This is a genomic window from Aeromonas sp. Y318-3 (assembly GCF_027706185.1).
Taxonomy (GTDB): domain Bacteria; phylum Pseudomonadota; class Gammaproteobacteria; order Enterobacterales; family Aeromonadaceae; genus Aeromonas; species Aeromonas veronii.
Map to the genome: position 1 here is coordinate 282,384 of NZ_JAPDCN010000001.1, position 57,671 is coordinate 340,054.

General features: G+C 59.4%; 45 protein-coding genes (1 of these 45 only partly in view). 25 read left to right on the top strand and 20 right to left on the bottom strand.

Going from position 1 to position 57,671, the window contains the following annotated elements; translation table 11 throughout:
* The 10 genes from rseP to accA form a co-directional block, all read left to right on the top strand.
* Positions 1 to 812, top strand: the 3' portion of a protein-coding gene (gene rseP, locus OKB77_RS01425; protein ID WP_005338567.1) for a sigma E protease regulator RseP. It extends 541 nt beyond the left edge of the window; 812 of the gene's 1,353 nt are visible here — the last part of the coding sequence; its start codon lies off the left edge, out of view; it ends in the stop codon at positions 810 to 812.
* Positions 813 to 846: 34 nt separating this feature from the next.
* On the top strand, positions 847 to 3,378 hold the full coding sequence (gene bamA, locus OKB77_RS01430; RefSeq protein ID WP_270816823.1) for an outer membrane protein assembly factor BamA: 2,532 nt from the start codon (positions 847 to 849) through the stop codon (positions 3,376 to 3,378).
* A 149-nt stretch (positions 3,379 to 3,527) separates the two neighbouring features.
* Complete coding sequence (locus OKB77_RS01435) at positions 3,528 to 4,040, top strand: OmpH family outer membrane protein (protein ID WP_005338563.1); 513 nt, start codon at positions 3,528 to 3,530, stop codon at positions 4,038 to 4,040.
* 3 nt (positions 4,041 to 4,043) lie between these two features.
* Entirely contained in the window at positions 4,044 to 5,063 is a 1,020-nt protein-coding gene (lpxD, locus tag OKB77_RS01440; protein WP_005338561.1) for a UDP-3-O-(3-hydroxymyristoyl)glucosamine N-acyltransferase, read from the top strand.
* 24 nt (positions 5,064 to 5,087) lie between these two features.
* A complete protein-coding gene (gene fabZ, locus OKB77_RS01445) occupies positions 5,088 to 5,549 on the top strand; it encodes a 3-hydroxyacyl-ACP dehydratase FabZ (protein ID WP_150390375.1) in 462 nt (153 codons plus the stop codon).
* Between the two features lie 5 nt (positions 5,550 to 5,554).
* Entirely contained in the window at positions 5,555 to 6,346 is a 792-nt protein-coding gene (lpxA, locus tag OKB77_RS01450; protein ID WP_080741222.1) for an acyl-ACP--UDP-N-acetylglucosamine O-acyltransferase, read from the top strand.
* The gene (lpxB, locus tag OKB77_RS01455; RefSeq protein WP_100654333.1) at positions 6,339 to 7,478 is read left to right on the top strand and encodes a lipid-A-disaccharide synthase; all 1,140 of its coding nucleotides are present in this window, start codon (positions 6,339 to 6,341) and stop codon (positions 7,476 to 7,478) included. Before lpxA ends, lpxB begins: the two co-directional genes overlap by 8 nt.
* 118 nt (positions 7,479 to 7,596) lie before the next feature.
* Entirely contained in the window at positions 7,597 to 8,187 is a 591-nt protein-coding gene (gene rnhB, locus OKB77_RS01460) for a ribonuclease HII (protein ID WP_150390376.1), read from the top strand.
* A gap of 38 nt (positions 8,188 to 8,225) precedes the next feature.
* Positions 8,226 to 11,705: a DNA polymerase III subunit alpha gene (dnaE, locus tag OKB77_RS01465; RefSeq protein WP_064338543.1), complete on the top strand. Its 3,480-nt coding sequence runs from the start codon at positions 8,226 to 8,228 to the stop codon at positions 11,703 to 11,705.
* A gap of 15 nt (positions 11,706 to 11,720) precedes the next feature.
* Positions 11,721 to 12,671 (top strand): acetyl-CoA carboxylase carboxyl transferase subunit alpha, encoded by a 951-nt coding sequence (gene accA / locus OKB77_RS01470; protein ID WP_005338549.1) that lies wholly within the window; start codon positions 11,721 to 11,723, stop codon positions 12,669 to 12,671.
* A 285-nt stretch (positions 12,672 to 12,956) separates the two neighbouring features.
* On the opposite strand, the gene OKB77_RS01475 is transcribed toward accA, so the two are convergent.
* Positions 12,957 to 13,139 (bottom strand): DUF3545 family protein, encoded by a 183-nt coding sequence (locus tag OKB77_RS01475; RefSeq protein WP_005338547.1) that lies wholly within the window; start codon positions 13,137 to 13,139, stop codon positions 12,957 to 12,959.
* A 160-nt stretch (positions 13,140 to 13,299) separates the two neighbouring features.
* Complete coding sequence (gene tal, locus OKB77_RS01480) at positions 13,300 to 14,250, bottom strand: transaldolase (protein WP_005338545.1); 951 nt, start codon at positions 14,248 to 14,250, stop codon at positions 13,300 to 13,302.
* 701 nt (positions 14,251 to 14,951) lie between these two features.
* Here tal and OKB77_RS01485 point away from each other — a divergent pair.
* Positions 14,952 to 16,382: an alanine/glycine:cation symporter family protein gene (locus OKB77_RS01485; protein WP_013724018.1), complete on the top strand. Its 1,431-nt coding sequence runs from the start codon at positions 14,952 to 14,954 to the stop codon at positions 16,380 to 16,382.
* A gap of 77 nt (positions 16,383 to 16,459) precedes the next feature.
* Here the strand turns inward: OKB77_RS01485 and OKB77_RS01490 are convergent, their stop codons facing one another.
* Genes OKB77_RS01490 through OKB77_RS01500 form a run of 3 tightly spaced genes read right to left on the bottom strand, consistent with a single transcriptional unit; the run spans position 16,460 to position 20,377 of the window.
* Positions 16,460 to 18,475 carry a transglutaminase TgpA family protein gene (locus OKB77_RS01490; RefSeq protein WP_265775701.1) on the bottom strand — a complete coding sequence of 672 codons (2,016 nt, stop codon included), beginning with the start codon at positions 18,473 to 18,475 and terminating at the stop codon, positions 16,460 to 16,462.
* The gene (locus OKB77_RS01495; RefSeq protein WP_265775700.1) at positions 18,462 to 19,457 is read right to left on the bottom strand and encodes a DUF58 domain-containing protein; all 996 of its coding nucleotides are present in this window, start codon (positions 19,455 to 19,457) and stop codon (positions 18,462 to 18,464) included. The genes OKB77_RS01490 and OKB77_RS01495 overlap by 14 nt, the downstream gene beginning before the upstream one ends.
* Positions 19,457 to 20,377, bottom strand: a complete 921-nt coding sequence (locus OKB77_RS01500; RefSeq protein ID WP_265775699.1) for an AAA family ATPase — start codon at positions 20,375 to 20,377, stop codon at positions 19,457 to 19,459. The genes OKB77_RS01495 and OKB77_RS01500 overlap by 1 nt, the downstream gene beginning before the upstream one ends.
* Positions 20,378 to 20,589: 212 nt before the next feature.
* On the opposite strand from OKB77_RS01500, the gene ampC reads away from it, so the two are divergent.
* The 4 genes from ampC (at position 20,590) to dtpB (ending at position 26,399) form a co-directional block, all read left to right on the top strand.
* Positions 20,590 to 21,738, top strand: coding sequence for an FOX/MOX family class C beta-lactamase (gene ampC / locus OKB77_RS01505; RefSeq protein WP_270816824.1), 1,149 nt, complete (start codon positions 20,590 to 20,592; stop codon positions 21,736 to 21,738).
* A 293-nt stretch (positions 21,739 to 22,031) separates the two neighbouring features.
* The gene (locus OKB77_RS01510; protein WP_265775697.1) at positions 22,032 to 23,204 is read left to right on the top strand and encodes an MFS transporter; all 1,173 of its coding nucleotides are present in this window, start codon (positions 22,032 to 22,034) and stop codon (positions 23,202 to 23,204) included.
* A gap of 18 nt (positions 23,205 to 23,222) precedes the next feature.
* A complete protein-coding gene (gene yidZ / locus OKB77_RS01515) occupies positions 23,223 to 24,185 on the top strand; it encodes an HTH-type transcriptional regulator YidZ (RefSeq protein WP_064338536.1) in 963 nt (320 codons plus the stop codon).
* Positions 24,186 to 24,896: 711 nt separating this feature from the next.
* Positions 24,897 to 26,399 (top strand): dipeptide/tripeptide permease DtpB, encoded by a 1,503-nt coding sequence (dtpB, locus tag OKB77_RS01520; RefSeq protein WP_265775696.1) that lies wholly within the window; start codon positions 24,897 to 24,899, stop codon positions 26,397 to 26,399.
* 57 nt (positions 26,400 to 26,456) lie between these two features.
* On the opposite strand, the gene ruvX is transcribed toward dtpB, so the two are convergent.
* The 7 genes from ruvX to metK all read right to left on the bottom strand — a co-directional run bounded on the left by ruvX (position 26,457) and on the right by metK (position 32,196).
* Positions 26,457 to 26,879: a Holliday junction resolvase RuvX gene (ruvX, locus tag OKB77_RS01525; RefSeq protein ID WP_005343821.1), complete on the bottom strand. Its 423-nt coding sequence runs from the start codon at positions 26,877 to 26,879 to the stop codon at positions 26,457 to 26,459.
* A gap of 43 nt (positions 26,880 to 26,922) precedes the next feature.
* Positions 26,923 to 27,477: a YqgE/AlgH family protein gene (locus OKB77_RS01530; RefSeq protein ID WP_265775695.1), complete on the bottom strand. Its 555-nt coding sequence runs from the start codon at positions 27,475 to 27,477 to the stop codon at positions 26,923 to 26,925.
* Between the two features lie 200 nt (positions 27,478 to 27,677).
* A complete protein-coding gene (gene gshB / locus OKB77_RS01535) occupies positions 27,678 to 28,628 on the bottom strand; it encodes a glutathione synthase (RefSeq protein ID WP_219263308.1) in 951 nt (316 codons plus the stop codon).
* A gap of 182 nt (positions 28,629 to 28,810) precedes the next feature.
* Positions 28,811 to 29,542, bottom strand: a complete 732-nt coding sequence (rsmE, locus tag OKB77_RS01540; RefSeq protein WP_265775694.1) for a 16S rRNA (uracil(1498)-N(3))-methyltransferase — start codon at positions 29,540 to 29,542, stop codon at positions 28,811 to 28,813.
* A gap of 127 nt (positions 29,543 to 29,669) precedes the next feature.
* The gene (locus OKB77_RS01545; protein WP_204481195.1) at positions 29,670 to 30,374 is read right to left on the bottom strand and encodes an endonuclease; all 705 of its coding nucleotides are present in this window, start codon (positions 30,372 to 30,374) and stop codon (positions 29,670 to 29,672) included.
* Between the two features lie 74 nt (positions 30,375 to 30,448).
* Entirely contained in the window at positions 30,449 to 30,976 is a 528-nt protein-coding gene (locus OKB77_RS01550) for a SprT family zinc-dependent metalloprotease (protein WP_258720873.1), read from the bottom strand.
* A 68-nt stretch (positions 30,977 to 31,044) separates the two neighbouring features.
* On the bottom strand, positions 31,045 to 32,196 hold the full coding sequence (metK, locus tag OKB77_RS01555; RefSeq protein ID WP_005338519.1) for a methionine adenosyltransferase: 1,152 nt from the start codon (positions 32,194 to 32,196) through the stop codon (positions 31,045 to 31,047).
* 349 nt (positions 32,197 to 32,545) lie between these two features.
* Here metK and tkt point away from each other — a divergent pair, with 349 nt between their 5' ends.
* Both tkt and OKB77_RS01565 read left to right on the top strand, forming a co-directional pair.
* Positions 32,546 to 34,537: a transketolase gene (gene tkt / locus OKB77_RS01560; RefSeq protein WP_270816825.1), complete on the top strand. Its 1,992-nt coding sequence runs from the start codon at positions 32,546 to 32,548 to the stop codon at positions 34,535 to 34,537.
* A gap of 166 nt (positions 34,538 to 34,703) precedes the next feature.
* Positions 34,704 to 35,366 carry a hypothetical protein gene (locus OKB77_RS01565; protein ID WP_150390385.1) on the top strand — a complete coding sequence of 221 codons (663 nt, stop codon included), beginning with the start codon at positions 34,704 to 34,706 and terminating at the stop codon, positions 35,364 to 35,366.
* A gap of 149 nt (positions 35,367 to 35,515) precedes the next feature.
* Here the strand turns inward: OKB77_RS01565 and OKB77_RS01570 are convergent, their stop codons facing one another.
* Positions 35,516 to 36,781 (bottom strand): RidA family protein, encoded by a 1,266-nt coding sequence (locus OKB77_RS01570; RefSeq protein WP_199415330.1) that lies wholly within the window; start codon positions 36,779 to 36,781, stop codon positions 35,516 to 35,518.
* A 1,211-nt stretch (positions 36,782 to 37,992) separates the two neighbouring features.
* On the opposite strand from OKB77_RS01570, the gene OKB77_RS01575 reads away from it, so the two are divergent.
* A complete protein-coding gene (locus OKB77_RS01575; RefSeq protein ID WP_270816826.1) occupies positions 37,993 to 38,865 on the top strand; it encodes a hypothetical protein in 873 nt (290 codons plus the stop codon).
* Positions 38,866 to 38,887: 22 nt separating this feature from the next.
* On the opposite strand, the gene OKB77_RS01580 is transcribed toward OKB77_RS01575, so the two are convergent.
* Both OKB77_RS01580 and OKB77_RS01585 read right to left on the bottom strand, forming a co-directional pair.
* Positions 38,888 to 40,009: an anhydro-N-acetylmuramic acid kinase gene (locus tag OKB77_RS01580; RefSeq protein ID WP_270816827.1), complete on the bottom strand. Its 1,122-nt coding sequence runs from the start codon at positions 40,007 to 40,009 to the stop codon at positions 38,888 to 38,890.
* Between the two features lie 313 nt (positions 40,010 to 40,322).
* The gene (locus OKB77_RS01585) at positions 40,323 to 41,648 is read right to left on the bottom strand and encodes a peptidoglycan DD-metalloendopeptidase family protein (protein ID WP_270816828.1); all 1,326 of its coding nucleotides are present in this window, start codon (positions 41,646 to 41,648) and stop codon (positions 40,323 to 40,325) included.
* Positions 41,649 to 41,757: 109 nt separating this feature from the next.
* Here OKB77_RS01585 and tyrS point away from each other — a divergent pair, with 109 nt between their 5' ends.
* A complete protein-coding gene (gene tyrS / locus OKB77_RS01590) occupies positions 41,758 to 42,957 on the top strand; it encodes a tyrosine--tRNA ligase (RefSeq protein ID WP_005347884.1) in 1,200 nt (399 codons plus the stop codon).
* 42 nt (positions 42,958 to 42,999) lie between these two features.
* Here the strand turns inward: tyrS and OKB77_RS01595 are convergent, their stop codons facing one another.
* Positions 43,000 to 43,935: a LysR family transcriptional regulator gene (locus OKB77_RS01595; protein ID WP_047435676.1), complete on the bottom strand. Its 936-nt coding sequence runs from the start codon at positions 43,933 to 43,935 to the stop codon at positions 43,000 to 43,002.
* Positions 43,936 to 44,043: 108 nt separating this feature from the next.
* Here OKB77_RS01595 and budA point away from each other — a divergent pair, with 108 nt between their 5' ends.
* Positions 44,044 to 44,838, top strand: coding sequence for an acetolactate decarboxylase (gene budA, locus OKB77_RS01600; RefSeq protein WP_005338506.1), 795 nt, complete (start codon positions 44,044 to 44,046; stop codon positions 44,836 to 44,838).
* A gap of 18 nt (positions 44,839 to 44,856) precedes the next feature.
* Complete coding sequence (gene alsS / locus OKB77_RS01605; RefSeq protein ID WP_270816829.1) at positions 44,857 to 46,527, top strand: acetolactate synthase AlsS; 1,671 nt, start codon at positions 44,857 to 44,859, stop codon at positions 46,525 to 46,527.
* A gap of 114 nt (positions 46,528 to 46,641) precedes the next feature.
* Here alsS and OKB77_RS01610 read toward each other — a convergent pair whose 3' ends face one another.
* The gene (locus OKB77_RS01610) at positions 46,642 to 48,054 is read right to left on the bottom strand and encodes an MATE family efflux transporter (RefSeq protein WP_265775685.1); all 1,413 of its coding nucleotides are present in this window, start codon (positions 48,052 to 48,054) and stop codon (positions 46,642 to 46,644) included.
* A gap of 73 nt (positions 48,055 to 48,127) precedes the next feature.
* Complete coding sequence (locus OKB77_RS01615; RefSeq protein WP_042055187.1) at positions 48,128 to 49,066, bottom strand: LysR family transcriptional regulator; 939 nt, start codon at positions 49,064 to 49,066, stop codon at positions 48,128 to 48,130.
* Between the two features lie 498 nt (positions 49,067 to 49,564).
* Between OKB77_RS01615 and OKB77_RS01620 the strand changes: the two genes are divergently transcribed.
* Complete coding sequence (locus OKB77_RS01620) at positions 49,565 to 50,857, top strand: HAAAP family serine/threonine permease (RefSeq protein ID WP_005338498.1); 1,293 nt, start codon at positions 49,565 to 49,567, stop codon at positions 50,855 to 50,857.
* A 91-nt stretch (positions 50,858 to 50,948) separates the two neighbouring features.
* Here the strand turns inward: OKB77_RS01620 and OKB77_RS01625 are convergent, their stop codons facing one another.
* On the bottom strand, positions 50,949 to 51,668 hold the full coding sequence (locus tag OKB77_RS01625) for a substrate-binding periplasmic protein (protein WP_265775684.1): 720 nt from the start codon (positions 51,666 to 51,668) through the stop codon (positions 50,949 to 50,951).
* Positions 51,669 to 51,759: 91 nt separating this feature from the next.
* Positions 51,760 to 52,776: an MBL fold metallo-hydrolase gene (locus OKB77_RS01630; protein WP_265775683.1), complete on the bottom strand. Its 1,017-nt coding sequence runs from the start codon at positions 52,774 to 52,776 to the stop codon at positions 51,760 to 51,762.
* A 155-nt stretch (positions 52,777 to 52,931) separates the two neighbouring features.
* Here OKB77_RS01630 and OKB77_RS01635 point away from each other — a divergent pair, with 155 nt between their 5' ends.
* From OKB77_RS01635 to cadC, 3 genes are all read left to right on the top strand, one after another.
* Positions 52,932 to 53,831 (top strand): LysR family transcriptional regulator, encoded by a 900-nt coding sequence (locus tag OKB77_RS01635; protein ID WP_270816830.1) that lies wholly within the window; start codon positions 52,932 to 52,934, stop codon positions 53,829 to 53,831.
* A 101-nt stretch (positions 53,832 to 53,932) separates the two neighbouring features.
* Positions 53,933 to 55,213, top strand: coding sequence for an L-methionine/branched-chain amino acid transporter (gene yjeH / locus OKB77_RS01640; RefSeq protein WP_270816831.1), 1,281 nt, complete (start codon positions 53,933 to 53,935; stop codon positions 55,211 to 55,213).
* A gap of 392 nt (positions 55,214 to 55,605) precedes the next feature.
* A complete protein-coding gene (gene cadC / locus OKB77_RS01645) occupies positions 55,606 to 57,159 on the top strand; it encodes a lysine decarboxylation/transport transcriptional activator CadC (RefSeq protein ID WP_270816832.1) in 1,554 nt (517 codons plus the stop codon).
* Positions 57,160 to 57,671: the final 512 nt, after the last annotated feature.

The following is a 57,671-nucleotide window of genomic DNA, read 5'->3' on the forward strand; positions in this document are numbered from 1 at the left end:
AGGTGCAGGCACCCAATACCAGCTATGCCACCGATAAAACCTTGTCGCTGACCGGCTGGACCTTCGATCCGGATAAAGAGTCGCCCATTGGCAGCTTGGGGATTGTCCCCCTGAGTGGCAAAGTGCTGCCTGTCGTGGCTGCCGTGGTGGCCAAGAGTGCCAGTGAAAAGGCGGGGCTGCAGGTCGGTGACCGTATCAAACAGGTCGGCGATCAGCCTATTACCGCGTGGGCCCAGTTTGTCGAACTGGTGCAGCAGGCACCGGGCGAACCACTGCAAGTGGTGGTTGAGCGCAACAACAGTGATCTCAACGTGACCCTGACCCCGGATAGCCGCAAGGTGCAGGGTAAGCTTGTTGGATTCGTCGGTCTCTCACCGCAACTGGTTCCATTACCGGATGAATATCGAATTCTGTTACAGTATGGGCCTTTGCAGGCGCTGTGGCATGGCGCGGACAAGACCTGGAGCCTGATCACGCTCACCTTTGACATGATTGGCAAGTTGATCGGTGGCATCGTGTCGCTGGACAACCTGAGCGGCCCCATCTCCATTGCCAAGGGCGCCGGCAGCAGTGCCGACTATGGTCTGGTCTATTTCTTGAGTTTTCTGGCGCTCATCAGCGTCAACCTGGGAATTATCAATCTGTTCCCCCTGCCGGTGCTCGATGGTGGCCATCTGGTCTATTTCCTGATCGAAGCGGTCACCGGCAAGCCGGTATCAGAGAAAATACAGGAAGTGGGTTTCAGGATCGGCGCCGCCATTCTGATGTTATTGATGGGCATTGCGCTGTTTAACGATTTCGCTCGCCTCTGAGGCCAGAGCATCAACAAGGACACATAAGAACAAAATGGCTGTTAAAAAAGCATTGGTGTTGAGTTGCCTGCTGGGTGCCAGTTTCCTGGCCCAGGCGGCCCCTGCCTCTTTTGTGGTGCAAGATATCCAGGTCGAAGGTCTGCAACGGGTGACCCTGGGTGCCGCACTGTTGAACCTGCCGATCCGGGTCGGTGATACCGTCGACTCCGTGGCTCTGGCCAGCGCCATCAAGAAGCTCTATGCCTCGGGTAACTTCGAGGATGTGAAGGTTTACCGTGATGGCCAGGTGCTGCAGGTGATGGTCAAGGAGCGTCCGACCATCTCCAGCATCGAGTTTGCCGGCAACAAGGATATCAAAGAGGAGCAACTGACCCAGAGTCTGGAGTCCTCCGGTATCCGTGTGGGCGATCCGCTGGATCGCACCGTGCTCACCTCCCTCGAGAAGGGACTGGAAGATTTCTACTACGGCGTGGGTAAATACTCCGCCAAGGTCAAGGCGATCGTCACCCCGTTGCCGCGCAACCGGGTCGACCTCAAGTTCACCTTCGTGGAAGGGGAAGCGGCCAAGATCCAGCAGATCAACATCGTCGGCAATAGCGTCTTCCCTGAAGAGAAGCTGATTGCCCAGCTCTCCCTGCGCGACGAAGTGCCTTGGTGGAACTTCACCGCCGATCAGCGCTATCAGAAGCAGAAACTGGCCGGTGATATCGAGACCCTGCGCTCCTACTACATGGACCGCGGCTATATCCGCTTCCAGCAGGAGTCTACCCAGGTCTCCATGACCCCCGACAAGAAGGGCGTCTACGTCACCCTCAACATCAAGGAAGGGGATCAGTACAAGGTCTCAGGTGTCCAGCTCAAGGGTGACCTGATCGATCGCGGTGGCGAGATGAAGGGATTGATCCCGATCGCTGCCGGCAGCACCTACTCCGCCAGTCAGGTGACTCATACCGAAGAGGTGCTCTCCAAGTTCCTCGGCCGTTACGGCTACGCCTATCCGAAAGTGGTCACCTTCCCGCAGGTCAATGACAAGACCAAGGAAGTGGAGCTGATCGTCAACGTTGAGCCTGGCCCCCGTGTCTATGTGCGCAACATCAACTTCAGCGGTAACGCCACCACCGAAGATCAGGTGCTGCGTCGCGAGATGCGCCAGATGGAAGGCACCTGGCTCTCCTCCGACAACATCGAGCAGTCCAAGAGCCGTCTCAACCGCCTTGGTTATTTCGAGAGCGTCGAAGTGGACACCAAGCGGGTGCCGGGCAACGATGATCTGGTTGACCTCGACTTCAAGGTCAAGGAGCAGCCAGCAGGCTCCATCAACGCCGGTATCGGTTACGGTACCGAATCGGGTCTGAGCCTGCAGGCGGGGATCTCTCAGAATAACTTTATGGGTACCGGTAAAACGGTCTCCATCAACGCCAGCACCAACGACTACTCCAAGAACGTTGACCTGAGCTACAACGACCCCTACTTCACCGTAGATGGTGTCAGCCTGGGTGGTCGGGTCTACTACAACCAGTTCCGCGCCGATGATGCCGATATCGTCGATTACGAGAACGAAACCATCGGTTTCCGTCTCTCCAGCGGCTTCCCGGTCAACGAGTTCAACCGTCTCGACTTCAGTACCGGTATCGAGAGCACCAAGCTGAGTCGTCCCTCATTCAATAGCCAGAACTATCAGGAATGTCTAAAGGACAATCCGGATACTGACGGCAATACCTATTGCTGGGATCAGTGGAACGATAACCGCCAGTCGGTGCAGATGGATCAGTTCTGGAATCTCTATTCACAGGATGGTTCCAACCTCGACTTTGTGACCGTCGATGTCACCGCTGGCTGGACCCGTTCCACCCTGAACAAGGGGATGTTCCCGACTTCTGGCGATCGTCAGCGTATCAACGCCAAGGTGACCGTGCCGGGCATGGAACTGCAGTACTACAAGCTCTCCGCCGAAGATGCCCATTACTTCCCGCTAGATGTGGATCATAACTGGGTGATGATCGGCAAGGGGCGCGTCTCCTACGGTAACGGCTATGGCGATGACCCCATGCTGCCGTTCTTCGAAAACTACTATGCCGGCGGTTTCGATACGGTACGTGGCTTCAAGAGCAACACCATTGGTCCCAAGGCGATTTACAAGACCTACAACAAACCGGGGGCTGGCACTTGTACTGGCAGTCAACCTTGTGAGACCGGCAGTTATGAAGGTTCCGACACCTCGGTGGGCGGTAACGCTCTGGCCGTTGCAACACTGGAGCTGGTCTTCCCGACCCCGTTCGTCTCCGAGACTTATCGTCCGCAGATCCGTTCCACCGTCTTTATGGATGCAGGTACCGTCTGGAGCACTGATTTTGCCAACGGAGCATATCCTTGCGCCGCCGGTTCTGATTGCAACTATCTGAGCCAGGACTACTCCAGCCCGGGCAATATCCGGGTCTCTGCCGGTGTATCCCTGCAGTGGCTCTCGCCGATGGGCCCGCTGGTGTTCGCCTTGGCCAAGCCGATCAAGAAATATGAAGGGGATCGCACCGAGTTCTTCTCCTTCAACATCGGTCGTACTTTCTAAGCAGAGTTTCACCCCCACCCATGCGGTGGGGGTCTTCAATGATGGGACGCGCGGTATGCGTGCCTCACCAGGTAACAAGACGGTCCTAACGCCGCTTGCATAATCGGGTAAATCAGGTAGCCCTCGCCATGAGGGAACAAGGAGTAAGTGTGAATAAAGCGTTGAAAGTAGCTGGTTTGAGCTTTGCACTGATGGCTGCCGGCATGGGTTCTGCCTTCGCTGAGACCAAGATCGCCGTGGTGGATATGGGCGAAGTCTTCCAAAAGCTGCCCCAGCGTGAAGCCGTTGCAGCCAAGCTGAAAGGTGAATTCGAGCCGCGCATGCGTGAGCTGCAGAAGTTGGAACAGGAAGGCCAGAAGCTGGTCGAGAAGTTCCGCAAGGATGAAGCCTTCATGAGCGCCGAGCAGAAGAAGCAGAACCAGGAGAAGCTGGCCAAGCTGCAGATGGAGTTCAACCAGAAGCGTCAAGCCTTTGAGCAGGACAACGGTCGCCGTCAGTCCGAAGAGCGCAACAAGATCCTGACCAAGGTGCAGGCTGCCATCGATTCCATCGCCAAGAGCAATGGTTACGATCTGGTGCTGGAGCGCAATGCCGCCCCGTATGCTGCCAGCAAGCTGGACATCTCCGGCCAGGTTATTTCTCAGGTAAGCAAGAGCAACTAATTGATGGCATTCACTCTCGCACAGCTGGCCCAGCAACTGGGGGCCCAGGTCCATGGCGACGGAACCCTGGAAATCCGCAAGGTAGCGACATTGGAAAAGGCCGGGGAGGGGGATATCACCTTCCTGTCCAACAAAAAGTACCGGCACTATCTGGAGCAGAGCAAGGCGACCGCCGTGCTCATTACCGAAGCGGATCTGCCATTTTGTCCCACCAATGCCCTGGTGCTCAAAGACCCCTATGTGGGCTTTGCCCGGGTAGCCCAACTGCTGGACACTACCCCGCAGCCGGCCACGGATATTCATCCGAGTGCCGTTATCGCGGCTGACGTGCAACTGGGCGAGAGAGTGGCCATCGGCGCCAATGCAGTGATCGAATCCGGCGTCGTGCTGGGTGACGATGTACGCATTGGCCCGGGCTGTTTTGTTGGCAAAAATACCCGGCTGGGAGCCCGCTCCCGGCTGTGGGCCAACGTCACCCTCTATCACAATGTGACCATGGGTACCGACTGTCTGGTTCAATCCGGCACAGTGATCGGCGCCGATGGTTTCGGTTATGCCAACGAGCGTGGCGAGTGGATCAAGATCCCCCAGCTCGGCGGTGTGACCATTGGCAACCGGGTCGAGATCGGTGCCTGTACCACCATTGACCGCGGTGCGCTGGAAGATACCCGCATCGCTGACAACGTCATCATCGACAACCAGTGCCAGATCGCCCACAACGTGGAGATCGGTTACGGCACCGCCGTGGCGGGCTCCACCGTGATGGCTGGTAGTCTCAAGGTCGGCAAATACTGTATCATTGGCGGCGCTTCCGTCTTTAACGGGCATATGGAGATCTGCGACCAGGCCACCGTTACCGGTATGGCCATGGTGATGCGACCCATTACCGAGCCCGGTGTCTACTCTTCCGGCATCCCTCTGCAAACCAATAAAGAGTGGCGCAAGACCGCCGCCCGGGTGATGCGTATCGAAGAGATGCACAAGCGGTTAAGCAAGCTTGAGAAGAAGCTGGATCAAGAATAATCACGATTGGTATAGGGTACTGTTTTGACTACTGAAAAGAAGAGCCTGGGTATCCAGGAAATCATGGATCTGCTGCCCCACCGTTATCCGTTTCTGATGGTGGATCGTGTAGACGACTACGAGATCAGCGAGGAGCGAAAAACCCTGCGCGCCATCAAGAACGTCTCGTTCAACGAGCCGATCTTCCAGGGGCACTTCCCGGCCAAGCCGGTGTTCCCGGGCGTACTGATCCTGGAAGCGATGGCACAGGCCACCGGTATCCTGGCCTTTACCATGGTGGGCAAGCCGTCTCCCAACGAACTCTACTATTTTGCCTCAATCGACAACGCTCGCTTCAAGCGTCCGGTCGGCCCCGGTGACCAACTGGTGCTGGACGTGGAGTTCCTGAAAGAGCGTCGCGGTATTGCCAAGTTCACCGGTGTCGCCACCGTCGACGGTGAAGTGGTCTGTACCGCCGAGCTGATGTGCGCCAAACGCGAGGTTTAACACACGTGATCGACCAGACTGCCATCATTCACGATACTGCCATCGTCCATGAGTCTGCCGTGATCGGTAAAGGGGTTGAAATCGGCCCCTTTTCTGTCATCGGCGCCGAGGTGGAAATCGGTGACAACACCTGGGTAGGTTCCCATGTGGTGATCAAGGGCCCGACCAAGATTGGTTGCGGCAACAAGATCTTCCAACACACCTCCATCGGTGAGGATTGCCAGGACAAGAAGTATGCCGGTGAGCGCACCTTCCTCGAGATTGGCGACAACAACGTCATCCGCGAGAACTGCACCTTCCACCGTGGCACCATTCAGGATCAGAGCCTGACCAGGGTGGGCAGCGGCAACCTGTTCATGGTCAACGTTCATGTTGCCCACGACTGCATCATCGGTGACAACTGCATCTTCGCCAACAACGCGACACTGGCGGGCCACGTGGTGATCGGTGACTTCGTGATCTTCGGTGGTCTCTCTGCCATTCATCAGTTTGGCCGCGTCGGCTCCCACGCCTTCGTCGGTGGCTGCGCCGCTCTGAACAAGGACGTGCCGCCTTACGTGATGGCTGCCGGCAACTACGCCAAGCCGTTCGGGGTCAACTCTGAAGGTCTGCGTCGCCGCGGTTTCAGCGCTGAGGCCATCTCTGCCGTCAAGCGTGCCTATAAAGAGATCTTCCGCTCCGGCAAGACCATCGAAGAGGTGCTGCCGGTGCTGATCGAGATGGCGCAAGCCGAACCGGCCGTCCAGCTCTATGTGGACTTCCTCAAAGATAACGAGCGCGGGATCATCCGTGCCTGATCCGGTTCGTATCGGTATCGTCGCCGGAGAGGTCTCCGGCGACATTCTGGCTGCCGGTCTGGTGCGCGAGCTGCAAGCCCGCTACCCGAATGCGCAGTTCGAAGGGATCGCCGGGCCGCGGATGCAGGCCCTCGGCGTCAAGGCGCTGTTCGAGATGGAAGAGCTCTCCGTCATGGGGATCACCGAGGTGCTTGGCCGTCTGCCGCGCATTCTCAAGGTCCGTCGCGAACTGTTGCGCCACTTTATTGCCAATCCGCCCGATATCTTTATCGGCGTGGATGCACCGGATTTCAATATCGGAGTGGAGCTGAAACTGCGCCGCGCCGGTATCAAGACGGTTCACTATGTCAGCCCCTCGGTGTGGGCCTGGCGCCAGAACCGCATTCACAAGATCAAGGCCGCCACCGACATGGTGCTCGCCTTCCTGCCCTTCGAGAAAGCCTTCTACGACCGCTTCGACGCCCCTTGCCGTTTTGTCGGTCACACCATGGCGGACGATATTCCATTGGTGCCGGATCAGGCCGCCGTGCGTCGCAATCTCGGTATCGATGCCAATCGCCGCTGGCTGGCGGTGCTGCCGGGCAGCCGCACCGCAGAAGTGGGCTTTATGTCCCCCCTGTTTCTCGAGGCGTGCAAACACCTGACGGTGCGCTATCCGGATCTCGGCTTCATCGTTCCGCTGGTCAACCAGAAACGGCGTGAGCAGTTTATGGCCATCAAGGCCGAGGTAGCGCCGGGTCTCGACATGGTGCTGCTGGAAGGGCAGGGCCGCGAGGCGATGATCGCCGCTGACGTGGTGATGCTGGCCTCCGGCACCGCGGCGCTCGAAGCCATGCTGGTGAAAAAGCCGATGGTGGTGGGCTACAAGCTCAAGCCCTTCAGCTATTGGCTGGCCCAGCGACTGGTAAAGACCGAATTTGTCTCTCTGCCCAACCTGCTCGCGGGTCGCATGCTGGTGCCGGAACTCATCCAGCACGAGTGCACCCCGGAGAATCTGGTGGAAGAGGTGAGCAAGTACTTCGAGCACGACAACAGTGCGCTGGTCAACACCTTCACCGAGCTGCACCAGCTGATCCGCTGCAATGCCGACTCGCAGGCTGCCGATGCGGTGGCGGATCTGCTCGGCAGATAACGCTATTTCGGACCGTCGATTGCGCCGCGCTACCCGTTCATTCGTTTTCGAGCGGTAATGCCGCGCCAGTCGACCCCTGTCAGGCCCCACGGGGCCTGTTTTGATTCAAGGCTACAAGATGATGATCGATATTCCTGACGACAAGCTGGTTGCCGGTGTGGACGAAGTGGGCCGTGGCCCCCTGGTGGGTGACGTGGTCACCGCTGCGGTCATTCTCGATCCTGCCAATCCCATTGTCGGACTGGCTGACTCCAAGAAGCTCTCCGAGAAGAAGCGGCTGGCGCTGTTTGACGAGATCAAAGAGAAAGCGCTCGCCTGGGCCATCGGTCGCGCCAGCCCGGAGGAGATCGACGAGCTCAACATCCTGCATGCCACCATGCTGGCGATGCAGCGCGCCGTGGCGGGGTTGAAGGTGACGCCCGAGCTGGTCTTTATCGATGGCAACCGCTGTCCGGCGCTGCCGATGGAAGCGCGCGCCGTGGTCAAGGGCGATAGCCTGGTGGCCGCCATCAGCGCCGCCTCTATCCTCGCCAAGGTGACCCGAGATGCGGAGATGACCGAGCTGGACAGCCGTCATCCCGAGTACGGCTTTGCCCGCCACAAGGGTTATCCGACTGCGGAGCACCTCGCCATTCTGGCCGAGCGTGGCCCGTTGCCCGAATATCGCAAGAGCTTCAAGCCGGTGCGTCGCGCACTGGGGATCGAGTAGACCATGCCATTTAGTTTGAGCAGCGAGAGGAGATGACGATGGCTGACCCCCGTTTTATCCACCTGCGAGTCCACTCCGACTTCTCCATGGTCGATGGCCTGCAGAAGATCAATCCCATCGTCGGGGCGGCGGCGGCCAACAACATGCCGGCGCTGGCGCTGACCGATCAGATGAACATGTGCGGTCTGGTGCGCTTCTATGGCGCAGCCCACGGCAAGGGGATCAAACCCATCGTCGGTGCCGACTTCTGGGTGCAGAGCGATGAGCTCGGCGACGAGCAGTTCCGTCTCACCCTGCTCGCCATGGATAACGACGGCTACCAGAACATCACCCTGCTTATTTCCCGCGGTTACCAGCGCGGCCACGTGCAAGGGCGGCCGGTTATCGACAAGAGCTGGCTCGCCGAACACGCCAAGGGGGTGATCGTCCTCTCCGGTGGCCGCGAGGGGGATGTGGGCAAGTTCCTGCTCAAGGGCAACCGGCAGATGACCGAGCAGTGTGTCGCCTTCTATCAGACCCACTTCCCCGATGCCTACTATCTCGAACTGCTGCGCACCGGTCGACCCGACGAAGAGGTCTATCTGCACATGGCGGTGGCCATCGCTACCGAGTTCGAGCTGCCGGTGGTCGCCACCAACGAGGTGGTGTTCCTTAACGCCGATGACTTCGATGCACACGAGATCCGGGTTGCCATCCACGATGGCTATACCCTGATGGACAAACGCCGTCCCCGTCGCTACAGCCCCCAGCAGTACCTGCGCAGTCAGGAGGAGATGGCCGAGCTGTTTGCCGACATTCCCGAAGCGCTGGAAAACACGGTGGAGATCGCCAAGCGCTGCAACGTGACGGTGCGTCTCGGCGAATATTTCCTGCCCAACTTCCCGACCGGCGACATGACCACCGAAGATTTTCTGGTGGCCAAATCGAAAGAGGGTCTGGAGGAGCGTCTCGAGTTTCTGTTCCCGGATCCGGCGGTGCGGGCCGAGCGACGTCCCGAGTATGACGAGCGTCTCGATGTCGAGCTGAAAGTGATCAACCAGATGGGCTTCCCGGGTTACTTCCTCATCGTGATGGAGTTTATCCAGTGGTCCAAGGACAACGGCATTCCCGTTGGTCCGGGCCGGGGCTCGGGGGCGGGTTCTCTGGTGGCCTACGCCCTCAAGATCACCGACCTCGATCCGCTGGAATTTGACCTGCTGTTCGAACGTTTCCTGAATCCCGAGCGGGTATCCATGCCCGACTTCGACGTCGACTTCTGCATGGACCGGCGCGATGAGGTGATTGAGCACGTCTCCGACATGTACGGCCGGGAGGCGGTGTCGCAGATCATCACCTTCGGCAGCATGGCGGCCAAGGCGGTGGTGCGGGATGTAGGCCGGGTGCTGGGCCACGCTTACGGCTTTGTGGATCGCATCTCCAAGCTGATCCCGCCGGATCCGGGCATGACGCTGGCCAAGGCATTCGAGGCCGAGCCCAAGCTGCCCGAGCTCTACGAGCAGGATGAGGAGGTCAAAGACCTCATCGACATGGCCCGCCGCCTGGAAGGGGTGGTGCGCAACGCCGGTAAACATGCCGGTGGCGTGGTGATCGCACCCACCAAGATCACCGACTTTGCGCCGCTCTACTGCGATGACGAAGGCCATCACCCGGTCACCCAGTTCGACAAGAACGACGTGGAATACGCCGGCCTGGTGAAGTTCGACTTCCTGGGTCTGCGAACGCTCACCATCATCGACTGGGCGCTCGGCATGATAAACCCGCGTCTTGCCAAAGAGGGCAAGCCGCCGGTGGACATCGCCGCCATCCCCATCGATGACAAGAAGTCGTTTGACCTGCTGCAGCGCTACGAGACCACCGCGGTATTCCAGCTGGAATCCCGCGGCATGAAGGATCTCATCAAGCGGCTGCGCCCCGACTGCTTCGAAGACATGATCGCACTGGTGGCCCTGTTCCGACCGGGCCCGCTCCAGTCAGGCATGGTGGATAACTTCATCGACCGCAAACACGGTAATGAAGCGATCTCTTATCCGGATGAAAAGTGGCAGCACGAGAGCCTCAAGCCCATCCTCGAACCCACCTACGGCATCATCCTCTATCAGGAGCAGGTGATGCAGATCGCCCAGACCCTGGCGGGTTATACGCTCGGTGGCGCAGACATGCTTCGCCGGGCGATGGGTAAGAAAAAGCCCGAGGAGATGGCCAAGCAGCGGGCCGGTTTCGAGGAGGGCGCCGTCAAGAATGGCGTCGACGGCGAACTGGCGATGAAGATCTTCGATCTGGTGGAGAAGTTTGCGGGCTACGGCTTCAACAAATCCCACTCCGCCGCCTACGCGCTGGTCTCCTACCAGACCCTCTGGCTCAAGACCCACTTCCCGGCCGAGTTCATGGCGGCGGTCATGACCGCCGATATGGACAACACCGACAAGATCGTGACTCTGGTGGATGAGTGTCAGCGGATGGGGCTCACCGTGATCCCGCCGGATGTGAACACCGGTCGCTATCGCTTCTCGGTCAACGAAGATGGTCATATTGTCTACGGGATCGGGGCAGTGAAAGGGGTGGGTGAAGGCCCCATCGATGCGATCTTGAGCGCCCGGGATCAGGACGGCCCGTTCCGCGATCTGTTCGACTTCTGTAACCGGGTCGACATCAAGAAGCTCAACAAGCGGGTGATGGAGAAGCTGATCCTCTCCGGGGCCATGGATCGGCTCGGCCCCCACCGCGCCGCCCTGATGGCAACGCTGGAGGAGGCGATGCGTGCCGCCGAGCAGCACGCCAAGGCGCAGGCGGTGGGGCAGGTCGACATGTTCGGCGTGCTCACCGAAGAGATTGACGACGTCAAGAAGGCGTTTGCCAACGTGCCGCACTGGCCTGACAAGGTATGGCTGGAAGGGGAGCGCGAGACCCTCGGGCTCTATCTCACCGGTCACCCCATCAACCAGTACAGCAGCGAATTGCGTCGTTATACCTCGGGTCGCCTGTGCGATCTGCATCCCACCTCCCGCGATACCGTGACCACGGCGGCGGGGCTGGTGATTGCGGCCCGCAGCATGGTGACCAAGCGTGGCAACAAGATGGGGATCTTCACTCTGGACGACCGTTCCGGTCGCCTCGATGTGACCCTGTTCAGTGAAGCGCTGGAAAAATATGAAGAATTGATGCAAAAAGACCGCATTTTGGTGGTTTCTGGACAGGTCAGCTTTGATGACTTCTCCGGTGGCCTTAAAATGTCGGCTCGAGAATTACTGGATATCAACGATGCGAGGGAGCGTTTTGCCAGAGCAATCCGCATCTCCCTCGATGAACAGCGGATTGATGATCGCTTTTTCCCGCGTTTGTGCGAGATTTTGGAGCCCGCCCGTGCCGGAGTCTGTCCGGTTCAGGTAAACTATCGTCGCCCCGGTTCCCGGGTGCGATTGACGCTCGGTACCGAGTGGCGGGTGACGCCCACCGATCAACTGATAGATGACTTGCGAGTCCTGCTTGGACGAGAGCGGGTTGAATTGGTTTTTGATTAGAGGTTCTAAGGCCCTATGAGTCTTTTTCTGGATTTTGAACAGCCGATTGCCGAGTTGCAGGCGCAGATTGATGAACTCAAACATGTGAGTGAAGGCAATCACGCCGTGGATCTGAAAGACGAGATCCGCCGGCTGGAGAAGAAAAACGAAGAGCTGACCAAGAAGATCTTCGGTGATCTGGGGGCCTGGCAGGTATCCCAGATGGCGCGTCATCCCCAGCGCCCCTACACCTTTGACTATATCGAGCATATCTTCACCGATTTCGACGAGTTGGCTGGCGATCGCGCCTATGCCGATGACAAGGCTATCGTCGGCGGCATCGCCCGTCTCGACGGTGAGCCTGTGATGGTGATTGGTCACCAGAAGGGTCGCGAGACCAAAGAGAAGATCAAGCGCAACTTCGGCATGCCGCGTCCGGAAGGATACCGCAAGGCCCTGCGTCTGATGGAGATGGCCGAGCGCTTCAAGATGCCGATCATCACCTTTATCGATACCCCGGGCGCTTACCCCGGCGTCGGTGCCGAAGAGCGTGGCCAGTCCGAAGCGATTGCCCGCAACCTGAAAGTGATGGCCGGTTTGACCGTGCCGGTGGTCTGCACCGTGATCGGTGAGGGCGGCTCAGGTGGTGCGCTGGCAATCGGCGTGGGTGACCGCGTCAACATGCTGCAGTACTCCACCTACTCCGTCATCTCGCCGGAAGGGTGTGCCTCCATCCTGTGGAAGAGCGCAGACAAGGCTTCTGTGGCTGCCGAAGCGATGGGTATCACTGCCCAGCGTCTGAAAGAGCTCAAGCTGATCGACCACGTGATCGACGAGCCCCTCGGCGGTGCCCACCGCGATGTGGAGAAGATGGCCAAAAACCTCAAGGCTCGCATCAAGCAGGATCTGGACGCACTGCGTCCGCTCGATACCGAGCAACTGCTGGAGCAGCGCTACCAGCGTCTGCTGGGCTACGGCTACTGCTAAGCGCTGCCTTCAACCCCTAGTATTCAGGCCCCCGTCAGCGACGGGGGTTTTTTATTGCTGATAACCTGTCTTGCGATGTTTGCGCCAACGCGCCCTGAAACGGCACAGCTCAATCTTCGCGGGTGAGGGGCTGGGTTGCTATGCCTCACTTTGGTGAGGGCTGTCAGTAGCCAACAGTATCCTTTGGCATTGCTGGTGATGGCACGACAAGCCGCTTGATCATCCGATTGCGGCATAAAAAAGCGCCCCGGCTATGCGGAGCGCTTTTACAGGTGTCTGGCGGTATTACAGTTCAATCTCGTCTGTAAGACCTTCATAGGCGATATCGATGGATTGCAGCTCCTTCTGCAGGCGATGTTTGTCTTTCAACGCCTCGATTTCACGCCATTTACGTTTTTTTCCCGTTGTCCCGCGGCTACGCGAACCGAGTTCAACCACCTCGTCATAATCGAAGTTGAACATTTCCATGGCTCCCTCCTTGGTTTTTATCGTTTTCACCACCCGTATAACATAACGAATCTGAAATTAAAACGTTTTCGTGACGACTCTATGACAGCGCTAAAAAAGCCCATGAAAAAAAACCGGGCCCCTTGTTAGGGGCCCGGTTTTTATCAGAAAAAAGAACCGATTACAGGCGGCTTGCCAGCATGGTTTCCAGCTTGCCCTGGTCGATGGCGAACATGCGGATGCCTTCGCCCAGCTTCTCGTGAGCCATGGCATCTTGGTTCAGTTCCCAGCGGAATTCGGCTTCGGTCATCGGAGTCGGTTTGGCCTTGCGCTCACCGGTGTAGTCCAGTTTGCGTACCACAGCGCCTTCGGTTTTGCTCAGCTCTTCCAGCAGGGCTGGGCCGATGGTCAGGCGGTCGCAGCCGGCCAGTTCCAGGATCTCGCCGGTGTTGCGGAAGCTGGCCCCCATCACGACGGTCGGGTAGTCGTGCTGCTTGTAGTAGTTGTAGATGGAGGTGACGGAGACCACACCCGGATCTTCGCTGGCGGTGTAATCACGGCCATTTTTAGCCTTGTACCAGTCGAGGATACGACCCACGAACGGGGAGATCAGGAAGGCACCGGCTTCGGCACAGGCACGGGCCTGGGCGAAGGAGAACAGCAGGGTCAGGTTGCACTGGATACCCTCTTTCTCCAGTACCTCGGCGGCACGGATCCCTTCCCAGGTGGAGGCCAGCTTGATCAGAATGCGGTCGTTGCTGATACCCGCTTCATTGTAGAGACGGATCAGTTTGCGGGCCTTGGCGATGCTGGCTTCGGTATCGAAGGAGAGACGGGCATCCACTTCGGTGGAGATACGGCCCGGAACGATCTTCAGCACTTCCAGACCGATGTTGACGGCCAGCTTGTCGCCCGCGTCGATGATTTGCTGTGCCTTGTCCTGGCTCTGGGCTTTGGCCCAGTTGATGGCGTCTTCGATCAGCGGAGCGTACTCGGGGATCTCGGAGGCCTTCAGAACCAGAGAGGGGTTGGTGGTGGCATCGATGGGCTGATAGCGTTTGATGGCTTCGATATCACCGGTGTCGGCAACAACAGTGGTCAGGGCTTTCAGCTGGGTTAATTTATCGGCCATAGCGAATATCATCTCTTAATGAGGGAGTAATCCCTGGGTTGCGGGCTTGAGACGGTGGTTCTGAAATAAAATTACAGGATCTTGGTGCCTCAGGCTCAGAAAAGCGCGATGGGGGCGGCCCATCGTCATTGCCTGCCTAATTAATACTGATGTGCTGCATCCTGCAATAGGGGCGCTTGGTTGTTAAACATTCAGGCTGTTGAGTTATCCCGTTTTATGGCTTGAAACTATATGATTAGTAAGGTTTTTTACATTTCATTCCGACCTCGCTCCGGTTTGCTTTCAGCTGAACTTTTTTAGCCAATATCCATATTTGTGTCGTCGATCACATAAATTATCTCGCTACGTACTTGAAATTTAATTACAGCGCAAACGTTTGGCGAAATGTCTCCGTTTGAAAGCCATTTCATGCAAGCGTTTGCGTTTTCGCATAGCTCATCAGGGATATATCAAAATGGTTCTCTTATGGGGCTTAATGGTGGCCTGTCTGATTGAATTATTGAGTTTGTTGAAAGTTTGCGATTTAAATGGAGCTTTATGGGCTTTTACCGTTCGTTTTTTGTGTCTCGCGTGACCGGGATCACTATTCCGGGCTCTCCCGCTGTGCTAGATTCCGCCCCTTTAGCGAAACGCTAATTAAACGACAGACAGAAAACGGTCAGCGCAGACTGGCCATGGATGTGAATAACAACGAGAGAATTATGGACACCTTGATTGCGATGCTAAACGACCTGATGTGGGGAGCCGTGCTCATCTACCTGCTCATCGGGGTCGGTATCTTTTTCACCTTCCGCCTGGGTTTTATCCAGATCCGTCACTTTGGCCACATGTTTTCCGTGCTGAAAAACAGCCGTAAATCGGACAACGCAGGCATCTCCTCCTTCCAAGCCCTCTGTACCAGCCTTGCCGCCCGTGTCGGCACCGGCAACCTGGCCGGTGTGGCAGTCGCCATCTATCTGGGTGGCCCCGGCGCCATCTTCTGGATGTGGCTGATTGCCTTTATTGGCATGGCGACCGCCTTCGTTGAAAGCACCCTGGCCCAGCTCTACAAGGTCAAGGATGAGGATGGCAACTACCGTGGTGGCCCGGCCTACTACATGGAGAAAGGCCTTGGCATGCGCTGGATGGGGGTGGTCTTCTCGCTCTGCCTGATCCTGGCATTTGGTCTGGTGTTCAACGCGGTGCAGGCCAACTCCATCAGTCTGGCGATGAAGGTGGCGTTTGGCATTCCTGACTGGGTCAGCGGTCTGGCGCTGGTGGCGCTCTCCGGCCTGATTATCTTCGGCGGCATTCGTGGCATCGCCCGTTTTGCCGAGCTGGTAGTGCCCTTTATGGCACTGGCCTACATCCTGCTGGCGCTGGTGATCGTGGCGATGAACATCACCGAGTTGCCCCATGTCTTCATGCTGATCATCAAGTCCGCCTTCGGGATTGAGCAGGCCGGCTCGGGTGCGCTGGGTTATGCCATCTCCCAGGCGATGATCAACGGTATCAAGCGCGGTCTCTTCTCCAACGAAGCGGGGATGGGCTCTGCGCCCAACGCTGCGGCGACTGCCACTCCCTATCCGCCGCACCCGGCCTCTCAGGGTTATGTGCAGATGCTGGGCGTCTTTATGGACACCATCGTTATCTGCAGTTGTACCGCCGCCATCATCCTGATGTCCGGTCAGTTTGAGCCGGGCTCCGGCGTGACCGGTGTCGAGCTGACCCAGCGGGCGCTCTCCTCCCAGATTGGCAGTGGTGGCAACATCTTCATTGCGGCGGCCATCTTCTTCTTCGCCTTCACTTCTATCGTGGCGAACTACTCCTATGCCGAGACCAATCTGGTGTTCCTCGAGCACAACCACAAGGGTGGCCTGATGCTGTTCCGGGTGTTCGTACTGGGGATGGTGATGTTCGGCGCCGTGGGTGAGTTGCCGATCGTGTGGGCCATGGCGGATGTCTCCATGGGGCTGATGGCCATCGTCAACCTGGTAGCGATCCTGCTGCTCTCCAGCGTCGCCATCAAGCTGGCCAAGGATTACAACGACCAGCTCCGGCTGGGCAAGGTACCCACCTTCGATGCCAACAAATACCCCGAGATCCGCTCCCAGCTGGAAGAGGGGATCTGGGACAATCCGACCAAAAAATAACAAGCGGTGAGTCAGACCTTGAGTCAAATCGCTTGAGCCAAACCTAAGAGGGGGGAGCCAGTGGCTCCCCCCTTCTTTTATGGCGCGCTCTTCGGCTGCTTATCCCAGCGCCGAACGAGCTGTCTGATACGTCGTCGCAACTGGCGCCAGCAGCGCCCTTGTTGCCGGTCGCTGAGGGGGGCATAACGCCAGCGGCGATAGAGCCACGCACTCTTTAACAGAGGGTGGGCAAGGTCGGGGCGCAGCCGCGCCAGTCGCTCGCACCATGCTCCCATGCTCTCGGCTGGCTGGGGTGGGTAGCCACTGCGTTTGCCCCGTTTGAGCAGGGGTTGCCAGATACGCCGCTCTGGCGGCAGGCGGGCGGGCAACAGCAGGGGCATACTCACCAGCAGGGCGACCAGCATCAGGCTGGCGAGGATCAACCAGGGTGTGTGCCCCGCCAGTGCAGGCCAGCGCAGACTGATTTGCTGCCAGAGTTGACCCGCATCGTAACCAATCACCCAGCGACTCCACTGGTAGTCGATATTGTTGCCCCACCAGCGCAGCTGATTGAGCAGAGCCCAGTTGCGATAACGCTGCAAAGCGAGGGGGTCGGCAGCGGTAAACTCGTCGCTCAGAGCCTCCCTCACGCCGCCTTCAATGCGCTCCGGCGCCACTGCCGCCGTGGGGTCGATTCGCTGCCATGTTCCCCCTTCATCGAGATACTCCACCCAGACGTGAGCATCGAACTGGTGTACCGCCAGATAGTTGCCCGTGGGATTCCACTCGCCGCCGAGATAACCGGTGACCAGCCGTGCCGGAATACCGGCAGCGCGCAGCACGAAAGCGGTCGCCATGGCGTAGTGGCCGCAAAAGCCGCGCTTGGTATCGAACAGGAACTCATCCACCCCGTCACTGCCAAGCCGTGGCGGGGTCAGGGTGTAGTAATAGGATTGGCTGCGAAACTGTTCGAGCAGGGCGGCGCCCAGCGTGCTGCGATCCGGATAGCGTGCCGCAAGCTCTTGGCCATAGGCTCGCGCTCTCGGGTTGCCCCCGCCAGGCAGTTGCAGGTTGCGCTGGGCGGCTTGGTGGTCATCCTCGGGCAGCGTTTCGCCACGGCCAATGCGATAGCGGATCGCCACCTCGCCGCTTCCCTGACGATAGAGGGTGTCGAGAGGGGTAAGCAGCACAGGGCCCGCCAGCAGGTGGGGGTCACTCAGGGCGAAAGCCCAGCGGTGGCGCTGGGGCTCGGCAATCACCTCGTAGCTCCCGGCGGGTAACGGGTTATCTGTCAGTTGAGTACTGGCCTGAGAAGAGGATGCCAGAAGGGTGAGCCCGGTCTGCACCGGCACTGTCCGTTGCCACGTTTTGACCTCGGGGCTCAGCAACCAGCGTTGGCCATCGAAAACCTCTTGGCGCATTACCGGAAAGTAGCGCTCGCGGGCTGGGGGTGGGCCATCGGCAAAGGTGACCCGAAACGCCAGTTCGGAGGAGTTGACCAGTTCGCTGATATCGCCGGGGGCCAGCTCTTCCGAGAGCCCCGACAGGGCGCGGCTGGTGGTGGGCATCTGCCAGAGGGGCGGCAGCCTTGGCAGCAGCAAAAACAGAGTGATAAGCAGGGGAAGCGCCAGCAGCAGGGCACCGCCCGCGCTGCGCCATGGCCTTTTCTGTTCGGGGGCGATGGCGGCCACCAGCGCGGTCACTGCCAGCCAGAGCGCTACTGTCATTCCGGCCGTCCAGCCGATGCTCTGTCGCTGCACCAGCGCCAGCGCGATGAGGAAGAAGGCGAGCAGCAGCACCTGCTCGATATCCCGCTCGCGCCGTACCTCGATCATCTTGAGGCTATAGCCGAGCCAGAGCAGATTGATCAGGGCGGGCAGGGTGCCCAAGCCACGCCACTGTAGTCCCAGCAACAGCACAGTGGTGATGGCCAGCAGCGCCAACCCGCGGGCAGGCAGGGGCGGCCAGCCGCGCCACAGCATCATGGCCCGGACGCCGAGGGTAGCGGCGCTTACCGCCACCACCCAGAGCTGCAACTGGGGCCAGAGCGCCGCGACCAGCAGCAGCTGTTGCAGGGCGATGAGTGGCAGCAGGCGGCGGTTATCGAGCAGCATCTGGCGTGCTCTTCGGCGGTGTTGCATCGAATTGGGCCAGTGCCAGCAGGCAGCGCTGCACAAAGGCGGCACCACTATCGGGCCCCAGCGTCTGGCCTGCCAGTGTCAGGGTGAAGGGGATGCCCCGCTTGCCGTAATCGGCGCACCACCAGGCCAGCACCGCCAGCCGCTGCTCCAGATCCCCACCCGCGACCCGCTGTAAGGTGAGGTGGCTGTCATCCTGCTGTGGTTCATTGAACTGCTTGGTCAGCAGGCCGCGCCCCTGGGCAAGTTGCTTCCAGGCGACCCGGCTCAGTGGTTCACCGGCCTGATGTGTCCGCAGAGAGTCAAAGTCACCGAGAGTGGCCGGCGCCGGCTGGCCCTGATTCCCCTCGCTTTCGGTCGCGTGTTCCCCTCTTAGCGCTCCGAACGCCGGTTTGGGGGAGAGCCAGCCCTCCAGTTGCAAGTCCAGCAGGGACCAGCAGCGAAACAGGCCGAGAGGGTAGCGGCTCTCGACCCGCAATCGACCAAGGTGCAGTGGCCCACGGCGCGAGCCCGATACTGGCAGGATAACTGTGCTGGGCACAGCGTCGGCCTGTGCCAGCCAGAGGGTGCCTTCGTTGAGGCTAAACCGGAGCGCCTGCACCGGGCGAGGGCTCTGCACCAAGATACGGATCGGCAGCTGGCTACCCGCTTCCCCCAGCACCAGCGGGCCCCCCAGCAGCTCCAGCCCCAGCAGATTGCGGTGGGTGAGCCACATGGCGGCCATAAACAGGCTGCCGAGGCAGTAGGCCACCAGCAGCACCAGATTGTTCTGGTAATTGGTGCCGAGCAGATAGATGGCGAGCAGCACCAGCAGATAGAGCAGTCCCATGCGGGTGGGGAGGATAAAGAGGCTGCGGGTACCCAGCGTGATCTGGCGGGCCGGGGGAATGCGGCGGTCGAGCCAGCGTCGTTGCCAGCGGGCTCGCCACTGCTGCCAACGGTTTAGCAATTTGCTCATCAGGGATTGTCCGGGTCGACCTTGGCCAGCAGCCGCTGGCTCAGGGGACATGCTTCGCCGTGCTGTACGCCAAAGCTGCCCCGCAGCCGATGCTCGGCCACATAGGGGAAGACTGCCTGCACATCCTCCACCGTGACGAAGCGCCGTCCCGCAACCAGCGCCCAGGCCCGGCTCACCGCCAGCAAGGTCTGGGCTGCACGGGGGGAGAGGGGCTGTGGCAGCTCCCCATCAAAGCGGCTCTGGTGCACCAGCGCCAGCAGGTAGTCGAGGGTGGCATCGGAAACATGGATAGCATCACCTTCCGCTTGCAGGGCAGCCAGCTCGGCGGCATTCAGCATGGCGGGCAAAGGGCCCGTCGGCTGGCTGCCCCGCAGTAGCTGGCGCTCAGCCTCTCGTGGCGGAAAACCCAGCGAGAGTCGCACGGCGAAGCGGTCGAGCTGGGATTCCGGCAGCGGATAGGTGCCCGCCTGATCCGCAGGGTTCTGGGTAGCGATGACGAAAAACGGATCGGGGAGGGAATGTGTATTCCCCTCAATGCTCACCTTGCCCTCGGCCATCGCCTCCAGCAGGGCGCTCTGCACCTTGGGGCTGGCACGGTTGATCTCGTCTGCCAGCAGTACCTGGGTGAAGATGGGGCCGGGGTGAAAGCGAAATGTTTGCTGCTGGGGGTCAAAAATCTGAAGCCCCTGCAGGTCGGCGGGGAGCAGATCGGCGGTGAACTGCATCCGCCGGCATGCAAGCCCCAGCACCTGCGCCAGCGCGTGGGCCAGGGTGGTTTTGCCCATACCGGGCAGATCCTCGATCAGCAGATGACCGCGCGCCAGCAGGGTGACCAGTGCAACCTTGAGCTGCAGCGGTTTACCCAGAATCACCTGTTCCAGCGCTGTCAGCACCGCCGTGATCTGTTCCTGTGATTTCACTACTCCTCCCGCTTTCGGCTTGTCCGTATCTTGCTTCTCTATTTTGGCTCCTACAGCTTATACGCCAGTCGCTCAGGGCGGGCTCAGTACGCCGTAAAACCATAGAAATGGCCCGTTTTTTCAATGACTTCACACCGACTTCACAGTTGTTCACGCTCAGCTCACCAAGCGTCCTTATGATGCACTTTTCAACTCACCACAAGACAGATGTCATGAAACAACCAACAACTCTCTCGCTGCTGACGCTGGGTTCCCTACTGATTTCTTCATTCGCTTCTGCTGCACAGGATGCTCCTCTCACCGCCATCGTGGACGGCGCCATTCAACCCGTGCTCAAGGAGTACCGGATCCCGGGAATGGCGGTTGCCGTACTGAAAGATGGCAAGGCCCACTATTTCAACTATGGCGTTGCCAACCGGGAGAGTGGTCAGCGCGTCAGCGAGCAGACCCTGTTTGCAATCGGCTCGGTCAGCAAGACCCTGACCGCGACCCTCGGTGCCTACGCTGTGCTCAAGGGGGGCTTCAAGCTGGATGACAAGGTGAGCCAGCACGCAGCCTGGCTGAAAGGCTCTGCCTTTGATGGTGTGACCATGGCCGATCTTGCCACCTACAGTGCTGGCGGCTTGCCCCTGCAGTTCCCCGATACGGTCGACTCGGCAGAGAAGATGCAAGCCTACTACCGCCAGTGGACGCCGCTCTTTGCCGCCGGTACCCAGCGGGAGTACTCCAACCCCAGCATAGGTCTGTTCGGCTATCTGGCTGCGAGCTCTCTGGGCCAACCCTTCGAGCAGCTGATGAGCCAGACCCTGTTGCCGGGGCTCGGCCTTGTCCACACCTACCTCAAGGTGCCTGCGGCAGCCATGGGCGATTACGCCTACGGCTATGCCAAAGAGGAGAAACCGATCCGGGTCAATCCGGGAGTGCTGGCTGACGAGGCTTATGGCATCAAGACCAGCTCGGCAGATTTCATCAAGTTTGTCGAGGCCAACATGACCAGGCGCGGTGACGCAACCATGCAGCAGGCCATTGCCATGACTCACACCGGTTTCTTCTCGGTAGGAGGGATGACTCAGGGGCTGGGCTGGGAGAGTTATGCCTATCCCGTCACCGAGCAGGCACTGCTGGTGGGCAACTCGCCTGCGGTGAGCTATAAGGCCAATCCGGTGGAACGCTTTGCTGCGCCCAAAGATATGGGGGAGCCGCGGCTCTACAACAAGACGGGATCGACCAACGGCTTTGGTGCCTATGTTGCCTTTGTCCCGGCCAAGGGGATTGGCATCGTCATGTTGGCCAACCGCAACTATCCCAACGATGCCCGGGTCAAGGCGGCCTACGCCATTTTGAGCAAGCTGGCTGACTAATCACGGGGCAGCGTTTTACCGCAAGCAAGTGCGCCGGGATTGCCCGGCGCACTTTTTATCGCGTTTATTTTTACTCAGCTCACGGTGCTCTTCTGCCCGGCGGCTTGTCCATCAAGTTGCCTTAATCGCACATCGGCAGAAACAATATTTCCAATTTGGAATGTATCGATCGCCATCTCTTCACTAGGTGTGGTGGTAGCCCCCCCCTATAGTGCTCCGCATAGTCACCAGTTTGCCTGCTGTTTGCCGCGCTTTTGGCCGAACAGGGGCCAGATTTTTGCTACGGAGCCTCCATGAGAACTTTTTTGCTGTGTGCCTTCCTGATGATCATCCTCTATCCGGTCGGGATCGATCTCTATCTGGTCGCCGTGCCCCAGATTGCCGATACCCTGCAGGCGAGTGAGGCGCAGATCCATACCGCCTTCTCCATCTATCTGTTCGGCATGGCGGCGACCGTGCTGCTGGGGGGAATGATTGCCGATCGCTACGGGCGGCGCTGGGTGGTGCTCGGGGGCGCGCTGATTTTTTTCCTTGCCTCGCTGGTGGCGGGTAATGCAGAGGGGATAAGTCAGTTCTATTTCGGTCGTTTCTGGCAGGGGGTTGGGGCCGGTGCGCTCTATATCATGACCTTTACCGTGCTGCGGGACGTGCTGTGTCAGGAGCGGCTGGCGATGGCGCTCTCGATGATCAACGGGGTGATCTGCGTGATCCCGGTGCTGGCGCCGGTGCTCGGTTACCTCATCCTGTCACATTTTGATTGGCGCGGGATCTTCGTGGCGATGGCGCTGGTGGCGGCCGTTAGCGGTCTGGTGAACTTGCTTCTGCTCAAGGAGACCCGCCCGGCGCGGCAACCGGGCAGTGGCGCGGCGCTGCCTTTTGCCCTGCTGTGCTCGCCGCGCTTTATGCTGCTCTCCCTGCTGACCAGTGCCAGCGTGACCGCCATTCTGGTCTATGTCAGCGTCTCGCCGCTGATCCTGATGAAGGAGTTTGGCTTCACTACCGAGCAGTACTCCATCGTGATGATGGTGATGGCTGGCGTGAGTATGTCCACCTCCTTCCTGACGCCGTTGCTGTTGCGCTGGCTGGGCAAACAGAAGGTGCTGGCGGTGGCTCATCTCTCCTATCTGCTGGCTGCGTGCTCACTGATCGGCAGCTGGCAGGCGGGGGGCGATATCCATCTGCTGCTGCCGGGGTTTGCGCTGGTCTGTGTCGGCTTCTCCTGTGGCTTCGGGGTGGCGATGGGGGAGGCGCTCGATGGTTGTCAACACAATGTGGCCTTTGCCAGCGCGGTGCTCTGCATCATGCAGATCAGCCTCTCCGGCCTCTATATCTGGCTGCTGGGCCAACTTGGCTTTGCCCCGACCGAAATGCTGATCTGCGCCCTGCTGCTGGCACTGCTCAGTTACCTGGCTGTCAAAGGGCTGTTACCATGGCTCGCGCTTCGTGAAGCGCGGTCGCAGGGCTGATGGAAGATGAGAGGGGATATGCGCAATCTGGGTGAACTCGATTTAAACCTGCTGGTGGTCTTCAAGTACCTGATGCAGGAGCGCAGTGTGGCAGGGGCGGCGAAAAAGCTTTGTGTCACTCCGTCGGCGGTGAGCAAGTCTCTGGCCAAATTGCGGGAGTGGTTTGACGATCCCCTGTTTGTGCGGGTACGGCAGGGGTTGCAGCCCACCAACCTCTCCCTGACCCTGGAGGAGGAGCTGAAGGTCTGGTTCCAGCTCACCGACAGCATCACCTCGCTCAATAGCGAGGCGATCCCCGACGGTGCCCGTTTCACGCTGGTGATGGAGTCCCCCTTCTACATCAGCTTCCTGAGCGATCTGCCCATGACCATCTACCAGAAGTACCCCAACTCGGTAGTCAGGATGCTGGGGTGGGATCACCACTCCCTCAACGACATCGTCAATGGCGATGCGGATCTCGGCTTCTGCGCCCGCGAGACCCATGGCCGCTCCCTGGCCAAGGTCAACCGGTTGCCCTATTACATCGATCACGAGGTGCTGTTCACCGATCGCCCGGTGGTGTTCCTGCGCAAGGATCACCCATTGCTCCAGCAGAAGTGGTCGCTGGAGAATTTTTTGGCCTGCCCCCAGATCAGCATGGTGTGGGAAGCGAACGATACCTGGGCCCTCGACAGTCTGCTGGAGGACGAGGGGCTGAAGCGGGAGGTGCCCATCATGGTTTCCAGCTTCGAGCAGGCGCTGCATATTGCCTCCCAGTCGAGCCACGAGCTGATTGCGGTGGCGCCCTCTTACTGTGGTGGTTATGCCAGTCGGCATCATGGCAATCTGATCGCCATGCCGCTGCCGCTCCCCGAGAAGCTCTACGCCCAGCTGGAGATCGCCTTCATCCTGCTGTGGCACAAACGGCACAATCAGGATGCCAAGGTGATGTGGCTGCGCAACGAGATCCGGCGACTCTACAACGATGAATCGCCACGCTAATGTGGCCGTGACGGTGCCCATCGATCAGCCGGAGCCATCAGCTTCGGCTTTTTGTTGTCGTATCGCCCGGATGAGTGGGCTTTAGCACGACTTAAGTGCCGAGTTCGGGTTCAACTGTGTGCCATTCAACTCTCTTTATGCACAGATTGGCCTTGGTTGCACGTCTCGAGTGAAGCTCTTTTCACGAAAAAAATTCATGTGGTTTCATTAGAAAACTTCGCTGATGGTCACTTTTAAAGTGTGATCGACCATTAAGTTCCTGTATTTGCAGTGATATAGCATGACACCCCTTGGAATGGCGGGGTTAGATAGCGCCTGCGTAGGTGACTGCCAGTAGAGCGCGGAGTGAGCCAACCCCACAGGTCGTCTGTGGCCGTATCATGCCCCGGCTATCTAGCCACCAGCCATGAGTGACGGAGCAGAGGGGAATAAGCATCAAGGTTGATAAACCGGCTTGAGTAAAGGGATGCAGCAAAGGTAGAACCCGGAGCCGGTAACTGTACTGGGAGACGCCACTCACCATCCCCCGATAACCCCTAATTGAAACCGGCTAGATGAAAAAACACCTTTCATCGAACGGGGCGCGTGCACCCGAAAATAGCCAGATTGGCAGGCTGACTGTGCTCCCAGTTATGGCAATGACGGAAGAGAAAATAGTGCGGCAGCCACCACCAGATTAATAAAAATAAATCTCAGCAAAGGCAGGTTGATATGCGTCCAGCAACAGCACCCACAGGGTTGTTACAACAGCCCAAACCCTTCTTTATGATATTTTTCGTCGAACTCTGGGAGCGCTTCGGTTATTACGGCGTGCAGGGGATCCTGGCGGTTTTCTTTGTACAGCAACTGGGATTTTCCCAAGAGCAATCCTTTATTACTTTCGGTGCCTTCTCGGCGTTGGTATATGGCCTGATCTCGGTCGGTGGCTATGTCGGTGACCATATTCTCGGCACCAAGCGCACCATGGTGCTGGGGGCCGTAGTGCTGGTGATAGGCTACTTCATGACCGGTCTGTCGATCTACAATCCCGACCTGATTTTCTATGCGCTGGGCACCATTGCAGTCGGTAACTGCCTGTTCAAGGCCAATCCGGCCAGCCTGCTGTCAAAATGCTACCAGCCAAAAGATCCGCGGCTGGATGGGGCTTTTACCCTGTTCTATATGTCGATCAATATTGGCTCCCTTATTTCCCTCTCACTGGCGCCGGTGATTGCCGATCATTACGGCTATACCGTGACCTATAACCTGTGCGGGGTAGGGCTGATTATTGCGCTGCTTACCTTCTTTGCCTGCCGCAATATGGTCAAGGATATTGGCTCCGAGCCGGATCACCTGCCACTCGATTACAGCAAGCTGCTGCTGGTTATATTGGGCTCGGTAGCCATGGTCTTCTTCTGCGCCTGGCTGATGCACCACGTGGTGATCGCCAACATGGTGCTGATGACGGTAACCATCGCCGTGGTGATCTTCTTCTTTCGCGAGGCGTTCAGGCTCGATACCGTGGGCCGCAACAAGATGTATGTGGCCTTCGTGCTGATGCTGGAGGCGGTGCTCTTCTACGTGCTGTATGCCCAGATGCCGACGTCTCTGAACTTCTTTGCCATCAACAATATGCACCACGAGATGCTGGGCATGAGCGTCAACCCCATCAGCTTCCAGGCGCTCAACCCCTTTTGGGTGGTGGTGGGTAGCCCGGTACTCGCGATGATCTATACCCGGATGGGCAGCAAGGGGCGGGATCTCACCATGCCGCTCAAGTTCACCCTCGGGATGTTCTTCTGCTCGCTGGGCTTTCTGACGGCGGCGGCATCCGGCTGGTGGTTTGCCGATGAGCAGGGGCTTACCTCCCCCTGGTTTATGGTGCTTATCTATCTGTTCCAGAGTCTGGGTGAGCTGATGATCAGCGCCCTGGGGCTGGCGATGGTCGCTGCGCTGGTGCCGCAACGCCTGATGGGCTTCATTCTCGGAATGTGGTTCCTGACTCAAGCGATGGCGTCCCTGCTGGGTGGCTATGTGGCGACTTTTACCGCTGTGCCGCAAGGGATGACGGATCCGCTGCAAACCTTGCCGATCTACACCGGCGTGTTTGGCAAGATCGGGATGGCGACCCTGCTGATTGCGGTAGTGATGGGGCTGATGGTGCCCTGGCTGAACCGGATGATGAATGCGAGCCCCGAGGCCGAAGGGCTGGTAGCGGGACAATCACAGGCGTAATGAGGTGATTGTGCGAGACAAGGCAAGGGCTGCGACCCTTGCCTTGCTGTTGATGACTTAGTTGTACTGCTCTTCCATCCAGGCTTCGACGATCAGCTGCGCCGATACCCCGTCCACACTGCCTTTCTCCAGCGCGCGATAGCCGCCTCGCTCAAACAGGCGGGCGCGGGCATCTGTGGTGGTGAGTCGCTCATCCTTGAACTCCACCGGCTTGCCGAAACGGCCATGCAGCCGGTTGCCGAATTTGCGGGCCCGTACCGTGATCTCCTGATCGGTGCCATCCATGTTCAGCGGCAGACCGACCACTAGCAGGTCCGGTTGCCACTCCTTGAGCAGCTTCTCAATCTCGTCCCAGTTGGGGATGCCGTCGTTGGCCTTGAGGGCGCGCAGAGGCTGGGCTGTGCCAGTCAGCTCCTGACCGATGGCGACGCCAATGCTCTTGGTGCCATAGTCAAAGCCCATGATGCTGCGTGATGACATAACTGATAAATCCTCGAAATAGAGAGCGGAGCGGGCCAGCCGATCAGCTGTGGCCGATGTCGCTGGAGAGGTGAACCGGGTTCACCCCTATGCTGACGGCGGCTTGCTGCCAACGTTTGTGAATGGGGGTCTTGAACACCAGAGCCGGATTGGGGGGGATCACCAGCCAGGCGCCGTCCACCAGCTCCTGCTCCAGCTGCCCGGCGCTCCAGCCGGCATAGCCAAGGGCCACCAGCCAATGGGCAGGAGCCTCGCTCGTACCCAGGGTTTCCAGAATATCCTTGGAGGTGGTCACCATCATCTCATCCCCCACCTGCAGGGTGGAGTTGAAACCGGGGCGGAAGCTGTGCAGCACGAAGCCGCGATCGGCGTGAACCGGCCCCCCTTGCAGCACCGGCTGCTTGAGTTCCGGGTTGTTGGGCGGATTGAGCTGGAGCTGGGTCAGCATGGTTTCCAGCGACATCTCCACCGGAATGTTGACGACCAGTCCCATGGCGCCCTCTTCGTTGTGCTCGCACAGATAGACCAGCGAGCGCTCGAAATAGGGATCCGTCAGGCTTGGCATGGCAAGCAGGAAGTGATTTTGCAGTGTTTGCATAGAGGCCAAATAGTGCAAAGGTATTTGAGGTCAATTATGGCAGTTGATCCCCATGGGAAAAACCGCTTTTTGGGCTGGGCGAGATCCCGCCCCTTTCCGGATTGCCTTGAAACAGAGAGGGTGGCGCTGGGCCACCCTCTCTGTTTCCGGGCTTGTCGGGGGCGGTTACCCCTGAACAGGCCGGTTAGCCTGCCAGGTGATTACTGGGCCAGCCGACGCTCGATGGCATCCATCAGCATGCCGGTGATGTGTACATCGAAGGCCGCTTCAATCTCGCGAATGCAGGTCGGGCTGGTGACGTTAATCTCGGTCAGGCGATCGCCGATGATATCGAGGCCAACGAAGATAAGCCCTTTCTCTTTCAACGTCGGGCCCACCGCGCGGGCAATAGCCCAGTCAGCTTCGCTCAGGGGACGGGCTTCACCACGGCCACCGGCCGCCAGATTGCCACGGGTCTCACCTTGCGCCGGAATGCGCGCGAGGCAGTAAGGCACCGGTTCACCGTCCACCACCAGTACCCGCTTGTCGCCATCCTTGATGGCGGGCAGATAGGTCTGCGCCATGCAGTACTGGCTGCCGTGGGCGGTCAGGGTCTCGATAATCACGCCGACGTTGGCGTCATCTTCCTTCATGCGGAAGATGGAGGCGCCGCCCATGCCATCCAAGGGCTTCAAGATCACGTCTTTGTGCTGGGCGTGGAAGGCGCGCAGCTTGTCGGCGCGGCGAGTCACCAGCGTGGTCGGGGTGTGCTCGGCAAACCAGGCGGTGTAGAGCTTCTCGTTGGCATCGCGCAGGCTCTGCGGCTTGTTGACGATGAGGCAACCCTCATCCTCGGCCCGCTCCAGCATGTAGGTGGCGTAGATAAATTCGGTGTCGAACGGCGGATCCTTGCGCATCAGGATCACATCGAGGTTGGAGAGGGGCTGATCCACCACCTCGCCCAGCGTGTACCAGTCGGCATAGTCATATTTGACGGTGAGCGGGCGCATGGTGCCAAAGGCGCGACCAGCTTCCATGTAGAGATCCTTCATCTCCAGATAGAAGAGCTCATAGCCGCGCTTTTGCGCCTCTTCGAGCATGGCAAAGCTGGAATCTTTCTTGATGTTGATGGCCGAGATGGGGTCCATCACGATGCCGAGTTTAATGGTCATCCGAATATCCTTCTTGTGGCTCGATTGCGAGTGAGATTCTTAAAACCTGTTCAAAGTCTGTCGCGAGAGGTCGTCAGCAAGGTAAAGAGCAGCGCAGGAACCGGAGCGTATAGACATACGTGAGGATTCCGAGCAGCGCATGAGCCTTGATCACGACCTCGCAGTAAGACATTGGACTGGTTTCAAGCTAGATCGCCAAAGCGGCACTGCAGCGCAGTAATCGCGGTCAGGGCGGCGGTTTCGGTGCGCAGCACCCGCGGCCCCAGCAGCATCTCTTTGAAATCTTCCTGCACGGTACGGGCGATCTCGTCGCTCGACAAGCCCCCTTCCGGGCCAATCAGCAGGCGTACCCCATGCTCGGGAACGGGCAGGGTATTGATGCTGAACTCGGCGCGCGGGTGCAGGTTGAGCTTGAGCTCCTTGGTCTCTTCTGCCAGCCAGGCGTCCAGCTCCATCGGCATGCGCACCTCTGGCACCACGTTGCGGCCGCACTGTTCGCAGGCGCTGATCACCACCTTTTGCCACTGCTCGCGCTTCTTCTCCAGTCGATCGGCTGGCAGCTTGACGCCGCAGCGCTCGGAGAAGAGCGGAGTGATGCAGGTGACGCCCAGCTCCACCGATTTCTGGATGGTGAAGTCCATCTTGTCGCCGCGGCTGATTACTTGACCGAGGTGGATGGCCAGCGGTGACTCCACCGACTGGACGTCGCAGCGGTCGATGGTCACTTCCACCGACTTTTTGCCGACGCTGGCGATGGTGGCGGGATATTGATTGCCATCGCCGTTGAACAGCTCGAGCTGCTGGCCCGGCTGCATGCGCAGTACCCGGCCGATATGGTTGGCGCCGTCTTCCGACAGGGCGATGGTCTGGCCAACTTGCAGGGTGGCCGGTTCATAGATACGTGGAATGCGCATGGCTGCTTGTCAGTCTCTTGCTTGGAAACCCTTCATATCCTGCTGCGAGGCGGCGAGCAAGGCTCACGCGGCAGTGGGGAAGGGCTTCATGATTAGGAGGGGTGATCCCCTCCCTGGTCAAATGGGGTTATTGGCACTGCTTTTCAATAAAGGGATTGGTATTGCCCTGCAGCTTGCCGATGCGGCGGTTGCGCTCGCACTCCCAGCCCTCTGCCGGGTACTGGCGATCCCAAGCTTCGAACAGTTTACGCTGTTGCGCTGCCAGACGCAGCCCATACTGCTGGCTCATGTAGAGGTAGGCGCGGGCGATCTGACCCCGTACCGGCCCCTTGGGCGGCTGCACCCGACGATCCTTGAAATCCACCAGCATCTGGCACTGGCCGTACTGATCCGGCTTGCCGTTCCAGTCGGAGAAGCGGTAGTTGGCCCGATCGCCGTTCACCTCGCCAATGGCGGGGAAGAGGTTGTGCATGTCCCCCTCCATCTTGTTGAACTCGGGGCTCGCTTTTTCGCAATTCTTGCGACCGCCATTTTGCCAGCACTGCAGCTGGTGGCCGAACTCCCAGGCAGGGACTACGTGTTCCCACTCGATGCGCGCTGCGCGCTTGGCCTGCTTGCGTGGTTCATAGCCGCAACTGGCGAGATCCGGGCTCATCTTCTTGCCCTGATAGTCGATGTCACAGCCGCAGTAGAAGGTGGTGACCGCAGGCTGACTGCGATAGAGCTTCACCAGATCCTGCTTGGCTTCGCGAAAGGTCTGGGCGTGCAGGGGGGCGCTGAGCAGCGGTAAACCGGCCAGCAGGGTCAGGGCGAGGGAGGAGATGAAACGCATGGGATTCCTTGCAAAACAGGGTGATTGACGAACGATGGCGGGCACCCTACCACAGGGGCGCGACACAAGCTGGCTTACTGCTCTGGCTCCGGCCGTTCCCGTTCCAGCGGTTGCTTGCAGCGGCGGCAGTGATAGCGGGCCTCGCCACGCACCACCTTGTTGTGACGGCGAATAGAGAGCTGATGCTGCTGGCAGAGGCAGCGATAGGGCACGGTGCGCTGGGCCAAAACCGCCAGATCGAAGCTGTGGGTGGTTCTGGGCTCAAGGCCGAATACCTCCCGCATCACCGATTGCCACTGGCGGCCGTGGGGTAGCACCCGGTTTTTGCCGCGCCCTTCTCCCCACAGGGCATAAACCAGCAGATGGGCCACCTCGTGGGGCACCACCTCATCCAGAAACGCCTGCTGGTTGGCCTGATAGAGGGCAGGGTTGAAGCGCAGCTCCCAGGTTTGCAGCCGCGCCGATCCCGCCGCCCGGCCCCGCATGTTGCAGTAGATCCGCGGGCGGGGGAAGGTGCGGCCAAGGCGCGCCTCGGCCTGCACAAAGCAGGCTTCTACGCGTTGTTGCAGCAGGGCGACAAGCTGGGAAGGGGTGGTAGACATCAACATCTCGTCAGATAGCGGATAAGCAAAAGGGGAGCCAGGCTCCCCTTTTATCACAACAGCGAGCCTTACAGGCCAGCGGCAGAACGCAGCAGTTCGGCCTTGTCGGTCTGCTCCCACGGGAACTCGTCGCGACCGAAGTGACCGTAGGCAGCGGTAGCCTGGTAGATCGGGCGCTTCAGATCCAGCATTTCGATCAGACCATACGGGCGCAGTTCGAAGTGCTCGCGCACCAGCTTGACCAGCAGCTCCTCGGCGACCTTGGCAGTACCGAAGGTTTCAACGCTGATGGAGGTCGGCTCGGCCACGCCGATGGCGTAGGAGATCTGGATTTCACAGCGATCGGCCAGACCGGCGGCAACGATGTTCTTGGCAACGTAGCGGGCGGCGTAGGCAGCGGAGCGGTCAACCTTGGACGGATCCTTACCGGAGAAGGCGCCACCACCGTGACGGGCCATGCCGCCGTAGGTGTCGACGATGATCTTGCGACCGGTCAGACCGCAGTCACCCATCGGGCCGCCGATAACGAAACGGCCGGTGGGGTTGATGAAGTATTTGGTGTCCTTGTTGACCCACTCGGCCGGCAGCACCGGCTTGATGATCTCTTCGCGTACTGCTTCAACCAGATCCTTGTGGCTGATGGATTCGGCGTGCTGGGTAGACAGCACAACGGCATCCACACCGATGATCTTGCCTGCGTCGTCGTAGGCGAAGGTCAGCTGGCTCTTGGCATCCGGACGCAGCCACGGCAGGGTGCCGTTCTTGCGCACTTCAGCCTGACGCTTCACCAGCAGGTGAGAGTAGGTGATGGGGGCCGGCATCAGCACGTCGGTTTCGTTGGTGGCGTAGCCGAACATCAGGCCCTGATCGCCAGCGCCCTGCTCCAGCGGATCGCTGCGGTCAACACCCTGATTGATATCAGGGGACTGCTTGCCGATGGCGTTCAGCACGGCGCAGGAGTCAGCATCGAAGCCCATGTCGGAGTGGGTGTAGCCGATTTCACGTACGGTATCACGCACGATCTCTTCGATATCAACCCAGGCAGAGGTGGTTACTTCGCCGGCCACCATGACCATACCGGTCTTGACCAGGGTCTCGCAGGCAACGCGTGCCTTGGTATCTTGCTTGAGGATGGCGTCCAGTACCGCATCGGAGATCTGGTCCGCAATCTTGTCGGGATGGCCTTCGGAGACCGACTCGGAAGTAAACAGCTTTGCCATGATAAGAGTCTCAGCTTGTCTGGGTTATCGCCACGGCAATAACCGGATGAATGGGATGGTGTAGAGGTATCTACATCTGGACGTCTATTTTAATTAGCGCCCCCCCCGATTGCCAGCACTATTTTGTCGCGCAGTGTCCAATGGGTCACAAGCGGTGCTCTCCTATCCCGAAAGGGATGGAAATCAAACGTTTTTCTCTGGTTGCTTTGGTCAATAGAGGGCAAGAAAAGCGATTGTCCTCCCAAAGCCACTTTATTCATCCAGATAATATTTGCACGCCGCGCGCCCTGCTGGGACAATAACGCGCCTTAATCTTGGCCATCAAATGAAGCAATCGCAGGAGATTCAGATGCCTTCTCGTAAAGAGCTTGCCAATGCCATTCGTGCATTGAGTATGGATGCCGTTCAAAAAGCCAACTCCGGTCACCCGGGCGCCCCCATGGGAATGGCGGATATCGCCGAAGTGCTGTGGCGTAGCCACCTCAGACATAACCCGAACAACCCCAAGTGGGCCGACCGCGACCGTTTCATTCTCTCCAACGGCCACGGCTCCATGCTGCTGTACTCCCTGCTGCACCTCTCCGGTTATGACCTCTCCATCGACGATCTGAAAAACTTCCGCCAACTGCACTCTCGCACCCCGGGTCACCCGGAGTACGGCTATGCTCCGGGCGTGGAAACCACCACTGGCCCGCTGGGTCAGGGCATCACCAACGCCGTTGGTATGGCGATCGCCGAGAAAGCCATGGCTGAGCAGTTCAACCAGCCGGGCCACGACATCGTTGACCACTACACCTACGCCTTTATGGGCGACGGCTGCCTGATGGAAGGTATCTCCCACGAAGCGTGCTCCCTGGCAGGTACCCTGCAACTGGGCAAACTGATCGCGTTCTGGGATGACAACGGTATCTCCATCGACGGTCACGTAGAAGGCTGGTTCACCGACGACACCGTCAAGCGTTTTGAAGCCTACGGCTGGCACGTTATCCCGGCTGTTGACGGTCACAGCCCGGAAGCCATCAATGCCGCCATCGAAGCCGCCAAGGCCGAGACCGGCAAGCCGACTCTGATCTGCTGCCGCACTATCATCGGTTACGGCTCCCCGAACAAATCCGGTTCTCACGACTGCCACGGTTCACCGCTCGGCAACGACGAGATCGCCGCTGCTCGCGCATTCCTGAAGTGGGACCACGCGCCGTTCGTTATCCCGGCTGATATCGCTGCCGAGTGGAACGCTCAGGAGAAGGGCGCTGCACTGGAAGCCGACTGGGCTGCCAAGTTCGCTGCCTATGAAGCCGCTCACCCGACTCTGGCTGCCGAATTCAAGCGCCGTACCGCTGGCGAACTGCCGGCCAACTGGGCTGCCGAATCCGCCAAGATCATCGAAACCCTGCAAGCCAACCCGGCCAAGATCGCAACCCGTAAAGCGTCCCAGAACTCTCTGGAAGCCTTCGGCAAGCTGCTGCCGGAGTTCATGGGCGGCTCCGCCGACCTGGCTCCGTCCAACCTGACCATGTGGTCCGGCTCCAAGTCCCTGACCAACGACGATGCCTCCGGCAACTACATCCACTACGGTGTACGCGAGTTCGGCATGTCCGCCATCATGAACGGTATTGCCCTGCACGGTGGTTTCATCCCCTACGGCGCTACCTTCCTGATGTTTATGGAGTACGCCCGCAACGCCCTGCGCATGGCCGCCCTGATGAAGCAGCGTGCCATCTTCGTTTACACCCACGACTCCATCGGTCTGGGTGAAGATGGCCCGACTCACCAGCCGGTTGAGCAGATCGCCTCCCTGCGTCTGACTCCGAACATGAGCACCTGGCGTCCGTGTGACCAGGTTGAATCTGCCATCGCCTGGAAACACGCCATCGAGCGTACTGACGGCCCGACCTCTCTGATCTTCTCTCGTCAGAACCTGGCCCAGATGGACCGTACTGCCCAGCAGCTGGCCGACACCGCCAAGGGTGGCTACGTGCTGAAGGATTGCGCCGGTACTCCGGAGCTGATCCTGATCGCCACCGGTTCCGAAGTGGAACTGGCCGTTGCTGCCTATGAGCAGCTGACTGCCAAGGGCCGTGCCGTGCGCGTGGTCTCTCTGCCGTCTACCGACCTGTTCGACGCCCAGTCTGCCGAGTACAAAGAGTCCGTCCTGCCGTCCTCCGTCACCAAGCGCGTAGCCATCGAAGCCGGCATCGCTGACTACTGGTACAAGTACGTCGGTTTCGGCGGCAAGATCATCGGTATGACCACCTTCGGTGAGTCTGCCCCGGCCGAGCTGCTGTTCAAGGAATTCGGCTTTACCGTGGAAAACGTGGTTGCGACCGCTGAATCCCTGTAATAGCTAATTGCTGTGTATAGAACTGAAAAGCGCCTCCTTCGGGAGGCGCTTTTTTATTACTATAATTAAATCTATTGTTTAGTTTGGCCGATTTCCCTAAGCCTTAATTACAATTTCGTAGTTAAATATATATAGCGCGATATTATTATTTCCTTGGAGTGTGACAATGATTGATGGAATAACGTTGACAGCATCTGGAGTTTTTACATTATTAGTGAATGTTATTGGTGTGTTTTGGTTAAAGGAGCGACTAAAACAATCAATTAGTCACGAATACGATAAGAAGTTAGAAGCATTCAGAAATGAAATGCAATCAAAATTACAGCATGAGCAGCAAGTGTTCAACTTAGGCGCAATGTCCCACATGGCGGGCACCGTTTTTGATAAACATGTGCAATTCTCGGAATTGTACATAGAGAAAGTTATGGAAACTTTCTATTACTTAAGAACAAATAGAGATAGCGAGAAGGCTTTAGGCTTTGCTGGTGATTTAACAAAGTTGAGGTTCAAATTTTCAGCTTGGCTCACGAATGATATTGATGGGCAGCTTATTAAGTTCGAAGATAAGCTAAGAACTTTAGGCGCTAATAGTGAATACATCAACTTTCCAAAAGGCCAAGGCACAAATCAAGAACATCGTGATCAGGCAGCAAGAGAACTTCTTGAGATATTGTCTGCATTTACCTCTTGGAAAGAGCCTTCAATTTCTCACCCTGAAGTACAGCTTAGTTACATACAAAATTCACTTCGAGATGTGCTTGGAGTAAATAAGTTGGTTAACATAAGGGAAATGATAGTGGAAAATGCTAACAAGCAGTTAAAAAGATGAAGGGTTCGATATGAAAATAGCCTGTAGGTTCGATTAGCGAAGCGTAATCGGACGTTCGCGTTCTTTATATCGATGTCATAAAAATAATATCCCTCCCTGTTACCAAAAGAGACCGGCATATAGCCGGTCTCTTTTTTATTTCCGCAACCTTACACCTGCGGCGGGGTGCTTTCGGCGTTGGACATCACCGCATCGATTTGTACCAGAGCACCGGCGGGCAGCTCACTGACCCCGATTACGGTGCGGGCAGGCAGGTAGCCCGGGAAGTATTTGGTGTAGACGGCGTTGACCGCATCCAGATCCGCGATATTGCCGAGCTGGATATTGACCTTGACGATATCGTCCATCACATGGCCGATGCTCTCCACAATTGCCTTGATATTGCTCAGGCACTGGGCGGTCTGCTCCTTGATGCAGCCAGCCAGGATCTTGCCGGTGGCGGGGTCAATCGGCAGCTGCGCAGAAAGATGGTTGTAGTGGGAGAAGGCGACGGTCTGGGTGTGCAAGGGGCTGCGCGGTGCCTTGTCGGTATTGCGGGCACGGATCACCAGATTGTGACGGTCTTCCACCAGTTGTGGCGGGGTGCCGTCACCGTGGGAGATGACCGCATCCATCTGCACTCGTGCCCCCATGGGCAGGGCGGCCGCACTGACCACAGAGCGGGCGGGCAGATAGGCCACGGCGCGGGCAATGGCGGAGTCGGGGAAGAAGGTAGTGTAGACCTCGTTGACGGCCTCCAGATCGGCCAGATCGGTCAGATAGACGGTCACCTTGACGATATCGTCAAACGGCACGTCGATGCTCTCCAGCACCGCCTTGATATTGCGCAGGCACTGGCCCGCCTGCTCCGTGATGCCACCGGCAACCAGCTGGCCAGAGACTGCATCGACCGGCAGCTGGGCGCCGATATTGTTGTAGTGGGAGAACGCCACGGTATGGGTGGAGAACGGATTGTGCGGCGCCTTGTCGCTATTGCGGGCCAGTTTAACCAGCGGGCAAGGGTCTTGCGGGAAGGTACCTTCGCCGTTGGAGATGATGGCATCGATCTGCACCAGTGCGCCCAGCGGCAGGGCGGCGACGGCGAGGGTGGTGCGGGTCGGCAGATAGCCCGGGAAGAATTCGCGATAGACGGCGTTGACCGCTTCCAGATCCGCCATCTCTTTGAGGAAAATGGTCGCTTTGACCATATCGTCCATCACATGGCCGATGCTCTCGATGATCGCCTTGAGGTTGCTCAGGCACTGTCTGGCCTGCGCGGTGACATCGCCACTCACCATCTTGCCGGTGGCGGGATCGACCGGCAACTGGGCCGAGATATTGTTGTAATGAGAAAACGCTACCGTTTGGGTGCAGGGGCCCAGATCCTGGGGTGCATGGGGGGTATTTCTTGCCGACTTGATGATGGTACCACTCATAGATATGCCTCTTTTTAATATTTGTTGTTCATTCAGGTACAGGTTTACCCCATCTTGTTGTGCGCCATGGCCACTGCGCCAGCGGCGGCATCCCCGGTTATTATTTGTGTTCCACTCAATCGCTGAGAGGAATGAGGAATAAGGGCGAAGAGGACAGGGTAGATATTTCAGACGCTGCGATTCTATGAGTGGCTATCAGGGGTTGCAAACCGCTGATTGCATTTCTATGAGATGGCTCAATGGGTGCAAATTTAAGCATATTGCTATTCAATTCACCCGAAATTGCAGCCAATTCGTGCGCAAATGGTGCCGAACCGGCGGACAGCCTTGTCCTGACTGGGTTTGCTCTCCCCCTCTTCGGGATATTGGCGTGTGAATAAAGGGTTAATATTATGCGCTGATGTGCAAATAATGCATATTATGGTGCATGGATATCTGTTTTCAGCTCTTTTAAGGGGCTATGAAAACTCCCGTTAATATGCATATCCACCTTATTAAAGATACCTCTGGAATATAATTCACGGCTTTTGCATTCCTCTCTGTTAATGCTGACTCCGGCATACTCGATGACACCTTGCTGGCAGCCGGGATCTGTTATTAACGCCATAAAATTCTATGCCATGAATTTGCACGGCGGATCTGCCCCGGCTGCACAGGAGTGGGGAGCATGGCGTTGGCGTTGGCGTTGGCGTTGGCGTGACGGTGTGCAGGAACGGTGGCGCTCGATAAGAGATGGCGATGGATGAGATGTGGCGCTGGATAAGGAAGGGGGAGGGTGGTGGCAATCCGCTTCTCTTCACGCCGGTTGCATCCCCCGATGGGTGGGGTTGCCCCGCGTCGTCGGTTTTTCCACTTTTTTGCGGCTTTGTCTGATCTCCCTCTTATCTGTGGCTGGTTGTGATGATTGAGATGGTTCTCAGGGCTCGGGAACAGCTCAGGTGATTTCGCAGGAATAAAGTTCAATGTATTGTTTTTAAAAGGAAATACGTCAAAAAATGGATTTATCAACCGCTTTTTATGGTTTCTTGATGAAACTGTTAATTAGTGGCGTGATTGCGAGTCAGGTCGCTTTTTCCAATCGCTATTAATCGTATGATTAATAAGGTAATCAAGGAGCCCTGACGGAGAGCATCGATGCACCGGCAGGCCATTGCCCAGGATTGGCAAGCGAGATCGCATCGCGATCATCATTACCTGACTGTGGAGGATTTATGCTGGGTTTCGTTCTGGGCGATATGTATTGTCAAACATCTGGGCAGCGGTTACCTCCTCGCCTGGGAAAGAGCTTTCCCATTCCTGCCGATTACCGACTGCGCGGCCGGGTATCCGCCGCCATCATGACCATCGAGAGCCTAATCGATACCCCTTATCCGCAAAAGCAGTTTCGTGATCTGGTCTTTGGCGCCTTTATCGAGCGCCAGCGTCGGCTGTTTGGCGAACATGTGATTGTGGCCCGCATGGAAGGGGAGGAGGGGCTGGAGCTGTCGATTGACCTCTCGTTTGTCAGCACCGCCGTACCTGTGGGCCTGCTGGCTATCTCTGAAGAGCTGGCTCTCGCCACGGCACCGCGTCCCAAGAAGAGCCATCCCCACTACGAGGCGCTGTGCAAGGCGATCGACTGCATGGTGATGCTGATGTTTTATGGCAAGGTGATCCGCCAGCGGAATACGGTGTTGGAAAATATCGGCCATCAGTTTGGTTATCAGCCCGCGGCGACCCTGACGGCGCGCGTTGGCAAGGGGGGAGAGGATGATTACGATGCCTTCATGGTCAATATCATGACCTGTATTGCCCACTCCAACTCGCTCAAGGAGGCGCTGGAGAACGCCAGCCGGATGGGAATTCAGGAGCCCGCTTTCTTCTGCATCGTCGGTGCGATTGCCAGCACCCTGTGGGGCGTGCCCAGACTGTGGGCGTATCAGGCTTCACAGCTGATCCATCGCTCCCACCACCACTACATCCAGAATCTGCTTCGCTGTGAAACCCGTGCCGGGCGGCGTCATATCAATCTGGAGCCGCCAAAGCCCCCGCTGTTTGCACCGATCCGGCAACAGGTTGTGCGTCTGTTCAAGGGGGCACACTGATCCGCAGCTCCCTTGTCATCACTCAGGCGGGATAAAGTGCCCCCAGCACGGCCGGACGGCTGGCACCGGTGACGGCGGGCAGATTGCCCGGCTTGCGGTGGACAAAGCACATGGCCAGCCAGGCAAAGGCTGCGCCTTCCACCCAGTCGGGGGCAAGGCCCAGCTCGGCAGTGCTGGCGATGCGCCATGCAGGCAGCAGGCTGGCCAGCTCCTTCAGCAAGGGGGCGTTATGGGCACCGCCGCCGCAGACAAACAGCTCGGCTTTCGGCTGGCTGGCACCGACTGACTCGGGCCGGGCGGGCAGTTGGCTGGCGATGCTGTGGCAGGTGAGCGCCTGCAGGGTGCGCTGCACATCCACGGGGGCGTATGAAGTGCCTGCCAGCTCCCCATCGAGCCAATCGAGGGTAAACATCTCCCGTCCGGTGCTCTTGGGGGAGGGGGCGGCGAAGTAGGGGTGAGCCAGCAGTTTCTCCAGCAAGGCAGGGATGGGCTTGCCGCTGGCGGCCCATTTGCCACCGGCGTCATAGTTGCCGCCGTGGGGCTGATGGCGGCGATACCAGCCATCGAGCAGGGTGTTGGCCGGGCCGGTATCAAAACCATATACCCCGCCCGGATTGCCCGGCAGCACCGAGATATTGGCGATGCCGCCGAGGTTCAGTACCACCCGCAGGGCGCCGGGCTTGGCAAACAGTGCTTGATGGAAGGCGGGCACCAGCGGCGCCCCCTGACCGCCGAGGGCCATATCCATGGTGCGAAAATCGGCAATAACGTCGATGCCGGTCAGGGCGGCCAGCAGGGCGGCATTGCCGATCTGCAGGGTAAAGCCGAGCTGGGGGCGATGGCGGATAGTCTGGCCGTGGCTGCCGATGGCGCGAATATCTTTGGGCTCAAGCCGCGCCTTGGCCAGCAGCGCGTGGGTGGCGGCGGCAAACTCTCGCGCCACCAGATTATCGGCCACCCCCATGCGGTCGATTTCGTTGTCGCCCGGGGTGCAGAGGGCATGCAGCGTGCGGGCGGTCTCTTGCGGCCAGGGGTGACAAAGCGCCGCTTCGACCCGCAGTTCATCCCCGGCGATCATCACCAGCACGGCATCAATGCCGTCCATGCTGGTTCCCGACATCAGACCGATATAGCGCTCAGCCATGGTGTCTCCTTACATTGCTGTTCGAAAATACGGTGTGCAGAGAGGGTGAAGAGGGGAACGGCTTTCATCCCATGCCACATGGCGTGATCTTTGACATCAGACCGATATAACGCTCAACCATGTTGCATCCTCAATGCGGACCGGAAAAAGAGTGAGAGAGACAGGATAGATAAGCCCTTGCTTCCGTGCCACATGCCGCTCCCGGTGTTCCATCTCATCTTATGTCCGAAGGTGGACTCATTTCAATCTGATTGCGTGGCGCGGGTTCAATAAAAGGGGCTGGCAGGGCCTTCACCCTGCCAGCCCTGATGGCTTAGTTGCCGCGACTATCCCGCTTGTTCTGGGCCAGCTGCAGCTCGGGGTTGTCGAGCTTGGCCAGTTGCGGCATCGCCAGCTTTTTGAAGTTGGCCAGCTCGCGGCCGCTCAGGGTCTCTGCCTGCGGCAGGGTGAGGGTGCGCGGGTTCTTGTGAATGCCGCCCACCACGAATTCGTAGTGCAGGTGCGGGCCGGTGACGCGGCCGGTGCCACCCAGAGTACCGATGGTCTGCCCCTGCTTCACCCGCTGTCCCTTGTTGACGGTGCGCTTGGAGAGGTGCAGGTACTTGGTCACATAGTTGCCGGCATGCTTGATAAAGACGTAGTTGCCGTTGAACTGGTTGTAACCGGCAGCCACCACGCTGCCGGAGCCCGCCGCCATGATGGGGGTGCCCACCGGCGCCACGTAGTCGATGCCGTTGTGGGGGCGGATCTTGCCGGTCACAGGATGGAGGCGGCGCGGGTTGAAGTTGGAGCTGATGTATTTGAAGTTGACCGGCGCGCGCAGGAAGCTCTTGCGCATCGCCTTCCCTTCCGGGGTGTAGTAGTTGCCATCTTCATTGAGCACGGCGCGGTAGGCTGTGCCCTGGTTGACGAACTCCGCCGCCAGAATATCGCCGGAGGCGACCCGCTCGTCGTCGCGGAATTTGTCTTCATAGACCACCCGGAAGCTGTCTCCCGGTTGCAAGTCCTGAGCAAAGTCGATGTCCCAGCCGAAGATGGCGGCCAAGTCCATGATCTGATCTTCGGTCATCCCCGCATCCACCGCGGCGCCCCAGAAGCTGGAGCGGATCTCGCCTTTGCTCACCTGTTCGCGAGTGTCGAGGGCGATCTTGACGTTGCGGGCGACAAAGGTCTCCTCCTTGCGGCTCACCTTGAGCGCCTGCTCCAGACTGTGGGGGTAATAGAGGCTGTGCAGCTCGCCGTTCTCGGTGAGCTTGAAGGTGAGCTCCTGCCCCGGTTGCAGCATCCGCAGGGGATCGCTGCCCTCGAGCTGATCGATCAGGTGCAGATCCGTGGTGCTCAGGCCAATGCGCTGGAAGATCACCCCCATGTTGTCGCCACGGCGTACCTTCACCTGCTTGGTGATGTAGCGCGGTTTGGGCGGGGTGACAGGCTGGGCGGCTTCGGCCGTCAGCTCGTCGTTCAGCGGGTTGTCGTTAGCCGGTTCCCGCAGGGCAATTTCGTTGCCGTTTTCATCGACCCGTGTTGCCACCGCCTGTTCGCTTGGCCAAGCAGCCAGCATCATGATCATGATGCTCAAGATCAGCACCATCTTGCGGTGCCAGTGGGGGAGTGCGTTGAAGGCGTGCCAAATAACCATGAGAAGCAGATGAAGTCGGGCAGAATGGACGGATTTTACAGCCTTTCCAATTGGCCCGCCATTCCAGTAATATGTTTGGCCCTGTGGAATCGTGATGGAGAGTCAAAAAATGTCCCAGCTCGAGGTGGCGCTAGCCGAGATCAAGCGCGGAGCGGAAGAAATTCTGGTTGAAGAAGAACTTGTCGCCAAGTTGAAGGAAGGGCGCCCGCTGCGTATCAAGTTGGGCATGGACCCGACCGCCCCCGACATTCACCTGGGTCATACCGTGATCCTCAACAAGCTGAAGACCTTCCAGGATCTGGGCCATGAAGTGATCCTGCTGATCGGTGACTTCACTGCCATGGTGGGAGATCCCTCCGGCAAGAACGCCACCCGTCCGCCGCTCTCCGAAGAGGCCATCAAGCACAACGCCCTCACCTATGCCGAGCAGGCGTTCAAGATCCTCGACCCCGCCAAGACCCGCATCGAGTACAACTCGACCTGGCTGAGCGAGCTGGGTGCGACCGGCATGATCAAGCTGGCGGCCAAGCAGACCGTGGCCCGCATGATGGAGCGCGACGACTTCAAAAAGCGCTACACCGGCGGCCAATCCATCGCGATTCACGAATTCCTCTATCCGCTGCTGCAAGGCTATGACTCGGTCGCGCTGAAGGCGGACGTTGAGCTGGGTGGTACCGACCAGAAGTTCAACCTGCTGATGGGCCGCGAGCTGCAAAAAGATGCCGGCATGGCGACCCAGTGCGTGCTGATGATGCCGCTGCTGGTGGGTCTGGATGGCGTCAAGAAGATGTCCAAGTCCGCAGGCAACTACATCGGCGTCCACGACGCTCCGGGCGAGATGTTCGGCAAGATCATGTCCATCACCGACGATCTGATGTGGAACTACTACGAGCTGCTCTCCTTCCGTCCGCTGGCCGAAATCGAAGAGTTCAAGGCAGGCATCGCTGCCGGTACTCTCAACCCGCGCGACGTGAAGATCTGGCTGGCCAAAGAGATCATCGCCCGTTATCACGACGAAGCGGCGGCCGAAGCGGCCCACGAAGATTTCACCCAGCGCTTCTCCAAGAACGCCATCCCGGACGAGATGCCGGAAATCGAGCTGGCACTGGAAGGCGAAGGTCTGGCCATTGCCAATCTGCTGAAAGAGGCCGATCTGGTGGCCACCACCTCCGAAGCGCTGCGGATGATCAAGCAGGGCGCGGTCAAGGTGGATGGCGAGAAGCTGGAAGATGGCAAGGCACTCATCGGTGCCGGTACCGCCGTCTATCAGGTCGGCAAGCGCAAGTTTGCCCGGGTGACTGTCAAATAAGCAGTACCGTCAAATAAGCCGTCGCATCAGGCAAGCTGGTCATCAGGCCGGTTCAAGCTTGTTTAACAGGGCCTCCTTCGGGAGGCCTTGTCGTATCTGGGCGGCACGGATCTGGGCGATAAAGTGCCGCAGCACGGCACTACTTGGGTGTGGCCGTGTCGCCAGACTGATGCTGGTCATCATGCCGTTGCCCTCAATGGGGTGATAACTGACCCCGAGCGGGCGCAGCGCCGCCACCGAGCTGGGCACCAGAGTCACGCCAAAGCCCGCCTGCACCATGCCGACGGTGGAGATCACCTGCGGGCATTCAGGCCCCAGTATCGGCTCGAAGCCGGCCTCCCGACAGAGGCCCACGATGCCGTCATAGAGCCCGGGCCCGATGGCGTGGGGAAACAGAATAAAACTCTCGTCCTTCAGGCAGGCCAGTGGCAAGGGGCCCGGCTTGGCCTTGGGGTGGCTGGTGGGCAGGGCGATCAGCAGCGGCTCCTGCTCGATAAGGTGGTGGGCAAAGCCCTCGCTGCCGCGGCAGGGGAGCCGCAAGATGGCGGCATCGAGCCGATCGTTGCGCAGCGCCTCCACCAGTGCCGGCATGGTGCCCTCCTGAGGGCTGAGGGCTACCTCGGGATAGCGCTCCCGGTAGTCGTGCAGCAGGGTCAGCACCGCGGGGTGGAGCACGGTGGAACCGGCAAAGCCGATCCGCAGTGCCCCCTGCTCGCCCCGGGCAATCCGCTTTACCTTCAGTTTTGCCGCATCGGCCAGCGCCAGGATCTGCGCCGCATCCCGATAGAGGCTCTCGCCCGCCTCGGTCAGTTCGACACTGCGGGTCAAACGGCGCAGCAGCGGGGTGCCCAGGGTCTCCTCCAGCTTGCGGATCTGCTGGCTCAGGGGCGGCTGGGCCATGTTGAGTGATTCGGCTGCGCGGGTGAAATTCTGCTTTTCAACAACGGCCATGAAGTAGCGGAGCGTACGAAGTTCCATATCGATTGAGTCTCAAAGTCATGGGATCAGCGTATTGGTGTTGAAATGTGAACCAAGTCACCATTGGATCCGAACGCTAACAGGATTCACGGTGGAGGTGAAACCCGAATGGAACATATTGCAACATCTGACAGTGCCGGGTGCAGCTGTGCCCTCGAAGTGAGCCAGCAGTTTTCCCGCTGGCGCAGGCAGCATGACGGTGGCGAGATCTACCAGAGTTCCTTGATGAGCGCCCTGCTGGCGGGGGTCTACGAAGGGGAGACCACCATGAGCGAGCTGCTGCGCCACGGCGACTTTGGCCTCGGCACCTTCAATCACCTCGATGGTGAGCTGATCGCCTTCGAGCGCCAGATCCACCAGTTGCGCTCCGATGGCTCGGCCCGTCCCGCCCGCGCCGATCAGAAGACCCCCTTTGCGGTGATGACCCATTTTCGCCCCTGTCTGGAGCGTCGCTTCGATCACCCCCTGAGCCGTGACGAGATCCACCAGTGGGTGGATCGGCTGGTGGGCTCCGACAACGTCTTCGTCGCCCTGCGCCTCGACGGCCAGTTTGAAACGGCCAAGGTACGAACCGTGCCGCGTCAGGAGCCCCCCTATCGCCCCATGCTGGAAGCCATCGAACAGCAGCCGCTGTTCCGCTTTGCCGCGGTGGCGGGAACCCTGGTGGGCTTTCGCTGCCCGCCGTTCGTGCAGGGGGTCAATGTGGCGGGTTTTCACGAGCACATGATCACCGCCGATCGCAAGGGGGGCGGCCATCTGCTCGACTACACCATGGCCCACGGCACCCTGCGACTTTCTGTGGTGCGTCACCTCAATCTGGCTCTGCCATCGGATCCCGCTTTCCGGCAGGCCGACCTCAACCCCGCCGATCTCGATCGCGCCATTCAGGCCGCCGAAGGCTGATAGACAAGGAGCAATATCATGGAAAACAGACAGTGGAAGTGCGGTGCCGAGCTGGTGGTTCGTCATCTGGAGGCGCAAGGGGTCAAGCAGGTGTTCGGTATTCCCGGCGCCAAAATTGACCGGGTGTTCGATGCGCTGGAGGACTCCCCCATCGAGACCATAGTGGTGCGCCACGAGGCGAACGCCGCCTTTATGGCGGCCGCCGTGGGGCGCCTCACCGGCAAGGCGGGGGTGTCGCTGGTCACCTCGGGCCCCGGTTGCTCCAACCTCATTACCGGGCTGGCGACCGCCACCTCGGAGGGGGACCCCATGGTGGCGCTGGGCGGTGCGGTGCGCCGTGCCGACGGCCTCAAGCTCACTCATCAGAGCATGGATACGGTCAACCTCTGCCGTCCGGTCACCAAGTTCAGCGCTCAGGTCAACAGCGGGGCGGCGATTTCGGAAGTGATGGCCAACGCTTTTCGCGCCGCCGAGCTGGGACGGCCGGGGGCGGCGTTTGTCAGCCTGCCGATGGACATCATCAACAAGCCGGTGCAGGGCAATGTGCTGGTGCCCCGCGAGGTGCCGGAGCCGGGCTGCGCCGATGAGCAGAATATGGAGCAGGCATTGACCCTGCTGCGCAACGCCCAGAATCCGGTGGTGCTGCTCGGCCTGATGGCGAGCCGGCCGGAAAATGCCGAGGCAGTGCGCGCCTTCCTCGACAAGGCGCGGCTGCCGGTGACCGGTACCTATCAGGCCGCCGGGGTGGTGGACAGCTGCCACTTCGATGACTTTGCCGGACGGGTGGGGCTCTTCAACAACCAACCGGGGGATCAACTGCTGGCAGGGGCCGATCTGGTGATCTGCATCGGCTACAGCCCCATCGAGTACGACCCCGTGCTGTGGAATGGCGACAGGGAGCGGCGCATCCTCCATATCGACGTGCTGCCTGCCGATATCGACAGCAGCTACTGCCCGACCGCCGAGCTGGTGGGGTCGATCCGCGCCAACCTGTTGCAGCTGACCCGCATCATGGGCAATCCGAAAATTCGTCCCCCCGAGGTGGATCGGCTGCTGCAAGGGGTTCGCCAGCAGCGACTGCGACTGGCGATGCGGGCCGACGATCTGCACGGCAATCCGGTTCACCCCTTGCGTATCGTGCGCGAACTGCAGGAGCTGGTGCGCGACGACATGACCCTCTGCGTCGACATGGGCAGCTTCCATATCTGGATTGCCCGCTACCTCTACAGCTTCCGCGCCCGTCAGGTGTTGATCTCCAATGGTCAGCAGACCATGGGGGTGGCACTGCCGTGGGCCATCGGTGCGGCGCTGGTGCGGCCGGGTGAGAAGGTGATCTCGGTATCGGGGGATGGCAGCTTTATGCAGTCGAGCATGGAGCTGGAGACGGCGGTGCGGCTCAAGAGCAATATCGTTCACATCATCTGGGTCGATAACGGCTACAACATGGTCGCGATGCAGGAGCAGCAGAAGTATTGCCGCACCTCCGGCGTCTCTTTTGGCCCCATCGACTTCAAACGCTATGCCGAATCGTTCGGGGCGGCAGGTTTCGCGGTGCGCTCGGCAGACGAGTTGCGCGCAACCCTGCGGGCCGCACTGGCGGTGGAGGGGCCTGCGGTGGTGGCGATCCCGGTGGATTACTCCGACAACCCGGGGCTGATGGCCCAGCTCAGGCCAGAAGTATTGGCATAGTGTGGACAGAGGTGTCGGTCTGAATCCTCGTGTAAGAGCAGGCAGACCCGCCCATATAGCAGAGACCGGCATCAGGGGATGCCGGTTTTTTATTGTTTTGCGGGATGGGTGGCCTTAACGGGCCAGCTGGACGGCGGCGCGTGCGCGGGCCGGTTGTGGGCGGTGTTTGGCTTTTGGCGCGCAGGCTATCTTCAGGCGCAGCCACTCGCGCCACAGCAGCCAGCAGAGCGGCAGGGTGAGCAGCAGCACGGTCGCGGGCTGGGCCATCAGCACCCCATCACGCCCCCACAGTTGCGGCAGCAGGAAGATGAGCGGCAGCAGCAACACGGTTTTGGCGATGGAGATGACCAGCGCCTGACGGGTACGTGCCATGGATTGCAGCAGCACGATGCCGAACATGATGATCCCCTCCAGCGGAATGGCGCCGAGGTTGAGGGTCAGGCTGCTGATGGCGGCGGCCAGCAGTTCGGGATCCTTGTCGCCGGTATAGAGCATGGCGACCTGTCCCGGCAGCAGCTGGATGGTGAGCCACACCAGCATGCCGTAGATAAAGGTGAACTTGAGCCCCATCTCCATCAGGTACTTGAGGTTGCGATGGCGCTTGGCCCCCGCGGCCTTGCTGATGAGCGGCTGAATGCCGAACGCCAGCCCCTGCAGAATGACGATAAAGACCGCTTCGGTGTAACCGGCCACGGTAAAGCCCGCCAGATCCTTCACATTGCCGTACACCATCAGCTGGCTGTTGTGCAGCATCAGCAGCAGCCCGAGGTTGAACTGGGCAATCAGGCTCGGCAGACCGGTAAAGAGCAGGTGCGGCATGGCGGGAAGGTTGGGTACCAGATCCCGCCAGCTGAGGCGAAGCTGCGCCCAGGGGGTAAAGAAGTAGCCAAGACCGATCAGGCTCACCGCACCCTCTGCCATCAGGGTGGCTTGCGCGGTACCGATCAATCCCAGCCCCAGCCGACCCACCATGATGTAGTTGAGGATGATATTGAGCACGGCGCCGCTGCTCACCAGCACCATGGCCAGCTTCGGGCGGCTATCGTTGCGCAGCAGATAGGGCACTGCCAGATTGCTGGCCAGCAGCAGGGTACCGCCGCCAATCCAGGTGAGGTAGTCACTCGCCTGTTTCCAGGTCTCGGTGCCCTGTTCAATCCCCAGTCCCAGCAGGATATCGGTGTGGGTGTAATAGAGCAGCACCGGCGCAACTACCCCGAGACCGGCCAGCAGCCAGAGGGCGTTGACCAGTGCCTGACGGGCCAGCTTGTCGTTTTTCGCCCCTTGCTGGAAGGAGATGGCGGTGGCCGCCCCCATGCTGATCATGGCGGCCAGACCAATCAGCACCATGATGACCGGATAGACCAGGTTGATCCCGGCGAGGCCTGCGGCACCGACATAGTGGCCGACGAAGATGCCGTCGATGAGGTAGTAGGCCCCCGAGACCAGCATGGCAAGAATGGAGGGGAGGGCGTAAGCCCAGAAGCGACGGGTCATGGCCCGTTGCCGCAGTGTTAAATAGGCAGACATATCTGTTCTCTCGGGGAGTTCGATTATCGAACAGCTAGTCTAGATTAATACTTATTTGGTGATAATCAGGGTTTCACTTGATGAATTGCTGAGTATTACTCACTAATCCGGGGTTTTGGTAGTGGGCCTTGAGCATGTCGATCAGGATGCGCAGCCCGCTGCCCAGCTGATGCCGACTGGGATAGAAGAGGTAAAAGCCGGCAAAGGTAGGGCACCAGGGCTCCAGCACGGTGAGCAGTTTCCCCTCCGCGACCTTCTGGCTCACCTCCTCTTCCAGACAGTAGGCGAGCCCCAGCCCCGCCTCGGCGGCGCCCAGATAGAGGGCCGGGGTGCTGGTAGTGAGCGGCCCGGTCACTTCGATCTCCAGCATGGTGCCGTCGGCGGCAAAGGCCCAGCGATAGTGGTGGTGCGGAGTGAGGCGATAGCCGATGCAGGCGTGGCGGCTCAGCTCGCTCGGGTGCTCCGGCGTACCGTGCTCCGCCAGATAGGCCGGGGAGCCCACCACCAGATAGCGTTGGGGCGGGCCGAGGGGGATGCCGATCATCTCCTTGGGCAGCAGATCGCCATAAAAGAGCGCGGCATCGTAACCATCTTCAATCAGCCGGGGCATCAGCTCCTGCTCCACTACCTCCACCTGCATCCGCGGATAGCGGGCCAGATAGTCGATGAGTACAGGTGCCAGCAGGCTGTCGATGGCGCCGCGGGGGGCGCAGAGTTTGAGTCGACCCACCGGTTCATCGCTGTTGCGGGCCAGCTCGCAAAGCGCCTCTTCCAGGGTATTGAGGGTGGGGAGCAGCTGCTTGAGCAGCCGCTGGCCCGCTTCGGTCGGCACCACGGCGCGGGTACTGCGGTTGAGCAGCCGTACTCCCAGACGGGCTTCCAGCCCCTTCAGGCTATGGCTGAGGGCGGAGGCGGAGACCCCGAGTTCGAGGGCGGCCTTGCTGAAACTGCGGTGACGGGCGACGGCGGCAAACACCGCCAGTTCGGCGAGATCGGTACGGGTAATGGTCATCATCAATCAACAAAAAGGCGTAAGTCACAAGGGTACGCCAAGGCCGTGCTGCACACAATCCGCGCTAAACGGGTGGCTTGTTGCAAATATGTAGCTGCTCGCAGGCCATTGATTCCAGTGAAACTAAGTTGAATTGTTAAAAAAAACTCACAATAAGGCGCTTTGAGTGTGATCTTGGTCGTCCGAAAGGCGACCAAAATCAAACTTTGGTTGATTAATTCAAAAAAACGCTGTGATTAATAAGGGCATTTAATTAAAGTCAGCCCATCAAGAGTGGCGCACGTTAATCGGTTGTTAAGTGAGACGGGCGCCGACCCTCAGGGTCAAAATCTCGCACTGTTGTTTGTTGCAATCCTGTTGTCACAAGGAGTGATGGCCAGGTTGCCGGGGGGCGAGAGGTTAATATCAAGGACGGACAGCAGGCGTTCCAGGGAGATGGAACCGGGCCAAGGCCCGACCAAACAAGAATCCCATTTTCCTAGATGACAGGAACAACGTATGTCTGACATGAATATTGCAGCTGATGGTCGTTTAGCCAGCAACACCTCCCGCGGCGTCAACAAGGCCGATGTGGTCTGGATGCTGGGTCTGTACGGTACCGCGATCGGTGCCGGTGTGCTCTTCCTGCCAATCAACGCCGGTGTAGGTGGCCTGTGGCCGCTGGTTGCCATGTTGATCCTGGCACTGCCGCTGACTTTCTTTGCTCACCGTGGTCTGACCCGCTTCGTGCTGTCCGGCTCTACCCGTGATGGCGACATCACTGAAGTAGTAGAAGAGCACTTCGGCAAGACCGCAGGCAAATTCATCACCCTGCTCTACTTCTTTGCCATCTACCCGATCGTGCTGATGTATTCAGTCGCCATCACCAACACCGTCGAGAGCGTGATTGTTCACCAGCTGGGCATGTCTGCACCTCCCCGTGCCGTTCTGTCACTGGCCCTGATCCTCGGTCTGATGGCGGTTGTTCGTCTGGGCGGCCAGGTTATCGTCAAAGCAATGAGCGTGCTGGTATTCCCGTTCGTACTCACCCTGATGGGTCTGGCGTTCTACCTGATCCCGCACTGGAACGGTGCCATCATCACTGAAGCTCCGGCCCTGTCCGACGCCTTCAACGGTGACTTCATCAAGACCCTGTGGCTGGCTATCCCGGTAATGGTGTTCTCCTTCAACCATTCCCCGATCATCTCCTCCTTCGCGGTGGACAACAAAGGTCGTTACGGTGAAGGTGCCGAGAAGAAGTGCAGCAACATCCTGCTGGGCGCCCACGTCATGATGGTAATGACCGTTATGTTCTTCGTATTCAGCTGCGTACTGAGCCTCTCCCCGGCTGACCTGGCTGCTGCCAAAGAACAGAACATCTCCATTCTGTCCTACCTGGCCAACCACTTCGATAATCCGGTTATCGGTACTGTGGCTCCGCTGATCGCCATGGTTGCCATCAGCAAATCCTTCCTGGGTCACTACCTGGGTGCGCAAGAAGGCATGAACGGCCTGATGGCCAAGGCGCTGCGCGAGAAGGGCAAGAACGTTGACACCAAGCAACTGAACAAAGTCACTGCCGTGTTCATGATCCTGACCACCTGGGCCATCGCCACCATCAACCCGAGCATCCTCGGCATGATTGAAGACCTGGGCGGCCCGATCATCGCAATGCTGCTGTTCCTGATGCCGATGTACGCCATCACCAAGGTTCCGGCCATGCGCAAATACGCTGGCAACATCAGCAACGGCTTCGTGACCATCATCGGCCTGATCGCCATGTCCGGTATCATCTACAAGCTGATTGCCTGATAACTCCGGTTACCAAGTTGAATGAAGAAGCCGCCTCGCAAGAGGCGGCTTTTTTTATGGCTGTTTGGGGCGGCGAGCGGATGCGGTATCGCTACTTCATCAGCTTCTTCACCTCGTCGCTGGCCAGCGCCTTGTTGAATTTGTCCCGCGCCTCTTTCCCCTTGGCGGAGTTGGTAAAGCAGACGTGGAGGGACTTGTCCTCGAGGATCTTGCCGTTGAAGCCGAGGTTGGCGGCAACGTCCTTGAGCTGGGGATCGCTCTCCAGCAGATAGGTCATCACATTCTGGTCGATGACAGCCAGATCGAGCCGACCGTTGCCGAGCTTGAGCAGGTTCTGGCTGTCCGAGCTGGTGGCGTCAGCCGAGAGCGCCTTGCTGGCCACTTTTTCGTCGAACTCGGTGGTATTCACATAGCCGGTGACGACACCAATTTTCTTGCCCTTGAGGTCATCAAGGCTCTGCCAGGTGACCGGCTGATCGGTTCGCTGGGCAAAGCCGAGAGGGCCGTTACCTATGGGGTCGGAGAAGAGGCAACTGCTCTTGGGGTCGAGATACTCGGGGAAATAACCCAGTACCTCGGGGTTGTTGGTCGCCTCGTCCACGGCCCGTTGCCAGGGATAGAACTTGATGGTCAGCGGGTCGCCAGCCAGGGCAAAGGCTGCGGTCACCACCTGACTGCTCTTGCCCTGTTCAGGGAGGCTGGCGCTGGTGTAAGGGGGCCATTCAAGGCTGGTCAACACCGCCGCCTGCGCGGCCGTCATGCCGAACAAGGGAAGAGTGGCCAGGGCGAGGTGCTTCCATTTCAGGCTCATAGAGATAACTCCTTGTGGTCAAACACCCCTTAAAGATAGCCCCCGGTGTCGATTGCGGATGCTGACCATGGCTGACCGGCATCCGTGCCATCTATTTGTTGTCGATATTCTCCGACTGCCAGAGGGCATAGCCCTTGCCGGAGGCAGTGGTGGGCAGATCAATCTGCATCAGGTCGTTGCCGATGACGAAGGGGCCGGTGTAGCGGGCGCGCAGATCCTGCGCCAGATCTTTGACCCTGATCTTGCCGTTGAGGCCGATATGGCTGAACACGGTCAGCGCCGGTTTGGCTTCGTTCATTACCCGGGCCGCCTGCTCGGGGGAGGCGAGGTGACCGGCGATCGCCTTGTAGCCGGGGTTGGCCTTCATCTGCTCGGCAGAGGTCATGGAGACGCAGTGCACCAGCAGGTCGGCCCCTTTGGCCTGCTTCACCACTTCGGGGCTGTAGCGGGTATCGCCGGAGAGCACCACGCTGTGGCCGTGGTAGTCGATGCGATAGCCGAATGACGGCTTGATGTTGACCCCGTGGTCGTTGTCAAAGGCAGTCACCTTGACCCCGTCATGGTTGTAGACCACCCCGGCGGTGACCTCGTGGCTGTTGATCTCCACCCCGTCCAGCGGCGTTCCCTCATCCTTGACCCGGGTGGCGATGTCGGTGGCGTAGGCCTGCTGCAAGCCACGGGCGAGAGCTGTGGTGCCTTTGGGGCCGTAGAGTTCCATCGGCGCGTGGCGCTGGCCATAGGCCGGTTGCAGCCAGCCGGTCAACCAGAGATCCGCCAGCCCGTTGGTGTGGTCGGAGTGAAAGTGGGTGAGGAAGAAGGCGTTGACCCGGCCGATGGGGATATGCAGCTGCCACAGGCGAGTGGCGGAGTTGCGGCCAAAATCGAACACCAGCTTCTGGTTGCCCGCCTCGATCAGAGTGCTGTAGCCGCCCCGGCTGATCTGGGGCACCGGAGTGCCGGTGCCGAGCAGGCTGACCCGAAAGATATCGGGCCGGGCTTGAGTTGCTGAGGCTGGGGCGTGGTTGCTGATAAAGCTGCTCTCGGCAGCCTGACTGGCGCCGCTGGCCAGCAGACCGACCAGCAGGGCGGCCAGATAGGTGCTTTTCATGGGAATTTATCCTGTGGGGGAGGGATGGCATCACTGTATTGGTAACCAAAAGTTAAATAAATTGGCTAAAATCCATTTCTTACTAAACTTTTGGTTGTGAATTAGGGCCCTTGTCACGGGCCAAACGGCCTTGAAACGGGCAAAAAGGAGGGGTTGTGGACCGATTGACCAGCATGCGTATCTTCACCCGGGTGGTGGATCTCGGCTCCTACAGCGCGGTGGCGAGCGAAGAGGGGATCAGCGCCCAGATGGTGGGCAAGCATGTGCTGGGGCTGGAGCAGTGGCTGGGGGGCAAGCTGTTTCACAAGACCACCCGCCAGCAGATCCTCACTGAACTGGGCCAGCTCTTTCTCGCTCGCTGCCAGCGGGTGTTGGAGGAGCTGGCATTGACCGAGTCGCTCACCCAGAATCTGCTGGCCGAGCCGGCCGGACGGCTGCGCATCGCCGCCCCCCTCAGCTTTGGCCACCACCGGCTGGTGCCGCTGCTGCCCGCTTTTCTCGACCGCTACCCCAAGCTGGAGGTGGATCTGCAGCTCACCCCGCGCTGGGTCGATCTGGTGGAGGAGGGGTTCGACGCCGCCATCCGCACCCTGCGCCCGCAGGATGAGGCGCTGATCGCCCGTCCGCTGCTGACCCAGCACTACCGCCTCTGCGCGGCCCCCGACTACCTCAATCGCCACGGCGTACCCCGTCATCCGGCCGATCTCGCCCGCCACCAGTGCCTGCACGGCAACTGGGGGGAGCACGAGCGCTGGCAGTTTGTCGGTGAGGATGGCCAGAGCGAGGAGGTGCGGGTCGCCTCGCGCCTGCGCATCAATCACTGGCCAGCCTTGTTGACAGCTGCGCTCTCGGGGGCTGGCATCACCTTGCAGCCAGCCGAACAGGTGCGTGAGCATATCGCTGCGGGGCGTCTGCTGCCGCTGCTTGGTCGCTATCAGAGCCCGGCCAAGACCCTCTACTTCATCTATCCGGCGGCGCGGCGGCAGGTGCTCAAGATCACCCTGCTGGGGGATTTTCTGGCCGAATCCCTGCAAGCTGAGCCCGAGCCTGACTAAAAGGCTGCATATTCTCGCCACCGCGCTTAACCATCGTACTTAACAAAGGGGCGGGGGAGGCCTAACATGGCGGGATGTTTTTTTAGTCAGGACAAAAGGATATGTCTGGGTTGAAAAAGGATCTCGGGCTCTGGCAGGGGATGGGGCTGCTCGCCACCTCGCTGCTCGGCACCGGGATCTTCGTGGTACCTGCGACTGCCGCCTCGCTGGCGGGTGAGGCCTCGCTCTGGGCCTGGTTGCTGCTGATAGCGCTGGTGCTGCCCATCGCCTTTACCTTCGCTCGCCTCGGCCGTCTCTATCCCCATGCGGGCGGCGCGCCGCACCTGATTGGCCTCGCCTTTGGCAACGGCGCCGAGCGCTTCTCCGCCTTCCTGTTTCTGGCTGTGCTGCCGGTGGGGCTGCCTGCCGCCCTGATGATTGCCGCCGGCTTCTGGCATGCCCTGTTCGAGATGGGGGAGTGGACCCTCTGGGCCATCCAGCTGCTCACCCTGCTCGGGGTCTTTCTGCTGGGGCTGCGCGGGGCGCGATCTTCCGGCAACCTGCAACTGCTGATTGCGCTCGCCATTCTGGGGCTCACCCTGCTTATCTGGTTCAAGGGGGAGGTGAGCTGGCGCGATGCGGCCCGGCCGCTGCCGAGCGCGGATGAGTGGCCCCCTATGGCTACCGCGCTGGCGGTGATGTTCTGGTGTTTTGTCGGGCTGGAAGCCTTTGCCCATATGGGGGAGGAGTTCAAGCGGCCGGAGCGGGACTACCCCATCGCCCTGCTCGGCGGGGTACTGCTGGCGGGGCTCATCTACTGGGTGCACTCGCTGGTGGTGCTCAAATATGGCCTCTACGGCGATGAGGCGAAAAACGCAACCGCCATCCCCTCCCTGCTGGCGCTGCTGTTCGGCCCCACCGCCAAGTGGCTGGTGGCGGTGCTCGGCTACCTCTCCTGCTTTGCCAGCATCAACATCTACATTCAGGGCTTTGCCCGGCTGATCTGGAGCATGGCGCGGGAAGGCAAGTTGCCCCCTTCGCTGGCCGTGCTCACCGCGCGCGGCGCGCCGCTGCGGGCGCTCGGTCTGGTGCTCGCCATCTGCTTGCTCTGCATCACCCTGATCATCTGGCTGCGACTGCCGCTCGATGAGCTGATCCGCTACGCCAACGGCAATTTCGTGCTGGTCTACCTGCTCTGCATGGCGGCGGGCTGGCGCCTGCTCGGCGGGGTGGGCAAGGGGCTGGCGGGGATAAGCGTGCTGCTCTGCGCTCTGGTGCTGTTAGCGCTCGCCACTCAGGTGCTCTATGCGGTGGTGCTGAGTCTTGGCTACGGCGGCTTCTCGTTGTGGCGGCGTCATCTGCGCCGCAGTCGTCAGCAGGATGCGCTCCCGCTGGCGAAGTAACGTCTCCCCGATGGTCGAAGAAATGAGAAAGCCCTGATGTTCAGGGCTTTTTGATTACGGCATATGGGATGTTCATATGAATACTAGTTGGCACGCTATTTGCGGAAAAGTGCGGTGTCGGATCAACTCAACGGCGATTTATAGCCAAAAAAAGTGGGATCCAGCTCCCGTTTTGCTTAAAGTGATCCCTTCCGATCCCGGTGGTCGGAATGCCCGCAAGGATGCCCTTCAGACGTAAACAGGATGGCCTGGCCAGACTGACTCTCAGAGATGTGATTGCTTCGGTTCTCTTTTTATCTGTCACCTGTGGTGATAGCGCCTTGTTCCGTTCAGTCAGCCCGGGTTTTGCGTCTCTCTCATCGTGCATTGTCACCATCTGCAGCGAGTGAATCATGAGCGAATCGGTTTTTGAGATCCACGACTGGACCCTGAGCGTTGACGACAACATGTTGTGTCGCCCCGACCGCGAGGTCTACCTCGAACCCAGACTGGTCAATCTGTTGCGGTTTCTGGCCCACAATGCCGGCACCGTGTTTGGCCGCGATGCCCTGATCAATGAGGTGTGGGATGGCGCCGAGGTGACCGATCAGGTGGTGACCCAGTCCATCTTCGAACTGCGCAAGATCCTCAAAGATGGTCGCACCGATGCGACCGACTATATCGTCACCGTACCCAAGCGCGGCTACAAGCTGGTGGCACCGGTGCGTCCGCTGCAGGTGGTTTCTGTGGTGATGGCGGACGAGCAGCCCGCGCCCACGGTCAATACCGCTCTCTCCGACAACCCGACGCTCTCCGATCTGAGCCCGCCTGCGGCTGAGCAGGATGATGATGCACAGCCCAATGTCGCCCCTTTTCCCGCCGGGCCCCTGACCCGCGCCATCTCCACCCATGCCAAAGATGCTCGCAGCCGCTGGAAGATGGTGAGTTTCGATATCTTCGTTGCCATCGTGCTGATCGCCATTGTCAGCATGCTCAGCTACCAGCACACCAGCCCCCAGGTACACGCCATGCTGGATCCCAACCTGCTGGTGTTCCGCTTCCACTCCGGCATGGATGACAACAACGAGAACGTGCGCCTCGCCGATGGCATTACCCGAGCCCTTATGGGGGAGGTGGCCGTGGCTACGCCGCTGCGGGTGCAGTACGGTGCCACCACTCTGATGGGGGGCATCATGCCCGGCAAGGAGCTGAGTGTGCGGGTCACCCGCCAGCCGCGCGGCACCTATCTCGATCTGGAGTATCGCAATATCAATACCAACCGGGTGCTGTTCAGCCATCAGTACCAGCTCAGTCGCCACAGTGTGCACGGCGTGTTGCAGGCGAGCAGCCAGGATCTGCTGCGTGCCCTAGACCAGCCCGATGCCGAGCCGGGGATGGGCTGGCCGACCGATGATGCCTCCCTGATGGCGATGATGGAGGCGCAGTACTACATCAACAGCCGGGATCCGGTCGCCCTCAAGCGTGGGATTGATCTGCTGGAGCAGGCGCTGATTACCCATCCGGATCAGCCGCTGCTGCTGGCGGAGCGCTATCTGGCGGGCGAGGCGCTGGCCACCCTGGCGGGCAAATCCGAGAGCGAGCGGCTGCAGGGGATTGGCACTCATCTCGCCAGCGTGGTGCAAAACAGCGGTGCCCTGCCAGCCCGAGTGTGGGAGGCGTTGACCCTGCAGGCGATCCTCAACGGCCAGCAACAGCAGGCCAACTATCTGCTGGAGAAGGCGGCGAGTCGCGGCCGCTCGGTGCTCTATTACATACTGCAGGGCAAGCTGGCGGAGCTGGATGGTCGCCCCGAGGCGGCGGGTGATGCCTACAGTCAGGCCTTCCTGATGGAGGCGACCGAGCAGACCTATCTGCTCTGCCAGCAGCTCGGTTTCTACAGCAATATGGAGAGCCTCACTCCGGCTCTGTTCAATGCGCTGGGCCAGAGCAAGGTGAAGCTCTTTTAACACCGCAGTTTGGTTTTCCCCCGGTCGGTGCGGTTGCCGACCTCATCCACAGGCAGCCTTCGGGCGGCCTGTGCTGTTTCTGCTCGTCTCAATCCTGCATGTTTGCCACCGGGAATAGTCGCTCTGGTGCGGCCCGATTTATCCCCCGCAGCTCCCCACTATCTACATCTGCCTTTGTCTTGCCCGCGGCATTCGCTGCACTCGCGTTTGTTCGGCTTCACGCCGCGCACGCAGCTTGTGACATCTGCTCATTGTTGGCGGCGGGATAAGCTGTCTGTCTCGACCCATTTCTCATTGCTTACCGGTTATCGCCATTGCGCTTTACCTCTGAGTTTGGATTGTGATGAGCCGAGCGAAGGGGAAAGCAGGAGGTGAGCGGTCACTCAGGGTGATGATCAGCAGGGCTTCCAAATGGCCGCAAGGGCAGGGGGGCGCAATGGGAGCTGCTTTATCCCGGGTTTATCTGGCCAAAAATATCAAGACGGCTAGATAAGGGGGTTATCAAGGGACAA

Bases quoted from the DNA above. Each gene is read 5' to 3' on its own strand.
- bamA (WP_270816823.1), top strand. From the start codon at position 847: ATGGCTGTTAAAAAAGCATTGGTGTTGAGTTGCCTGCTGGGTGCCAGT.
- lpxD (WP_005338561.1), top strand. From the start codon at position 4,044: ATGGCATTCACTCTCGCACAGCTGGCCCAGCAACTGGGGGCCCAGGTC.
- rnhB (WP_150390376.1), top strand. From the start codon at position 7,597: ATGATGATCGATATTCCTGACGACAAGCTGGTTGCCGGTGTGGACGAA.
- dnaE (WP_064338543.1), top strand. From the start codon at position 8,226: ATGGCTGACCCCCGTTTTATCCACCTGCGAGTCCACTCCGACTTCTCC.
- accA (WP_005338549.1), top strand. From the start codon at position 11,721: ATGAGTCTTTTTCTGGATTTTGAACAGCCGATTGCCGAGTTGCAGGCG.
- OKB77_RS01475 (WP_005338547.1), bottom strand. From the start codon at position 13,139: ATGGAAATGTTCAACTTCGATTATGACGAGGTGGTTGAACTCGGTTCG.
- tal (WP_005338545.1), bottom strand. From the start codon at position 14,250: ATGGCCGATAAATTAACCCAGCTGAAAGCCCTGACCACTGTTGTTGCC.
- OKB77_RS01485 (WP_013724018.1), top strand. From the start codon at position 14,952: ATGGACACCTTGATTGCGATGCTAAACGACCTGATGTGGGGAGCCGTG.
- OKB77_RS01490 (WP_265775701.1), bottom strand. From the start codon at position 18,475: ATGCTGCTCGATAACCGCCGCCTGCTGCCACTCATCGCCCTGCAACAG.
- OKB77_RS01495 (WP_265775700.1), bottom strand. From the start codon at position 19,457: ATGAGCAAATTGCTAAACCGTTGGCAGCAGTGGCGAGCCCGCTGGCAA.
- ampC (WP_270816824.1), top strand. From the start codon at position 20,590: ATGAAACAACCAACAACTCTCTCGCTGCTGACGCTGGGTTCCCTACTG.
- OKB77_RS01510 (WP_265775697.1), top strand. From the start codon at position 22,032: ATGAGAACTTTTTTGCTGTGTGCCTTCCTGATGATCATCCTCTATCCG.
- yidZ (WP_064338536.1), top strand. From the start codon at position 23,223: ATGCGCAATCTGGGTGAACTCGATTTAAACCTGCTGGTGGTCTTCAAG.
- dtpB (WP_265775696.1), top strand. From the start codon at position 24,897: ATGCGTCCAGCAACAGCACCCACAGGGTTGTTACAACAGCCCAAACCC.
- ruvX (WP_005343821.1), bottom strand. From the start codon at position 26,879: ATGTCATCACGCAGCATCATGGGCTTTGACTATGGCACCAAGAGCATT.
- OKB77_RS01530 (WP_265775695.1), bottom strand. From the start codon at position 27,477: ATGCAAACACTGCAAAATCACTTCCTGCTTGCCATGCCAAGCCTGACG.
- gshB (WP_219263308.1), bottom strand. From the start codon at position 28,628: ATGACCATTAAACTCGGCATCGTGATGGACCCCATCTCGGCCATCAAC.
- rsmE (WP_265775694.1), bottom strand. From the start codon at position 29,542: ATGCGCATTCCACGTATCTATGAACCGGCCACCCTGCAAGTTGGCCAG.
- OKB77_RS01545 (WP_204481195.1), bottom strand. From the start codon at position 30,374: ATGCGTTTCATCTCCTCCCTCGCCCTGACCCTGCTGGCCGGTTTACCG.
- OKB77_RS01550 (WP_258720873.1), bottom strand. From the start codon at position 30,976: ATGTCTACCACCCCTTCCCAGCTTGTCGCCCTGCTGCAACAACGCGTA.
- metK (WP_005338519.1), bottom strand. From the start codon at position 32,196: ATGGCAAAGCTGTTTACTTCCGAGTCGGTCTCCGAAGGCCATCCCGAC.
- tkt (WP_270816825.1), top strand. From the start codon at position 32,546: ATGCCTTCTCGTAAAGAGCTTGCCAATGCCATTCGTGCATTGAGTATG.
- OKB77_RS01565 (WP_150390385.1), top strand. From the start codon at position 34,704: ATGATTGATGGAATAACGTTGACAGCATCTGGAGTTTTTACATTATTA.
- OKB77_RS01570 (WP_199415330.1), bottom strand. From the start codon at position 36,781: ATGAGTGGTACCATCATCAAGTCGGCAAGAAATACCCCCCATGCACCC.
- OKB77_RS01575 (WP_270816826.1), top strand. From the start codon at position 37,993: ATGCTGGGTTTCGTTCTGGGCGATATGTATTGTCAAACATCTGGGCAG.
- OKB77_RS01580 (WP_270816827.1), bottom strand. From the start codon at position 40,009: ATGGCTGAGCGCTATATCGGTCTGATGTCGGGAACCAGCATGGACGGC.
- OKB77_RS01585 (WP_270816828.1), bottom strand. From the start codon at position 41,648: ATGGTTATTTGGCACGCCTTCAACGCACTCCCCCACTGGCACCGCAAG.
- tyrS (WP_005347884.1), top strand. From the start codon at position 41,758: ATGTCCCAGCTCGAGGTGGCGCTAGCCGAGATCAAGCGCGGAGCGGAA.
- OKB77_RS01595 (WP_047435676.1), bottom strand. From the start codon at position 43,935: ATGGAACTTCGTACGCTCCGCTACTTCATGGCCGTTGTTGAAAAGCAG.
- budA (WP_005338506.1), top strand. From the start codon at position 44,044: ATGGAACATATTGCAACATCTGACAGTGCCGGGTGCAGCTGTGCCCTC.
- alsS (WP_270816829.1), top strand. From the start codon at position 44,857: ATGGAAAACAGACAGTGGAAGTGCGGTGCCGAGCTGGTGGTTCGTCAT.
- OKB77_RS01610 (WP_265775685.1), bottom strand. From the start codon at position 48,054: ATGTCTGCCTATTTAACACTGCGGCAACGGGCCATGACCCGTCGCTTC.
- OKB77_RS01615 (WP_042055187.1), bottom strand. From the start codon at position 49,066: ATGACCATTACCCGTACCGATCTCGCCGAACTGGCGGTGTTTGCCGCC.
- OKB77_RS01620 (WP_005338498.1), top strand. From the start codon at position 49,565: ATGTCTGACATGAATATTGCAGCTGATGGTCGTTTAGCCAGCAACACC.
- OKB77_RS01625 (WP_265775684.1), bottom strand. From the start codon at position 51,668: ATGAGCCTGAAATGGAAGCACCTCGCCCTGGCCACTCTTCCCTTGTTC.
- OKB77_RS01630 (WP_265775683.1), bottom strand. From the start codon at position 52,776: ATGAAAAGCACCTATCTGGCCGCCCTGCTGGTCGGTCTGCTGGCCAGC.
- yjeH (WP_270816831.1), top strand. From the start codon at position 53,933: ATGTCTGGGTTGAAAAAGGATCTCGGGCTCTGGCAGGGGATGGGGCTG.
- cadC (WP_270816832.1), top strand. From the start codon at position 55,606: ATGAGCGAATCGGTTTTTGAGATCCACGACTGGACCCTGAGCGTTGAC.